General features: G+C 63.4%; 63 protein-coding genes, 3 tRNA genes and 2 pseudogenes (1 of these 68 only partly in view). 32 read left to right on the top strand and 36 right to left on the bottom strand.

Going from position 1 to position 52644, the window contains the following annotated elements:
• Nucleotides 1–94: 94 nt before the first annotated feature.
• The 4 genes and pseudogenes from IVB50_RS36515 to IVB50_RS36530 form a co-directional block, all read right to left on the bottom strand.
• Nucleotides 95–592: pseudogene (locus tag IVB50_RS36515) on the bottom strand (metal-dependent phosphohydrolase); the annotation flags it as partial.
• A 373-nt stretch (nt 593–965) separates the two neighbouring features.
• On the bottom strand, nt 966–1721 hold the full coding sequence (locus tag IVB50_RS36520; protein WP_018458128.1) for an outer membrane beta-barrel protein: 756 nt from the start codon (nt 1719–1721) through the stop codon (nt 966–968).
• A gap of 175 nt (nt 1722–1896) precedes the next feature.
• Nucleotides 1897–2172: a hypothetical protein gene (locus IVB50_RS36525; protein WP_018458127.1), complete on the bottom strand. Its 276-nt coding sequence runs from the start codon at nt 2170–2172 to the stop codon at nt 1897–1899.
• 433 nt (nt 2173–2605) lie between these two features.
• Complete coding sequence (locus tag IVB50_RS36530; protein WP_247299795.1) at nt 2606–2992, bottom strand: hypothetical protein; 387 nt, start codon at nt 2990–2992, stop codon at nt 2606–2608.
• A 1004-nt stretch (nt 2993–3996) separates the two neighbouring features.
• Here IVB50_RS36530 and IVB50_RS36535 point away from each other — a divergent pair.
• The 4 genes from IVB50_RS36535 to IVB50_RS36550 all read left to right on the top strand — a co-directional run bounded on the left by IVB50_RS36535 (nt 3997) and on the right by IVB50_RS36550 (nt 6175).
• Nucleotides 3997–4293 carry a hypothetical protein gene (locus IVB50_RS36535; RefSeq protein ID WP_245288494.1) on the top strand — a complete coding sequence of 99 codons (297 nt, stop codon included), beginning with the start codon at nt 3997–3999 and terminating at the stop codon, nt 4291–4293.
• 128 nt (nt 4294–4421) lie between these two features.
• Nucleotides 4422–4595, top strand: a complete 174-nt coding sequence (locus tag IVB50_RS36540) for a hypothetical protein (RefSeq protein WP_018458122.1) — start codon at nt 4422–4424, stop codon at nt 4593–4595.
• A gap of 166 nt (nt 4596–4761) precedes the next feature.
• Nucleotides 4762–5037: a hypothetical protein gene (locus tag IVB50_RS36545; RefSeq protein ID WP_083926505.1), complete on the top strand. Its 276-nt coding sequence runs from the start codon at nt 4762–4764 to the stop codon at nt 5035–5037.
• 268 nt (nt 5038–5305) lie between these two features.
• Entirely contained in the window at nt 5306–6175 is an 870-nt protein-coding gene (locus tag IVB50_RS36550; protein WP_245288493.1) for a hypothetical protein, read from the top strand.
• 56 nt (nt 6176–6231) lie between these two features.
• Here the strand turns inward: IVB50_RS36550 and IVB50_RS36555 are convergent.
• Nucleotides 6232–6305 (bottom strand) — tRNA-Gly (locus IVB50_RS36555).
• A 352-nt stretch (nt 6306–6657) separates the two neighbouring features.
• Entirely contained in the window at nt 6658–9069 is a 2412-nt protein-coding gene (locus tag IVB50_RS36560) for an ATP-binding protein (protein WP_018458120.1), read from the bottom strand.
• Nucleotides 9070–9430: 361 nt separating this feature from the next.
• Here IVB50_RS36560 and IVB50_RS36565 point away from each other — a divergent pair, with 361 nt between their 5' ends.
• A complete protein-coding gene (locus IVB50_RS36565) occupies nt 9431–10144 on the top strand; it encodes a transporter substrate-binding domain-containing protein (protein ID WP_026233506.1) in 714 nt (237 codons plus the stop codon).
• Between the two features lie 7 nt (nt 10145–10151).
• Here the strand turns inward: IVB50_RS36565 and IVB50_RS36570 are convergent, their stop codons facing one another.
• On the bottom strand, nt 10152–10355 hold the full coding sequence (locus tag IVB50_RS36570) for a hypothetical protein (RefSeq protein ID WP_026233505.1): 204 nt from the start codon (nt 10353–10355) through the stop codon (nt 10152–10154).
• 29 nt (nt 10356–10384) lie between these two features.
• Nucleotides 10385–10564: a hypothetical protein gene (locus IVB50_RS36575; protein ID WP_018458116.1), complete on the bottom strand. Its 180-nt coding sequence runs from the start codon at nt 10562–10564 to the stop codon at nt 10385–10387.
• A gap of 197 nt (nt 10565–10761) precedes the next feature.
• Between IVB50_RS36575 and IVB50_RS36580 the strand changes: the two genes are divergently transcribed.
• A complete protein-coding gene (locus IVB50_RS36580) occupies nt 10762–11148 on the top strand; it encodes a YciI family protein (RefSeq protein WP_018458115.1) in 387 nt (128 codons plus the stop codon).
• Nucleotides 11149–11157: 9 nt separating this feature from the next.
• Here IVB50_RS36580 and IVB50_RS36585 read toward each other — a convergent pair whose 3' ends face one another.
• Nucleotides 11158–11748, bottom strand: coding sequence for a TMEM175 family protein (locus IVB50_RS36585; RefSeq protein ID WP_247299708.1), 591 nt, complete (start codon nt 11746–11748; stop codon nt 11158–11160).
• A 129-nt stretch (nt 11749–11877) separates the two neighbouring features.
• Here IVB50_RS36585 and IVB50_RS36590 point away from each other — a divergent pair, with 129 nt between their 5' ends.
• Nucleotides 11878–13935, top strand: coding sequence for an ATP-dependent helicase (locus IVB50_RS36590; RefSeq protein ID WP_018458113.1), 2058 nt, complete (start codon nt 11878–11880; stop codon nt 13933–13935).
• Here IVB50_RS36590 and IVB50_RS36595 read toward each other — a convergent pair.
• The 3 genes from IVB50_RS36595 to IVB50_RS36605 are packed head-to-tail and all read right to left on the bottom strand — an operon-like array spanning nt 13932 to nt 17046.
• Complete coding sequence (locus IVB50_RS36595) at nt 13932–15176, bottom strand: amidohydrolase family protein (protein WP_018458112.1); 1245 nt, start codon at nt 15174–15176, stop codon at nt 13932–13934. The two genes, IVB50_RS36590 and IVB50_RS36595, sit on opposite strands and share 4 nt — an antisense overlap.
• A 17-nt stretch (nt 15177–15193) precedes the next feature.
• Nucleotides 15194–15691: a GAF domain-containing protein gene (locus IVB50_RS36600; protein WP_018458111.1), complete on the bottom strand. Its 498-nt coding sequence runs from the start codon at nt 15689–15691 to the stop codon at nt 15194–15196.
• Nucleotides 15688–17046, bottom strand: coding sequence for an MFS transporter (locus IVB50_RS36605; protein ID WP_018458110.1), 1359 nt, complete (start codon nt 17044–17046; stop codon nt 15688–15690). The genes IVB50_RS36600 and IVB50_RS36605 overlap by 4 nt, the downstream gene beginning before the upstream one ends.
• Nucleotides 17047–17157: 111 nt before the next feature.
• Between IVB50_RS36605 and IVB50_RS36610 the strand changes: the two genes are divergently transcribed.
• Nucleotides 17158–18084: a LysR family transcriptional regulator gene (locus IVB50_RS36610; protein ID WP_018458109.1), complete on the top strand. Its 927-nt coding sequence runs from the start codon at nt 17158–17160 to the stop codon at nt 18082–18084.
• Nucleotides 18085–18241: 157 nt separating this feature from the next.
• Nucleotides 18242–19273, top strand: a complete 1032-nt coding sequence (locus IVB50_RS36615) for an LLM class flavin-dependent oxidoreductase (protein WP_018458108.1) — start codon at nt 18242–18244, stop codon at nt 19271–19273.
• A 121-nt stretch (nt 19274–19394) separates the two neighbouring features.
• On the opposite strand, the gene IVB50_RS36620 is transcribed toward IVB50_RS36615, so the two are convergent.
• Nucleotides 19395–19480 (bottom strand) — tRNA-Tyr (locus IVB50_RS36620).
• Between the two features lie 206 nt (nt 19481–19686).
• Here IVB50_RS36620 and rlmB point away from each other — a divergent pair.
• Nucleotides 19687–20517: a 23S rRNA (guanosine(2251)-2'-O)-methyltransferase RlmB gene (gene rlmB, locus IVB50_RS36625; RefSeq protein ID WP_018458107.1), complete on the top strand. Its 831-nt coding sequence runs from the start codon at nt 19687–19689 to the stop codon at nt 20515–20517.
• Between the two features lie 61 nt (nt 20518–20578).
• Here rlmB and IVB50_RS36630 read toward each other — a convergent pair whose 3' ends face one another.
• Both IVB50_RS36630 and IVB50_RS36635 read right to left on the bottom strand, forming a co-directional pair.
• Entirely contained in the window at nt 20579–21106 is a 528-nt protein-coding gene (locus tag IVB50_RS36630) for a hypothetical protein (RefSeq protein ID WP_018458106.1), read from the bottom strand.
• Between the two features lie 41 nt (nt 21107–21147).
• The gene (locus tag IVB50_RS36635) at nt 21148–21633 is read right to left on the bottom strand and encodes a hypothetical protein (RefSeq protein WP_018458105.1); all 486 of its coding nucleotides are present in this window, start codon (nt 21631–21633) and stop codon (nt 21148–21150) included.
• A gap of 283 nt (nt 21634–21916) precedes the next feature.
• On the opposite strand from IVB50_RS36635, the gene IVB50_RS36640 reads away from it, so the two are divergent.
• The 3 genes from IVB50_RS36640 to IVB50_RS36650 all read left to right on the top strand — a co-directional run bounded on the left by IVB50_RS36640 (nt 21917) and on the right by IVB50_RS36650 (nt 23003).
• Nucleotides 21917–22417 carry a hypothetical protein gene (locus IVB50_RS36640; protein ID WP_018458104.1) on the top strand — a complete coding sequence of 167 codons (501 nt, stop codon included), beginning with the start codon at nt 21917–21919 and terminating at the stop codon, nt 22415–22417.
• 165 nt (nt 22418–22582) lie between these two features.
• Nucleotides 22583–22657 (top strand) — tRNA-Thr (locus IVB50_RS36645).
• A 37-nt stretch (nt 22658–22694) separates the two neighbouring features.
• Nucleotides 22695–23003, top strand: coding sequence for a hypothetical protein (locus IVB50_RS36650; protein ID WP_157643050.1), 309 nt, complete (start codon nt 22695–22697; stop codon nt 23001–23003).
• Between the two features lie 201 nt (nt 23004–23204).
• Here IVB50_RS36650 and IVB50_RS36655 read toward each other — a convergent pair whose 3' ends face one another.
• The 3 genes from IVB50_RS36655 to IVB50_RS36665 all read right to left on the bottom strand — a co-directional run bounded on the left by IVB50_RS36655 (nt 23205) and on the right by IVB50_RS36665 (nt 25711).
• Nucleotides 23205–23546, bottom strand: a complete 342-nt coding sequence (locus tag IVB50_RS36655; protein WP_018458103.1) for a hypothetical protein — start codon at nt 23544–23546, stop codon at nt 23205–23207.
• Between the two features lie 20 nt (nt 23547–23566).
• Nucleotides 23567–24058 carry a MarR family transcriptional regulator gene (locus IVB50_RS36660; protein WP_157643049.1) on the bottom strand — a complete coding sequence of 164 codons (492 nt, stop codon included), beginning with the start codon at nt 24056–24058 and terminating at the stop codon, nt 23567–23569.
• Nucleotides 24059–24142: 84 nt separating this feature from the next.
• A complete protein-coding gene (locus IVB50_RS36665; protein ID WP_018458101.1) occupies nt 24143–25711 on the bottom strand; it encodes a porin in 1569 nt (522 codons plus the stop codon).
• Nucleotides 25712–26205: 494 nt separating this feature from the next.
• Between IVB50_RS36665 and IVB50_RS36670 the strand changes: the two genes are divergently transcribed.
• From IVB50_RS36670 to IVB50_RS36710, 9 genes are all read left to right on the top strand, one after another.
• Entirely contained in the window at nt 26206–27081 is an 876-nt protein-coding gene (locus IVB50_RS36670) for a recombinase family protein (protein ID WP_018455408.1), read from the top strand.
• Between the two features lie 381 nt (nt 27082–27462).
• A complete protein-coding gene (locus IVB50_RS36675; RefSeq protein ID WP_018455406.1) occupies nt 27463–27672 on the top strand; it encodes a hypothetical protein in 210 nt (69 codons plus the stop codon).
• Between the two features lie 40 nt (nt 27673–27712).
• Nucleotides 27713–27943 (top strand): hypothetical protein, encoded by a 231-nt coding sequence (locus IVB50_RS36680; RefSeq protein ID WP_039799414.1) that lies wholly within the window; start codon nt 27713–27715, stop codon nt 27941–27943.
• A gap of 84 nt (nt 27944–28027) precedes the next feature.
• Nucleotides 28028–28243, top strand: coding sequence for a hypothetical protein (locus IVB50_RS36685; protein WP_018455404.1), 216 nt, complete (start codon nt 28028–28030; stop codon nt 28241–28243).
• 4 nt (nt 28244–28247) lie between these two features.
• On the top strand, nt 28248–28499 hold the full coding sequence (locus IVB50_RS36690) for a hypothetical protein (protein ID WP_018455403.1): 252 nt from the start codon (nt 28248–28250) through the stop codon (nt 28497–28499).
• Nucleotides 28496–28945, top strand: coding sequence for a hypothetical protein (locus IVB50_RS36695; RefSeq protein ID WP_157642932.1), 450 nt, complete (start codon nt 28496–28498; stop codon nt 28943–28945). Before IVB50_RS36690 ends, IVB50_RS36695 begins: the two co-directional genes overlap by 4 nt.
• Nucleotides 28942–29202, top strand: a complete 261-nt coding sequence (locus tag IVB50_RS36700; protein ID WP_018455401.1) for a hypothetical protein — start codon at nt 28942–28944, stop codon at nt 29200–29202. Before IVB50_RS36695 ends, IVB50_RS36700 begins: the two co-directional genes overlap by 4 nt.
• Nucleotides 29203–29392: 190 nt before the next feature.
• Nucleotides 29393–30415, top strand: coding sequence for a site-specific integrase (locus tag IVB50_RS36705; RefSeq protein ID WP_247299710.1), 1023 nt, complete (start codon nt 29393–29395; stop codon nt 30413–30415).
• On the top strand, nt 30385–30591 hold the full coding sequence (locus IVB50_RS36710) for a hypothetical protein (protein ID WP_247299798.1): 207 nt from the start codon (nt 30385–30387) through the stop codon (nt 30589–30591). The genes IVB50_RS36705 and IVB50_RS36710 overlap by 31 nt, the downstream gene beginning before the upstream one ends.
• 182 nt (nt 30592–30773) lie before the next feature.
• Here IVB50_RS36710 and IVB50_RS36715 read toward each other — a convergent pair whose 3' ends face one another.
• The 7 genes and pseudogenes from IVB50_RS36715 to IVB50_RS36745 form a co-directional block, all read right to left on the bottom strand.
• A complete protein-coding gene (locus IVB50_RS36715) occupies nt 30774–31001 on the bottom strand; it encodes a hypothetical protein (protein WP_018455400.1) in 228 nt (75 codons plus the stop codon).
• A 3-nt stretch (nt 31002–31004) separates the two neighbouring features.
• Nucleotides 31005–31736 carry a Crp/Fnr family transcriptional regulator gene (locus tag IVB50_RS36720; RefSeq protein WP_247299712.1) on the bottom strand — a complete coding sequence of 244 codons (732 nt, stop codon included), beginning with the start codon at nt 31734–31736 and terminating at the stop codon, nt 31005–31007.
• A gap of 175 nt (nt 31737–31911) precedes the next feature.
• The gene (locus tag IVB50_RS36725; protein ID WP_018455398.1) at nt 31912–32325 is read right to left on the bottom strand and encodes a GFA family protein; all 414 of its coding nucleotides are present in this window, start codon (nt 32323–32325) and stop codon (nt 31912–31914) included.
• 74 nt (nt 32326–32399) lie between these two features.
• Complete coding sequence (locus IVB50_RS36730; RefSeq protein ID WP_247299714.1) at nt 32400–34238, bottom strand: PQQ-binding-like beta-propeller repeat protein; 1839 nt, start codon at nt 34236–34238, stop codon at nt 32400–32402.
• Nucleotides 34239–34340: 102 nt separating this feature from the next.
• Nucleotides 34341–35054: a class I SAM-dependent methyltransferase gene (locus IVB50_RS36735; protein ID WP_247299716.1), complete on the bottom strand. Its 714-nt coding sequence runs from the start codon at nt 35052–35054 to the stop codon at nt 34341–34343.
• A 56-nt stretch (nt 35055–35110) separates the two neighbouring features.
• Entirely contained in the window at nt 35111–35842 is a 732-nt protein-coding gene (locus tag IVB50_RS36740) for a class I SAM-dependent methyltransferase (RefSeq protein WP_247299719.1), read from the bottom strand.
• A 306-nt stretch (nt 35843–36148) separates the two neighbouring features.
• Nucleotides 36149–36370: pseudogene (locus tag IVB50_RS36745) on the bottom strand (methyl-accepting chemotaxis protein); the annotation flags it as partial.
• Here IVB50_RS36745 and IVB50_RS42840 point away from each other — a divergent pair.
• The gene (locus tag IVB50_RS42840; RefSeq protein ID WP_345946271.1) at nt 36272–36664 is read left to right on the top strand and encodes a hypothetical protein; all 393 of its coding nucleotides are present in this window, start codon (nt 36272–36274) and stop codon (nt 36662–36664) included. The pseudogene IVB50_RS36745 and the gene IVB50_RS42840 overlap by 99 nt on opposite strands.
• A gap of 3 nt (nt 36665–36667) precedes the next feature.
• Here IVB50_RS42840 and IVB50_RS36755 read toward each other — a convergent pair whose 3' ends face one another.
• On the bottom strand, nt 36668–36832 hold the full coding sequence (locus IVB50_RS36755) for a hypothetical protein (protein ID WP_247299724.1): 165 nt from the start codon (nt 36830–36832) through the stop codon (nt 36668–36670).
• Between the two features lie 102 nt (nt 36833–36934).
• Between IVB50_RS36755 and IVB50_RS36760 the strand changes: the two genes are divergently transcribed.
• Together IVB50_RS36760 and IVB50_RS36765 are read left to right on the top strand one after the other, a co-directional pair.
• Complete coding sequence (locus tag IVB50_RS36760) at nt 36935–37309, top strand: hypothetical protein (protein ID WP_247299726.1); 375 nt, start codon at nt 36935–36937, stop codon at nt 37307–37309.
• 304 nt (nt 37310–37613) lie between these two features.
• Nucleotides 37614–37868, top strand: a complete 255-nt coding sequence (locus IVB50_RS36765) for a hypothetical protein (protein ID WP_018455390.1) — start codon at nt 37614–37616, stop codon at nt 37866–37868.
• A 39-nt stretch (nt 37869–37907) separates the two neighbouring features.
• Here the strand turns inward: IVB50_RS36765 and IVB50_RS36770 are convergent, their stop codons facing one another.
• The 4 genes from IVB50_RS36770 to IVB50_RS36785 form a co-directional block, all read right to left on the bottom strand.
• Nucleotides 37908–38150 (bottom strand): hypothetical protein, encoded by a 243-nt coding sequence (locus IVB50_RS36770; RefSeq protein WP_018455389.1) that lies wholly within the window; start codon nt 38148–38150, stop codon nt 37908–37910.
• A gap of 253 nt (nt 38151–38403) precedes the next feature.
• Complete coding sequence (locus IVB50_RS36775; RefSeq protein ID WP_085384994.1) at nt 38404–39111, bottom strand: outer membrane protein; 708 nt, start codon at nt 39109–39111, stop codon at nt 38404–38406.
• Between the two features lie 286 nt (nt 39112–39397).
• A complete protein-coding gene (locus IVB50_RS36780) occupies nt 39398–39793 on the bottom strand; it encodes a hypothetical protein (RefSeq protein WP_247299800.1) in 396 nt (131 codons plus the stop codon).
• A gap of 389 nt (nt 39794–40182) precedes the next feature.
• Complete coding sequence (locus tag IVB50_RS36785; protein ID WP_247299728.1) at nt 40183–40542, bottom strand: hypothetical protein; 360 nt, start codon at nt 40540–40542, stop codon at nt 40183–40185.
• Nucleotides 40543–40784: 242 nt separating this feature from the next.
• Between IVB50_RS36785 and IVB50_RS36790 the strand changes: the two genes are divergently transcribed.
• On the top strand, nt 40785–41327 hold the full coding sequence (locus IVB50_RS36790; protein ID WP_247299730.1) for a tetratricopeptide repeat protein: 543 nt from the start codon (nt 40785–40787) through the stop codon (nt 41325–41327).
• A gap of 115 nt (nt 41328–41442) precedes the next feature.
• Nucleotides 41443–42831 (top strand): serine hydrolase domain-containing protein, encoded by a 1389-nt coding sequence (locus IVB50_RS36795; protein WP_247299733.1) that lies wholly within the window; start codon nt 41443–41445, stop codon nt 42829–42831.
• On the opposite strand, the gene IVB50_RS36800 is transcribed toward IVB50_RS36795, so the two are convergent.
• The gene (locus tag IVB50_RS36800) at nt 42818–44383 is read right to left on the bottom strand and encodes a peptidase S10 (RefSeq protein ID WP_247299735.1); all 1566 of its coding nucleotides are present in this window, start codon (nt 44381–44383) and stop codon (nt 42818–42820) included. The two genes, IVB50_RS36795 and IVB50_RS36800, sit on opposite strands and share 14 nt — an antisense overlap.
• Before the next feature lie 255 nt (nt 44384–44638).
• On the opposite strand from IVB50_RS36800, the gene IVB50_RS36805 reads away from it, so the two are divergent.
• The 3 genes from IVB50_RS36805 (at nt 44639) to IVB50_RS36815 (ending at nt 46661) form a co-directional block, all read left to right on the top strand.
• A complete protein-coding gene (locus IVB50_RS36805; protein WP_085351151.1) occupies nt 44639–45418 on the top strand; it encodes an NAD kinase in 780 nt (259 codons plus the stop codon).
• 87 nt (nt 45419–45505) lie between these two features.
• Complete coding sequence (locus IVB50_RS36810; protein ID WP_007611745.1) at nt 45506–46051, top strand: response regulator; 546 nt, start codon at nt 45506–45508, stop codon at nt 46049–46051.
• Between the two features lie 31 nt (nt 46052–46082).
• Nucleotides 46083–46661 (top strand): Hpt domain-containing protein, encoded by a 579-nt coding sequence (locus IVB50_RS36815; protein WP_018455380.1) that lies wholly within the window; start codon nt 46083–46085, stop codon nt 46659–46661.
• 124 nt (nt 46662–46785) lie between these two features.
• Here the strand turns inward: IVB50_RS36815 and IVB50_RS36820 are convergent, their stop codons facing one another.
• The 4 genes from IVB50_RS36820 to folE all read right to left on the bottom strand — a co-directional run bounded on the left by IVB50_RS36820 (nt 46786) and on the right by folE (nt 50474).
• Nucleotides 46786–47961 (bottom strand): DUF2336 domain-containing protein, encoded by a 1176-nt coding sequence (locus IVB50_RS36820; protein WP_247299738.1) that lies wholly within the window; start codon nt 47959–47961, stop codon nt 46786–46788.
• A 204-nt stretch (nt 47962–48165) separates the two neighbouring features.
• Entirely contained in the window at nt 48166–49200 is a 1035-nt protein-coding gene (locus IVB50_RS36825; protein WP_247299740.1) for a lytic transglycosylase domain-containing protein, read from the bottom strand.
• A gap of 131 nt (nt 49201–49331) precedes the next feature.
• On the bottom strand, nt 49332–49754 hold the full coding sequence (gene hisI / locus IVB50_RS36830; protein ID WP_085351148.1) for a phosphoribosyl-AMP cyclohydrolase: 423 nt from the start codon (nt 49752–49754) through the stop codon (nt 49332–49334).
• A 27-nt stretch (nt 49755–49781) separates the two neighbouring features.
• Nucleotides 49782–50474 carry a GTP cyclohydrolase I FolE gene (gene folE / locus IVB50_RS36835; protein ID WP_007602630.1) on the bottom strand — a complete coding sequence of 231 codons (693 nt, stop codon included), beginning with the start codon at nt 50472–50474 and terminating at the stop codon, nt 49782–49784.
• A gap of 229 nt (nt 50475–50703) precedes the next feature.
• On the opposite strand from folE, the gene IVB50_RS36840 reads away from it, so the two are divergent.
• Entirely contained in the window at nt 50704–51159 is a 456-nt protein-coding gene (locus IVB50_RS36840; protein ID WP_007602629.1) for an iron-sulfur cluster assembly scaffold protein, read from the top strand.
• 57 nt (nt 51160–51216) lie between these two features.
• On the opposite strand, the gene IVB50_RS36845 is transcribed toward IVB50_RS36840, so the two are convergent.
• Nucleotides 51217–52116 (bottom strand): hypothetical protein, encoded by a 900-nt coding sequence (locus IVB50_RS36845; RefSeq protein WP_204511587.1) that lies wholly within the window; start codon nt 52114–52116, stop codon nt 51217–51219.
• Nucleotides 52117–52369: 253 nt separating this feature from the next.
• On the opposite strand from IVB50_RS36845, the gene yidD reads away from it, so the two are divergent.
• On the top strand, nt 52370–52644 hold the 5' portion of the coding sequence (yidD, locus tag IVB50_RS36850) for a membrane protein insertion efficiency factor YidD (protein WP_247299741.1). 64 nt of this gene lie beyond the right edge of the window; the window shows 275 of its 339 coding nt (coding positions 1–275); its start codon is at nt 52370–52372; its stop codon lies off the right edge, out of view.

Consider the following 52644-nt stretch of genomic DNA (forward strand, 5'->3'; position numbering starts at 1 on the left):
CAAGCGTCGCCTCAACCGACGCGGCCCGCGCCCACGACATTCGAATCATGGTTGCCCATGGATTCAGAAGCCCGCAACAAAAGCAACTGTAATGCTAGGGCTGTGGTCCGGACAGAGTCAGCTCGCGCTCGGCCCGAACTACGTTGCCGTAGAGACTCGCTATCCATTGCCGGCCTCGGGACGTCACGTTGAGATGACGTATCGCCGGCTGGATCTGGGGAGCTACGTTACTCCAAGAGAATGGCGGATATTTGTAAACGATATCCGCCGGCGTCGCGTAGCCCAGGGTCTTGTTGAGACCGATCTCCTCGAATTCGTAGAACAGCGCGTTGGACTTCTTCAGATAGTTGGGATTGCCGAGCTGACCGATGAGATCGGCGGCCCGTAACAGCAATCCCTCCTCTTCAATGAGGCTGTCATTCGAAGACATCGTGTAAGGAAACCGGGTGTATTCGATCGCCCGAGAGACCCGGTCAGCATCCACCTGCTCGACGGAATCCAGCCGCTCCAGCACGAACAGTTTTGAGCGATCGACATGGTATGGCGCGAGAGCCGCATCGGACGATCCTCGCGGCAGACGAACCGTTGTGCCGGTAACGTCCGCAACGCGCAGGCTTCCACTACGGCTCCAAAAACAGGAGGCCAAAAATGAAGCCATCCATCGCATTAGCAGTTGCATTGATGACGGTCGGGTTCGTCTTCACGAGTTCTGGGAGCGCCAACGCCGTCGCATACTGCCAATACGTTGGACTATCCCGCGCATTGCGTTCCAAGACCGGGCGTCGTCCTGGAGTGCGTCCCGTCGCGCGCGCTGCCGCACGAGAAGCAGTGCGGCCCGGCACTCCGACCAATCCCGGCGGTCCGGTCGATCGCGTGGTCAGGCGCTGAGGATAGGACGCGACAAAGCGCAAAAAAAGAGGGCCGGCGTTGCTGCCGGCCCCCTGAAGACATCCGATCGGGAGAGTTCAATACCTCGCGACGACCGGATTGCTGCCCCAGCCAAACCGGTAGTTGAAGCGCACGGTGAGCATATCCACGTCCTGGGTGATCCGATCGTTCACGAAAGCAGCAAGTCGCGGATCAGCGACCGTAAACGAATTATTCCGGTGCCCCATGAACAGATGGTCGTATTCGAGACCCACCGACCAGTTCGGCGTGAAGCCATACTCGAATCCGACACCGATAACACCACCCCAGCGGGTTGCGCTTTGCGCCGCGAGCTCGGCGCCGGTCGCAGTATCAAGTACGCTGAGGCGATTGTCTGTCACCGCAGCGCCGCCCTTCACGTAGAGCAGTGACGCATTCCAGGCGTAGCCAATCTGGCCGGTGAAGAGGCCGATAGCGCTCGTTTTGGCGCGCGTGGAGAGCGTTGGATCGAACAGGCTGACGCGCTGATTGCTCAAATCCGCCCAATCGCCCTGAGCTTCCAAACCAAACACCCACTGGCTGGCCTGCCAGCGATAACCAAGCTGGCCACCGATAACACCACCGGAACGATCGCGGCAGCCGGAAGCGACGGCGATGCCGGCCGCGTCAAGGAAATCGACACAATTGTGGTTCTGCGCCCAGCCACCATTGCCGCCGATGTAGAGCCCCGTCCAATTGTAGATCGGAATAATCGGTGCCGGGGGCGGCGCCTTCACGGCCATATCGGCAGCCATGGCGGGTCCCATGGCCAGCGTCACCACGCCAATGGTTGTCAGCAGAAGTCTTTTCATCATGCTCTCTCCTTGCCGGCCGCTTTTTGATTGCTCGAACGGCGACTTGTTGCACTGCGATCATCCCCCAACTTCCAGCTGAAACTCTACGGGCGAGGGCACAAACTCCACGTGCCATAATGGCAACACTCAAGACATTTCGAGCGCGATATCGGCATGAAGCACCAAGACATGCTGCCTATTTCTCCGGGTCGCGCTTGTCATCGTGGCCGCCAACCTCTTCGCCTCGGTCTTGCTCTATCCAGGACGGAATGTCGCTCGAGGGAATCAGCCGTCGTGGCAAAAAGGGATTGAGCGTGCCTGCAAACACGATCAATCCCTCACTGAATTTCTCTCGCGCGAAAGCCCGCGCCTCGGCTTCGCTCTCGAATGTGCGTGTCTCCCGTGGACTTCGCCGCTTCGGCAAGGTCCCACGCTTGTGCACCTCGAATGTGACGTACCAGGTCTGCGGCATCCGCCAGCTTCCGGATCGCGATCAAGCAGACATCTGCCGGCCAACGATGATCGGTGAGAGCATGTTGACGTCCTAGTTGCGCCGCTCTTCACGGCGCTCCGTGCGCCCTGTACGCCTTTCCTGGCGGCGTTCAGTCCGGCCCGTGCGCCGTTCCTGACGCCGTTCGTGGCGGGCTCCCCGCCTCTCCTGGCGTCGCTCCATGCCGATCGTCTGCGCCGACACTTCTGTTCCTAACAGCACCGTGCCGGATGCCGCCAATCCGAATACAGCGGCCCATCCAGGCAATGAAAGAGCCCCGCGACGATCGATGTCGTCAGACCTTGACGTTTCACTCATGCCAGTTACTCCCGATCTTAAAGGACGTTTGATTGGGCAATGCCTCGACGTGCACTCGTTGATAGTGTCGATGGCGGGCGCCCCCCTCCGAAGATGCTCACCAAACCTGGTTGCCAAACCAGCCGTACTGCGGCGGCCGCGCGACGAGCCGGATATTTCTTTCGATGTGCCTCCTCGCACTTTTGTTTTGACGCTGCGGCTTCACATCAGCTTTTGTCGACGGACGCGCCGGCGGTCGTTCGGCATCGGCTGCTCCTAGCTGAGCGAAGGCCTCGCGAGCGCGCCTCTGTGAGAGGTCGGCGCCCGGCAGGGCACCAGGCTCGACCTTGGCGATGTCGGTTGCGACGATCGTCGGCAGGCTGGTGTCGAGAACGACCCGCTCGGGCAATTTCCAATCGGAATGGATGCGGATGGTCGCGGAGCGCGCAGCTCCACCGTGGATGGCAGGCCGATCCTGCACCAGGGCGTCCACAACGAAGAGCATCGCGAGCAACGCACCGCCGACATAGACCAGATATCGCGAGATGGGCATTGTCGGCGCCATTGCCGCCGCAGACCTTCGTCTGGCAAGCAACGGGCCACGGCGGCAGGATTGGCGAAGAAATGCGACCTGCATGGGCATGGCTGCCTAAATCGAGCCGCCGTTGCTTCCGCCGCGGCGCGCCCCTGGTGAAGCACTTGCTGATGCATCGGTGGCGCTTCACTGGTAAGCGCACGCACGCTGCAGCAGGCTAATGTTCACCGCGTTCGAATGCGGCGTCGCTTGAGCCAGATCAACAAACTGAATTTTCGCAACACCGCCTCGCGTAGTATCGCGCGGCTTGGTCAGTGGCTGTGACATGCCCCTTGGTACAATGACCGGAAGGTCAATTGCAGAGATGTGGCACGCAACGCAGAGTTCTCACCGCGTACATCGAGCTTCTGGCAGGGAGGGACGATGATGAGTCAATTCGAGCTGAGTTCGCGCGCAGCACTTTGTCGGCAGCTCGCAAGTGAGGATGCGGCAAACCGCACCGTCTGGATGGCTGAGGCAAGAAGCTGGTCGCTTATGGCGGCAGAGGCGCTTCGTGATGAGCCCGGATCGGACGAGGGTATCGTCGCCAGATTCTTCTTTGCGTTCAGCAAATTGGTCGCTGCGCAACAGGATCCTACGAACCGATCGGCAGAGATGATGAAGAGCAGATCCCGAACCGCGATGCCGTCTCCGAGCTCGTCCCCGACTGCCTGAAGCATTCTGGCGAAAAGCACTCGCACAATTGCATACTTGGCTCCAGTGCAGAGAGAGCCGGCGCTGCCACCGTGACAGCGAGCTTTCCGATGGCGGGCCGCACTTGTCGGGCTGGAGCGCTATCCTCCAGATCCGCATTATTTGATCCGAACTGATCCGGCGAATTCGAAGGAGAAGCAGATTCGATTTGTTTGATTCCCTTGATCTAACGCAAATCGCCGCCCTGTTGTGGCGTTGAAGTTCATTTTTTGAGAACGTCCATGAAGTCGATAAGCGCAAGGAAGATTGCCGTTGCCGTCGCCGCGCTCGTATGCGGCACGACGCTGTTCATTGGCTTGACCGACCGAGGCGGGATCTCGCTGCGACTCGACAACGCCCAAGCGGCCGCCCGATTGTACGTCACTCCTTATTATCGCGGTCACTACTACACGAATGACGGTTTGCCCTGGTACGCGGTGCGAGCCTATTACTTCGGCGGATCGTGGAGTTACGGCTATAGCGGCTGGCCGACTATGCGGCGCGCAATTGCACCGGATGCGTCCCAGGCTCGTTGGTGAAGGGCGGTGATGGCATCATGTATGTGTGCCAATAGAGCTTGATGATGGCGCGATGGGCGGCGCTCATTGAGCCGCCGCCTCTCGCGCCAATCTGCGCTCAGGAGATCGACGCCTAGGGGGAGGATACCATGACCTATGTTCTGGTCGTCATCAGCTGGCTTGGCGTCGCGAATGGCGCCGTCATATCGACACAAGAGTTTTCAAGCGCAGAGCGTTGCGAGGTAGCCCGGATGGCGTTGACGGAATACGCGAAAGCGCGCAGCAGCGACGAGACGCTGAGACCGCTCTGCGTGCAGAAGTAAAGAGTCGGAGAAGCTCGCTCCCGCCCCCATTCTGCTGGGAGCGTCTTCGCGTGTCGCCCGCGCTTACCAGCTGCACCGTTTTCTTGCGATTCCTTGACCTTGATCAATGGTCCGAGCAGCGAACCATGGAGCGATCCAAATTCACTCTCACAGGACGGAGACCATCATGAAGCGTGGCATGCTCACAAGATTATCACTCACAGGTGCCGTGATCGCCCTCGGAGTGTCCGGCTCAATCGACTGGTCGGCCGACGAAGGCCTGTCGCTCTCGCTAGGCCGGGCAGAAGCACGGGTCGGACGCCCCTTGACACCCGTGTCAGTGGCCGGCGTTGCACGGCGCACCACCAGGCGTGCGGTCGTAGGCGGCGCGGCAGTTGGTGCGGCTGCGGTGGGCACCGCCTGTGTCCGCGTTCTGGTTAACGGCAGCTACGTCTGCCGCTAACATCTCTTGCTGGCAGTATGTACACCGCATCCTGCAGGATGAGTTCTTGCAGGATGTGCTGTTCAGGTCGAGCTTCAGATAGCTGGCGCATGGGCGGCGAGGACGCAAAATCCGATTGGCATTGGCGTGGTCATCGGCACGGTAGATTGGATGTTTCATCTCTACCGTCAAACGTGGTCCCCAGAAGACAGCTAAGCGACTTCAGCCTTTGAGCCCCGGTCAGTGCCGGGTTCATGAGACTGGCATCAAAATAATCGGTGAGTACATCTTGCAAGATGGCCGACGACTGGGGACGCGCCGGGTCGCAAGTATTGACACCGCTTTCGTCGATCAGCTCTTCGAAAGACTGCTCTTCAAAGAAGTGAAAGGCGAAAAGATCGAACGCCGTACGACGGTCAATCACGCGATGAAGACCGCACGTAGCGCATGGAACGCCATTTCCCGAGCACATCCGGGCTTGCTCCCGCCTCGGAATCCCTTCGAAAAGATGGGCCTGCAGTCCAGTTCGCGCGAAACGTCGCACGCGACCTTTGCGGAGCTTGCAGCTTTCCGGACGAAAGCGATCGAAATGGGTTATCCGTCGCTTGCCACCAGTGCACTGATCGGCTGGGAGTTGCTTCAACGCGAGGCCCACATTTTCATTGGTTCCACGGCTGATCACTACCGCCCCCCGAGCCACGTCTACGTCATCAACTACAAGACCAGCACTGGATCTTGGGACCCCCTATTCAACGCCAAGGGGAAGGCACTTTACCCGCTGCTAATGGCAGAGCTCGACGCGATCAAGGAGCTGCGTCCGACAGGAGGTCTGATGTTGCGACGTGATGGGAGCAGTCTACCCTGGTTTGGCAAGGGCGAGACGCTGACTCAAGTCCAACGCATCACGAAGAAGATTATCTTGGCTGCAGGTTTACGGCCCGAGCTAACTTTTACCTCTTTCGGCCGCCACCGCGGCACGACCGAAGCAAAGCACATGCGGGCTAACGGAAACGCAGCTAATGAAGAAGGGTCAGTGGTCGTCGACGGCAGCTATGGCGCACTATCTGCACGACGACGATCAGGCAAAGCAAGATGCGCAATGAAACCCATCAAGCGCCGTGCAAAACAAGCGAAAGGAAGTGAACGTTTGTCAGAATGAGAATGCGCGGCTTGTCAGAATGGAAAGGCCTTAACGCGCTAAGTTATTGAAATAATTGGAGCGGGTGAAGGGAATCGAACCCTCGTATTCAGCTTGGAAGGCTGCTGCTCTACCATTGAGCTACACCCGCGACAGGGGCTCCCTAACACGGCCGGGCGGCGGTCTCAACTGCCCAGGATCAACTGCCCAGATGGGGCTTCCAGCGCTTTCCCGGCCTTGCGAACAGCCGCTGGTTCCTCCGGACCCGCCTCCCCTTAACAATGGCGGAATTGCCGCCTATATTGAAATCTTCCGCAACCAACGAAAGGAGGTGATCCAGTGTCTTTTACCAAGCGCTGTCACCTCGCTGGGATCGCCCGCTAAGCCTTGAATAGAGGCTTGGCATCGGGGCGCTCTCAGCCCTGGACCAGCGAGCAAGAAATCGGGCGCGACGGGGGCCTTCCCCCGCCGCGCCTTTTTCGTTGGCATCGCGCGCCGGCTGCTCAGGCGGGCGGCTCGCCGGCGAGCACCTCGCGGATCCTCGATGACAGGTCCGCCTTCCGGTACGGCTTCCTCAGCAACGCAACGCCGGGACCGAGATGACCGTCGTGGTCGAGGGCGTTGTCGGTATAGCCGGACGTATAGAGCACCCTCATCCCCGGGCGGAGGCGGCGCACGGCCTCGGCCAGTTCCTGCCCGTTCATGCCGCCGGGCATGATGATGTCGGTGAACAGCAGATCGAATTGGGCGCCCTGCTGAACCAGCGCAAGCGCGGTTGCGCCGTCGCCGGCTGCGAGGGTGCGATAGCCGAGGCTGCCGAGCTGGGCGATGACATAGCCCTGCACCAGCGGATCGTCCTCGACGACGAGAATCGTCTCGTGCCCGCGTGCCGCCGCGGGCGCCTGCAGCGACCCGGCCCTCGCCTGCGCTCCGCCCGCAGATCGCGGCAGAAGCAGCCGAATCACGGTGCCGCGGCCTTCCTCACTCTCGATCGCAACGCTGCCGCCGCTCTGCTTGGCGAAGCCGTAGACCATGCTGAGGCCGAGCCCGGTGCCGCGACCGACCCCTTTGGTGGTAAAGAACGGCTCGAACACGCGGTCGCGGATGTCGGCGGGGATGCCATGGCCGGTGTCCGCCACCGCGACCATGATGAAGGCGCCGCGCGTGGCGTCGCCGTCACCGGCACCATCCGCGCCATCGAATTCGCGGTTCGCGGTCTCGAGCGTCAGCGTGCCGCCGCCAGGCATCGCATCCCGCGCATTGACGGCGAGATTGATGATCGCCGACGACAGCTGCGACGGATCGGCCATCGCCGGCCAGGCGTCGTCCGCGAGGCGGGTCACGATTTCGACGTTTCCGCCCAGGATCGGCTTCAGCAGCTTCGCCGTCTCGAGCACGAGGCCGTTGACGTCGATCTCGCGCGGTTCCAGCGGCTGGCGACGCGCAAAGGTCAAGAGCTGCGAGGTGATCTCCGCGCCTCGCGCCGCCGCATCGTCGATGAGCTGGGCGATCGCGGCGAGGTCGGGCTTGTCCGCCAGTCCCTCCCGGATGATCTCGATGGTGCCGGTGATGACAGTGAGCACGTTGTTGAAGTCATGCGCGACGCCACCGGTGAGCTGACCGATCGCATCCATCTTCTGCGACTGGCGAAGCCGCTCCTCCGTCTCGTGCTGCTCGGTCAGATCAGTAGCCGAACCACGATACCCCATGAAGCGTCCGTCGGCGCTGAACACCGGCTGGCCGTTAACGCTGAAATGGTGCGCGCGGCCAGCCGCATCGCGGCCGCGATACTCGAACTTCCGGAACGGCTCGTGGCGATCCAGCGTGGCCCAGTGACTGCGCCATTTCTGCGGCTCGGCATCGTGGTCGAAGGCGGCGTCTGAACGGCGCCTGCCGATCAGCGCCTTGGGGTCCATGCCGAAAGCACCGGCCCGATCTGAAATATAGGTGAACACGTGATCCGGGCCGGTCTCCCAGAACCAGTCGGATGCGGTCTCGGCATAATCACGGAAGCGCTGCTCGCTCGCGCGGGCGTTCTCCTCGGCGCGCTGCCGTATCTTCAGGTCACGCTCGAGATTCCCATTGGCCTCGCGCAGCTCGCCATAGGCATGTTCGAGGTTGGCACACATGGCGTTGAAAGCAACGACGACCTTGTCCAGCTCGTCGGCATCGTCAGGCGACCGGCGCTCCAGGCGCAGAGGCGGCGGCGGCCGTCCGAGGCTGTACTTGCCGACGTATTCAGCGATGGCGACGAGATGCCGGGTCACCAGCAGATGAAACATGTAGATGATGAACAACGAGACGAGGAACGTCTTTGCCGCCTGGCTTGCCAGAATGACGAGGGCCCTGTTCAGCAATTGCTGATAGACGTCGGTCAGCGTCGCCTCGACCCGGAGCGTGCCGATGGCGCGCGAGGTCCCCTGCAACACGGTGGTCAGCGGAAAGTCCCGGGTCATGATCGAACGGGTGTTTCGCTCGCCGACTTCGACACGGATCGGATTTGGCCGATCGGCGATCTCGCGGACTTCCGCCGCACGGATGTCAGGCAGCCGCAGAATGCCATCGAGCTGGAGCTTGAGCTGGTTCTGGTCGAGATTCCACAGGCTCTCTCCGAGGCTGCCCGTAGTGCTGCGGCCGATCTCGTCGAGCCGCGTCTCAATCAGTCCGACCTCACGATTGTAATCCAGATAGAGCTGGAGCGCGGTCAGGGTCAGCGTCACGACCGATGAGAACAGCAGCACGGCGGCAAGCAGCCGAGGCCCGACGCCGCTGCGCGACCAGTTGAAGATCCGCGACAGGAGCGCCGCGAACATCGGAGGCGCGAGCGGGGCGCCGATGCCGGTCAAATCCTGCTTCGCAGCCGCCGGCGCAATGGCGCGGCCACGCTTGATATCATCGTCACCTGCGTCGCCCATGCACCATGTCCTCGAAAATGGCGGCACCTGCTCAGCTTACCGATCGCAGCCGCGAGCAGGTGAACGGTTGAGGCGCTGCCTCAGCACGCGATACACGTGGCGATCTTGTCGGCCGATGATCCTGTTGGCCCTTGGGCGGCTTGAGCTCGACGGGGTCATATCTTGCGCCCAGCAGCAGGATTCCCAGGCAAACTACCACCTCGCGTCCTAGAATGACATCGGTGAAAGTCCGGAGCCGCCATACAGCGGGAACGCGCTCTCAACGTTGCGGACCGGCGCAGCCGCCATCTCCGGTAGATCGCGGCACCGGAGTCCGATGGTAGCAGGGCACGCCCAAGAGGCATGGCCAGGGAGATGCGTCATGAGGCGGATAGTCGTGGTCTGCCTGTTGCTGCTCGCGGCAGGCCCGTCGCAGGCGCAAGAGGTCATCAGGCTGGCGCGCATCGCCGATATCCCCGATCAATATGTCGGCGGCGAGATGCTCCGCGCGGTCTATGCCCGGCTGAACATCAAGCTCGAATTCGAGGATGTGCCCGGCAAGCGCGCGCTCGCGCTGTCGAGCACCGGCGAGGTCGACGGCGAGGTCCAGCGGATTGGAACGCTCTCTCGCGACTATCCGACGCTGATCCAGGTGACACCTGCGATCAATTACATCGAGCCTACTGTCTTCACCACGAAACTGCAGTTCGACGTCGCCGGCTGGAATTCAATTAGGGACTACAGCATCGGCATCGTACGCGGCGTCGGCTCGTCGGAAGCCGGTACGCGCGGCATGACCCGGGTCACGGCGACGACAAGCCTCGACAACATGGTCAAGATGCTCGACGCCGACCGCATCGACGTGATGGTCACCGACCTCTTCAGCGGGTTGGCTGCGGTGAGGAAACTCAATCTCCAGGCCAGGATCCACCCGCTCTCACCACCCCTCGAGCGCATCAGCATCTACCACCATCTGCATGAACGGCATCGCGATCTCGTGCCGAAGGTCGGAAGGATGATCGAGCAGATGGAGGCGAGCGGCGAAATCGCCCGGTTGCGGGAAACCCTGATCAAGCAGGTGCTGAGCGGGATGTGACACGCGGTCAGGTCGTGCGAGTCCGCTCCCGCACCGCAACCGCCGCGATCAACAGCCCGACGCACCAGGCCATGGCCGCCCGCGGCGGCTCGCTGCCGAGAAGCACGGTGAAGATGCCCGCCAGCAGGCTTGGCGCCATCGCCTTGCCGGACCTGCTCGCGAGCGAGAGCAGGAACGGCATCGCGGCGATCGATATCTGCACGACGTTCATGGTCGCAGGCTGTTTCGCAAGCATTGGGCCTAGAAGCCGCAAACGTTTATTGCGCGCGGGCGCTTGCCGCGCCGGCTTTCAACGATGCGCTCGCCGCCGCTCTCGGCCGAGCTGCCGTAATAGCGATGGTGGCTGCTCTGGTCGTGCAGATCCGCAAGCTCCGACTTTCCCGTCCGACGCGCGTCGCAGATGATCTTGATGGTCGACATGGCCGCCTCCGAAGTGCTCTTGGTGGCAATCAGTCGCGCCGATTTCGCGCGGCGTTCACACCTTTCGGCCGCAATCGGGTTTCGGGAAGGTTTCGTCGCCGCACCCCGCGGCGCAATATTTTCCGCAGCCCCATTGTCGGCTGCGACGGTGGTGATACGTCCTTTGGACGCGCGCAGCTAAAATCAACGAGGTGACGATGCTTTACGCCATCCTGGCCTATCACGTGGAAGACGAGATCTTGTCCTGGACGCCCGAGAAGGACGCCGCGGTCGTGGCAAAGGTCATCGAGGTTCAGGCTCCCCTCCGGGCAAGCGGGCATTTTGGCCCGGCCGCCCGCCTGGATGAGACCCGAAAGGCCCGCACCTTGCGCGGCCCCGGCGCGGGGGTCGTGCTGGACGGCCCATTTGCCGAGACCAAGGAGCAGCTTCTGGGCTTCCACCTCGTCGAGTACGACACGGAAGAGGAGGCGATCGCGGCGGCGCGAACGCTGCGCCAGGTCAATCCCTCAGCGGTCTACGAAATCCGCCCGGTCAAGCTTTACGTGCCGGCCGACGGGTTCGGCGCGACGCCCTCCGGCGAATGAACGGCAGGCCTAATTGTCCGTCCCGGTGGGCCCGACATAGAAGCGCTGGATCAGCAGCCCGCCGAAGGCGATGAACCACACGAACGGCGCGACTTGCGGCGCGAACGCCGCAACGACCGTGCCCGGGATGAACACCAGCAGCGGAAACAACGAGGCCATGATCTCCTGGCGCCAGCCGCCCAAGATCCTCCACCACAGCCAGGCATTGAGGCCGGCGATTGCAGTCAGGTGCAGGCCGTAGAGCACGGCGACCGCACTGCTCGTGGCGTAGTTGGTGTAGAGGCCGTTGGTCACCGGCAGCAGCACGATCGACAGCAGGAAGAACAAATTGAGGATCACCGCGCCGCGGCTGCCGACGGGCTGGCGCGCCAGCCGCCGGTGATGGCTGATCCAGAACACGCCGGCGATGATGAAGCTGAGCGCAAGACCCGCGAGCTTGCCGGAATAGACCCGGGCGAGATCGTTCCAGTCCGGCGCGCTGGTGAAGACCGCGGCCCTGGGCAGGTCGTAGGCGAGCAGCGTCATGGCGACGCCAAAGATGGTGTTGCTGAGCGATTCCAGCCGTCGCATCTCGAACTGGTCGGATTTGAGCTCGGTCATGCCGGGCGGCGCTTTTTTTGGAATGGAACCTTGGGCCGTCTTGTCCCTAGGTCTTAACATCGGTCCCGTCCAGACGCATTGCGATTCGCAGCGGGATCGCCGACTCTGGCTGTTTCACCGGGGCGATTCGTGGCGACATATCTGGACACGCTCAATGCGGAGCAACGCCGCGCCGTGGAGCATGGCGTGGCCGATGGTGCGACCGTGGGCGCGCCGCTGCTCGTCATCGCCGGCGCGGGCTCCGGCAAGACCAACACGCTGGCCCACCGCGTGGCGCATCTGATCGTCGCGGGGAGCGATCCGCGCCGCATCCTCCTCATGACGTTTTCACGCCGCGCCGCGGCCGAGATGGCCGGCCGGGTCGAGCGCATCGCCCGAAAAGTGCTCGGCGAGAACAATGCCGCGATCATGCGCGACGCGCTCAGCTGGGCCGGCACGTTCCACGGCATTGGCGCACGGTTGCTGCGCGAATATGCCGAGCGGATCGGCGTCGATCCTGCCTTCACCATCCACGACCGCGAGGATTCCGCCGACCTGATGAATCTGGTCCGGCACGAGCGCGGATTGTCGAAGACGGAGAGCCGCTTTCCCGCCAAAGGCACCTGCCTGTCGATCTACTCGCGCTGCGTCAATGCCGAGATGGAGATTGAGAAGGTGTTGGGGGCGCACTATCCCTGGTGCGCAGGCTGGGCGGCCGAGCTGAAGGGCCTGTTCGCGGCCTATGTCGAGGCCAAGCAGGCCCAGCACGTGCTGGATTACGACGACCTGCTGCTCTACTGGTCGCAGATGATGAGCGATGCGCTGATCGCGGAAGAAATCGGCGGCCGCTTCGATCACGTCTTGGTCGACGAATATCAGGACACCAACCGCCTGCAATCCTCGGTCCTGCTGGCGCTGAAGCCGGACGGACGCGGCCTCACCGTCGTCGGTGACGACGCGCAGTCGATCTATTCGTTCCGCGCCGCCACGGTCCGCAACATTCTGGATTTTCCGCAGAGCTTCTCGCCCCGCGCCGAGATGATCACGCTCGACCGCAATTACCGCTCGACGCAACCCGTGCTGGCGGCGGCGAACGGCGTCATCGGCCTGGCGCGCGAGCGCTTCACAAAAAACCTCTGGACCAACCGCAGCTCCGCGCAAAAGCCGCAGCTCGTCACCGTGCACGATGAGACCGACCAGGCCCGTTACATCGTCGAGGAAGTCCTGGCCAACCGCGAGCAAGGCGCGCTCCTGAAGCACCAGGCAGTGCTGTTCCGGACCTCCTCGCATTCGGGCCCGCTGGAGATCGAGCTGACCCGCCGCAACATCCCGTTCGTCAAGTTCGGCGGGCTGAAATTTCTCGATGCCGCGCATGTCAAGGACGTGCTCGCGCTGCTGCGCTTCACCGAAAATCCGCGCGACCGCGTCGCCGGCTTTCGCATCCTGCATCTGTTGCCGGGCATCGGACCGGCGACGGCGCAGCGCGTGCTCGATCAAATGGCGGAGAGCTCCGATCCGCTCGCCGCGCTCGGCCAGCTCCCGGTGCCGCCGCGCACCGGCGCGGACTGGACCGACTTCGTCCGCACCATCGAAAATCTGCGCTATTCGGAATGGCCGGCCGATCTCGAACGCGTGCGGCTCTGGTACGAACCGCATCTCGATCGCCTCCACGAGGATTCGGAGACGCGCCGCGCCGACCTGATGCAGCTCGAGCAGATCGCGAGTGGCTATGCCTCGCGCGAGAAATTCCTGACCGAGCTCACGCTCGATCCGCCGGATGCGACCAGCGACAAATCCGGGCCGCCTTTGCGCGACGAGGACTATCTGATCCTCTCCACCATCCACTCCGCCAAGGGCCAGGAGTGGAAATCGGTGTTCGTGCTCAACGTCGTCGACGGCTGCATGCCGTCGGATCTCGGCGCCGGCACCAGCGCCGAGCTCGAGGAGGAACGCCGCCTGCTCTATGTCGCGATGACGCGCGCCAAGGACGATCTGCACCTCGTGGTGCCGCAGCGCTTCTTCACCCATGGCCAGGCCGCCAAGGGCGACCGCCACGTCTACGCCTCGCGCACCCGCTTCATCCCGGAGCCGCTGGTCTATCTGTTCGAGCGCACCGCCTGGCCGAAAGCCGGCGCAAGCTCAGCGCGCACTGCCGCGCAAGGGCCAAAGGTCGACATCGGCGCGCGGATGCGCGGGATGTGGCGCTAGGCGCTCAGCCGGTCGAACTGGACCTTGCCCGCCTTCATCACCATCGGGATGTGCTCGCCCTGGCCGAGCAGGCAGGCCACGTCGCGCAGCGGATTGCCGTCGACCACCAGCAGGTCTGCGATGGCTTCCGGCATGATGCGGCCGAGCTTACCCTCCATGCCGAGCACCTCGGCGCCGATCAATGTCGCGCTGGCAATGACGGCGCGCGGCCCGAGAATTTCGGCGCGGATGCGGAATTCGTCGCTCTGCAGACGCTGCGACGGTCCGAGCAGGTCGCTGCCGAACCCGATCTTTACGCCGGCGTCGCGGTAGATCGTGAGCGAACGCAGGCCCGCGTCGCGGACATCGGCGATCTTGGCAACGCTTTCGGGCGGCAGGCCATATTGGGCACCCTCGTTAGCCAGCGCCTCGTAGGTGACGAGCGTCGGCACCACATAGGCGCCCTTCTCGGCCATCAGCTGCGCGGTCGGAGCATCGACCAAATTGCCGTGCTCGATGGTGCGCACCCCGCAGCGCACCGCGCGTTCGATCGCGGCAGCGGTGTAAGCGTGGGCGAGCACATAGGTCTGACGCCCGCGCGCCTCTTCGACGATGGCGCGGATCTCGTCCTCGGAGTAGCCGAAGGCGCCGACCGGATCGGTCGGTGAAGCAACGCCGCCGGAGGCCATGATCTTGATCTGGTCGGCGCCCATCTGCAGTTCCTCGCGCGCCGCCCTGCGCACGCCGTCGACACCATCGGCAACGCGCGCCAGCGCGCCGACACGCACGCAGCAGGGGCACGGTGCGTCGCTGGCAAGATAATCCGAGCGGGCCCGCATGTCGCCGTGGCCGCCGGTCTGGCTGAGCGCACGTCCCGAGACGAACAGCCGCGGACCGTCGGTGAGACCGGTCTCGATCGCCTGCTTCAGCGCATGGCCGGCGCCGCCGGCGTCGCGCACGGTGGTGAAGCCCCGCCGAAGCATGCCGCGCAGCAGCAGCGTTGAGCGCAGCGTCACCAGCACGTTCGGCATGTGCTGCTGCGCCAGATTGAGTTCGACGGCGATCGCATGCACATGCAGGTCGATCAGGCCGGGCATCAGCGTCTTGCCCTTCAGATCGACGGTGCGGTCGGTTTCCACTTGGAGCGGCCGATCGGAGACCTCCTTGATCAGACCGTCCTCGACCAGCACGTGATGTCCCTCCAGGAGGTCCGGCTGAAGCGGATCGAGCAGAGCGGCGTTCTTGAAGAGCACACGGGACATGACGACTTCCTGTCTTATCAGGACTGGATGAGCAGCGCGGGCAAGGCGAGCTGGGCGAATGGAAGACACGCGGCGCTATCGTCCTCGACGTACCAGCCTGCCTCATGGAGCAGATTGAGCGAGCCGAGTGTGCGCCCGCGCCAGCGCACGGGCATGTTGAGCACGCTTTCGCAGCCGAGCGAAGCGATCAGCTCGTGATCGGAGAACACCTCGCGCAGATCGTCCCGGGTGCGGCCGATATAGGCCTCGCCGCGGTCGAGCACGGCCTCGGTCCACGGCCCCGGCGCCAGGTGCTTGCGGCCGCCCGCGGGGTAAGGTCCGGGCAGATTGGAATACACCCGCGCGGCTTCCCTCGTGTCGTCGTCATAGGTCAGGATCGTGAACAGCTTGTGCCCGATCGCCGACTTCAGGGCGTCGTCCAGCGCCGAGTACAGGGCATCCGGCTGATCCGCCCTGCCCTGCGCGGCCGCCACCGCGCAGAGCAGCGGATCGGACCGGTGTTTCGTTTCCCTCATGCGACTTCACCCGCCGCGATCTCTTCCAGCGAACGGCCGCGCGTCGGCACCCCCATCAGCACCACGGTGAGCGCGCCTAACAGCAGCACGCTCGTGGTGAGGCCGAACACGCCGGCGAAGCCGAAATTGGGATAGAGATAGCCGACCAGGATCGGCGAGACGATCGCACCGATGCGGCCGATGGCGGAGGCGAGCCCGGCGCCGGTGGTTCTGACGGCCGTCGGAAATACCTCGGCGGTATAGGCATAGACCCCCGCATAGGTGCCGTTCATGAAGAAGGACAGCAAGATTCCGGCGACCATGATGTGCTGATCGCTCTGCGCGAATGCAAGTCCAAGCGCGCTGGCGCCGCCGAGCACCATGTAGGAGGCAATCGTCGCCTGCCGGCCGATGCGCTCGTTGAAGTACGCAGCGCTGAAATAGCCGGGAATTTGCGCGCAATAGATCGCGATCGAATAGGCGAAGCTCTTGGTGATGCTCATGCCGTTCTGGACCAGAAGGCCGGGGATCCAGACGAAGAAGGAATAGTAGCTGAACGTGATCGTAAGCCACATGATCCAGGTCATGATGGTGATGCGCGCCTGGCGGCCGGCGAGGAGCGCGGCGAAATTGGCAAGCAGCGTACCACCAGTCACGGCAGGCGCCGTGATTTCGACGACCGGTTGCGGCAGGACATGGCCTTGGCTCGCAAATCCGGCCTCGATCCTGTCCAGCACGGCTGCGGCTTCCTTCTCCCGGCCCCGGCTTTCCAGCCAGCGCGGCGATTCCGGCAGCGCCCTGCGCCACCACAGCAGCATGACGACCGGCACCGCGGTGATCACCAGTACGATGCGCCAGCCGTTCTCAGAGGCGGGCACGATGAAATAGCCGAGCAAGGCCGCCGCGACGAAACCGAAGGAGAAGAATCCGGCCAGCGCGCCGGTAAAGCTGCCGCGGTAACGCCGTGCGACGAATTCCGCCAGATAGGGCGCAATGATCGCGCTCTCCGCGCCGGTGCCCATGCCCGCGACGACGCGGGCGGCGAAGAAGGACGACCAGTCGTTCACCGCAGCGCTGACGATGGATGCGACGCAATAGAGTGCCAGCGCCGACATCATCACCGCGCGACGGCCGATCAGGTCACCCAGCGTGCCCGCCAGCAGCGCGCCGAACAGGAAGCCGATATAGGTGCTGCTGCCGAGCACGCCGATCTGGACGCTCGACAGATTCCAGGTCGTGCGCAGCACCGGCAGGATGAACGCCAGCACGGCTGCGTCCATCGCGTCGAACATGTAGCCGAGCCCGCCCATCAGCAGTAGATGCTTGTGGAAGCGTGCGAATGGAAGGCGCTCGATCCGCGCCGAGATCATCGACATGAAAGTCCCCCTCTGTCTGGCGGCCCGGCACTCCGCTCGTTCCCGGGCGGAACCATAGACAAGGAGATATTATCGTCATAATTTATAATCATGATCTAGTACATCACTGGGGTGAATGTTCTGTCGTTTCGCTCGCTCGACCTCAACCTGCTGAAAGTGTTCGAGGCCCTGATGACCGAGGGCAGCGTCACGCGCGCCGCCAACGCGCTTCTGATGACGCAGCCGGCGGTCAGCAATGCGCTCGCACGCCTGCGGGACGCGCTCGGCGATCCCCTGTTCGTCAGGTCCGGCACCGGCATCCGTCCGACTCAGCGCGCCGTGGTGCTGTGGGAACCGATCGGCGAAGCGCTCGAAACCGTCCGTGGCGCGCTCGACGAGCAGGTGTTCGATCCGCACCGTGCGCAGACCGAGTTCAGCCTGTCGATGTCGGATTACGTCGCCTCGCTGGTGATGCCGAACCTGCTGAACCATTTCGGCAAGGTCGCGCCAAAGGCGCGAATCCATACCGTTCCCAACACCATTTTGGAGATCGCCGACCAGCTCGAGGACAATCGCGTTGATTGCGTCCTCAGCGTCTATGTCAACGAGGCGCAGCAGCCGGCCGCCATCCGCTCGCGCTCGCTGTGGACCGTCGACTACGCCTGCTTCATGCGGCGCAGCCATCCGCTCGCCGCGATGAAGCGGCTGAGCACGCGCAGCTTCCTCAACGCGGGGCATGTCGATGTGAGCCTCGCCGGCAAGACCTTGCCGTCCTACGACCTCTTCCTCGCCTCGCGCGGGCTGTCGCGCAACGTGGTCGCGACCGTCAATCACTATAGCGCCGCCTACGAAATCGTGCGCCAGTCCGACCTGATCGCCGTGCTGCCGAGCGATTTGCGCTCGCAATCCCGGCACGCGCCGTTCCTGCACGCGATGCCGCTTCCGCTCAAGGCGCCGCCGCGCATCGTCAGCCTGTTCTGGCACCAGCGCAACGACACCGTACCGGCGCAGCGCTGGCTGCGCGACACCCTGGTCGACATGTTCGCCAGGTCCGACTGAAGCCGCGGGCGGCGGGCCCCCCCCGACACCATGAAAAAGGGAAACAATGGGTTTCTCGAAGCAGCATTGTGCATCAGACCCGGCTGCTTAGCTCCAACCAAGGCAATCCCCTCCCCCAGTGACAGGCGCGCAAGCCGCGCCCGCAGAGACCTCATCAATGACCGCACCGCTCGAATTCGGACTGGACACCTTTGGCGACGTCACCAGGGACGCCTCCGGCGCGATGCTTCCGCACGCACAGGTGATCCGCAACGTCGTCGACGAGGCGGTGCTGGCCGACGAGCTCGGCCTCGATTTCATCGGCCTCGGCGAGCATCACCGCGCCGACTTCGCGATCTCCTCCCCTGAGACCGTGCTGGCCGCCATCGCGTCGCGGACCAGGCGGATCCATCTCGGCTCGGCCGTGACGGTGCTGAGCTCGGACGATCCGATCCGTGTCTTCCAGCGCTTTGCCACGCTGGACGCGCTCTCGAACGGACGTGCGGAGGTGATCCTCGGCCGCGGCTCGTTCACCGAATCCTTCCCGCTGTTTGGCTTTGATTTGCGCAAGTACGAAGAACTGTTCGAGGAGAAGCTCGATCTGTTCGCAGCGCTGCTGTCGCAGGAGCCGGTGACCTGGGAAGGCAAGCTGCGTCCGCCGCTGAAGGGGCAGCTGGTCTATCCCCCGGTGGAGAACGGCACGCTCAAGACTTGGATCGGCGTCGGCGGCAGCCCGCAATCGGTGGTGCGCGCGGCGCATTACGATCTGCCCTTGATGCTCGCGATCATCGGCGGCGATCCCGCGCGCTTCGCGCCCTTCGTCGAGCTCTATCACCGCGCGTTCAGGGAGTTCGGCCGCCCGGCACAGCCGATCGGCGTGCACTCGCCAGGCTATGTCGCCGAGACCGACGAACAGGCGCGCGAGGAGCTGTGGCCCGACTACAAGGCGATGCGCGACCGCATCGGCAAGGAACGCGGCTGGCCGCCGATGGGCCGCGACGAGTTCGTGAACGAGGCCGAGCACGGCTCGCTCTATGTCGGCTCGCCCGAGACGGTCGCGCGCAAGATCGCCAAGACGGCAAAGGCGCTCGGCATTTCGCGGTTTCAGCTGAAGTATTCGGCGGGCCCGCTGCCGCATGGCAAGCTGATGAAGAGCATCGAGCGCTATGGGCGGAGGGTAGTGCCGATGGTGCGGGAGATGATGGGGTGACTTGCGCGCTTACCCAGTCCGCCTGCGCCCTCCGGGCTGCGGCGCGACAGCCTTCGCTCACTTCGCGCCATGACCATCGGTGCCGGCTTGCCGAGCCGTAGCTCGCGAAGCGAGCGAAGGCTGGTGGGGGAGGCAGGACTCGAACCTGCGAAGCCATAAGGCGGCTGATTTACAGTCAGCTCCCTTTGCCACTCGGGACACTCCCCCGCTCGACGGCAGCACAATCGGGCCGGACCTTGCCGGCGACCGAAGACGGCCATGGAACGTGAAGGCCGCGACAGCCCGGATGGGGGCGCGACCGGGCGCGGTTATCGGCGAAGCGATGGGGTAAAGTCAACCGAGGCGAACAGCTAAAATCGCCCCCGACACCACCCAAATTGCCATATTCCGGGACCCGTGACACAAGCGAGCCCATGAAGGATCGAAAATTCAACCCGAGGGGCCCCCGCGGCGGGTCTAAGCCCTTCAACAGGCCCGGAAAATCGGCCGGTCGCCCGGCCCGCCGCGATCGCGATTCGGACGCCGACGGGCTTGTCATCCTCTATGGCTGGCACACCGTCTCCATGGCGCTCGCCAACCCCCAGCGGCAGATCCGCAAGCTGACGCTGACCGAGAACGCCGCAAGGCGTCTGGCGGACGAGAACATCGCGATCCCGGTCACGCCCGAGATCGTCCGGCCCCAGGAGATCGACCGGCTGCTGTCGCCCGACGCCGTGCACCAGGGCCTGCTCGCCGAGGCCGATCCCCTGCCCTCGCCCGACATCGAGGATTTGGAGCAGGACGGCATGGTGCTGGTGCTCGACCAGATCACCGATCCGCACAATGTCGGCGCCATCCTGCGCTCGGCGGCCGCCTTTGCGGTGAAGGCGATCGTCACCACCGCGCGTCACAGTCCGGAAGCGACCGGCGTGCTGGCCAAGGCCGCCTCCGGCGCGCTGGAGCTGGTCCCGATGGTGACGGTGCAAAACCTCGCCCGCGCATTGACCACGATGAACGAGCTCGGCTTCCAGACTGTCGGGCTGGACAGTGAAGGCAGTGCGGATCTTTCCGAGGTCACCCTGCGCGAGCCGCTCGCGCTGGTGCTGGGCGCGGAAGGCAAGGGCCTGCGGCAATTGACACGCGAGACCTGCAGCGTCGTGGCGCGGCTCGACATGCCCGGAGAGATCAAGAGTCTCAACGTCTCGAATGCCGCCGTGCTCTCGCTCTATGTCGGCGCGAGCCGGCTCGGGCTGATGAAGCGGTAACAAAACAAAACGCCCGTCCGCATCGCGGACGGGCGTCTCGTTGGCTCAACCGATCAAGCGATCAGTAATAGCGGCGCAGCACACGGTGGCCGCCATAATACGGCGCATGGCGCGGGGCGTAGCCGTAGCGCGGACCGTAGCCGTAATGCGTGCGCGGCAGATAGCCGGCGCGCGGGCCGTAGCCGTAGCGATACGGACGGTAATACGGGCGGCGGTAGGGATAGGCGGCCGGCGCTTCGACCGCGGCGGCGCGATAGCCATAGCCGTGCCCATAGCCATAGCCACGGCCGTAGCCGTAATTGGCGGGCGCAACCACCGCGTCCTCACGGTAGGTCGGATACGGCGCGAAGGCGCCCGGGCCGGTGTAGGTCGGGCCCTGGTTGACGTGATAATATTGCGTGGTGGGCTCGGCGAGACGCTCATAGGCGCCGTAGCCGTACCCGGTCCCATAACCGCCGCAGCCGGTGTTACAGCCGGAATAGACCGGCGCGACCGGCTGGCACGGATCGAAGCCGCAGGCCGCGGCGGGCGCGGTGGCGGCGAACATCACGGCAGCCGCCGCGACCAGTCCCGAAATCATCTGACGCATTACTCTCTCCTGTTGATTTCCGTTTTTTGGATTGTCGTTTCTTAACCCGGCGGCTTGCCGGGCATCTCTGCACGCGGCCGCGGCCGAGGACGCCGCGGCTGGTCGTTGAACTCAGGCGCGAGGATCACCGGCGGCGGATTGACGGGCACGTCCATCTGCGGCGGCAGCGGCGCCGATTGGGCGCCCCAGCTCTGGTGATAGCTATCGGGCGGCTTGGGCAATTTGCGGTTCGCGGGCGGTTCGACCTCGAGCCGGCCATAGCCGGGCCGCAGGCCCAGCGTCGGGTAGTAGTGGCCGACGTCCGTGGGCTGGCGCTCGGCGACATAGCGTCCGCCATAGATCGTGGGCTGCACTTGGACGTTCTTCCCCAGGCCCCAGGTCCCCTCGATCACGGCATAGGACGCGTCGATGTTGTTGATGATGATGGGCACGCCGGGGCGACCGGGAACGACGATATCGAAGCCGCCGCCGGCAAACGCCGTCGCGGGCAGTCCGATCAGAAAGGCAGCGAGCGCCACAGCGCGCATGAGGGGACCCCATTTATTCGGCGACAACCTACCCGATGGCGGCGCAGAGAGGGTTAAGGCCCTCTCACCAATTGCCGGTAAGCCTAATGTGTAAGGATTGCGCGCCGCTCAAATGCGCCAAAGCGAACTAGCGAAGCATTAACGCCGCCGGATCCTGCAGTCCGGAACCGTCGCGCGTGCTCACTTCCGTTTGACTATGGCTGACGAAAATCCGGCGGTTTCAGCGGAACGTCCGGCGTCTTCCGCGTTTAGCCCCCGTCAACAAAACGGGAGCCAAACAATCATGAACGTCAAACTTCTCGGAGCCACGGCGATTGCGGCGACCCTGGTGGCAGGCTCTGCCATGGCGCAGGCCGTGATCACCAATCCCGGCCGTTGCGCGGCGCAATTCCCCAACGCCAACTGCCAGAACGTCGGACCGGGAAATCCGTACACCGACAGCGGCTATCGGCATCGTCGCGTGTCCTATCGCCAGACCACCAACGGCGACTGGAATAACGACTGGAACAGGAGCCGCACCGGCTTCTGGCCGACCGACGTCGCCGCCGGCGCGGTCGGAACAGCCGCTGGCGTGGCCGGCGCAGCCATCGGGACTGCGGGCGCGATTGCAACTGCCCCGTTCCGTGCCACGAACGATGCCTTCGCCTACGACAACAGTTGGGATAACCGCGGCTGGGACAATCGCGGTTGGGACACCCGCACCTACGCCCAGCGCAACGGCTTCGTCTGCACGCCCGGCACCTGGTTCAAGGGCCAAGACGGCAACCGCCACATCTGCCAGTAAAGCGGTTTGAACCGAACGCGACAGATCAGGCGGCCCTCGGGGCCGCCTGATTCATGTCTGCATCGGGGATCGCGGGTTCTGGCACTTTCCAGTCAAGTCTGGTATTGCGGCGCGCACGGGCGGAGGGCCCCGGCGTACGCCGGCCCCTGCGCTTCTCCAGGCGTCGCCGGCTTAGCTCAGCGGTAGAGCAGCGGTTTTGTAAACCGAAGGTCGGGGGTTCAATCCCCTCAGCCGGCACCACAAAATGCCTATAATTGCAGGCGTTTTGAAGTTTCGCGTGATCGGCAAAGTCGGCACAGACGGTAAACGACAACGGTTTTGGCAGCCTCAAAAACAGGATCAGTTGTTCTGCGGGCGTTCTCACGGCGTATCCGCCGAATGGGCTACCACGCCGCCGGCGTTATTGATGAGGCTTGGGCGTATTGATGTGGATGCAGCAACCGATTGCCCACGCAAAACAAGGTTGCCGCGCTCGCTGTGTTTGGTGCAGCGAGAACATCATCACCCGGGAGCGAACCTGTCATCCAGCCGTTCACCGGCGAAGCGAAGAAGCACTTCGTTTTTGAAAATCGCCACGTGCGGCTGATGCCCGACTGTTGTCGATCGAAGACTCCCAATCTTGCTTCCGAAGACAGCAAAGCCCTCGGCGGTTTCCCGCCGAGGGCTCTGAGGAGCTCTCGGCAGTTACCTGCCAAGAGCTCCCGTCTCTGTCGTCTAGAGCTTACCATGCGCTGAGCGCGGAGGAGCAGGGCCACAGTGTCCTGATTCCGCTTTGTATGGCTAGCTGTCAGTGCAACCTTTTTCGGCTGATCTCAATCAGTTCGGCATGACCACGGAGCGCCGCATCATAGTCATGGTACAGGCGCCGCACTGTGATGTTTTCCTTTTCACAGCAGGTCGTTTCGAACAAAAGCGGCCCATGGTCCATTGCGGCAGACCGGCCGCTTACATCGAAACCCAGGAATCTCGTCAAAAGCTGCTCAGGCCCTATGACGTCCAGGCGCAACTGGACACAATCAGGGTTCGCTTCCAGCCAAGCCTGCATGGCTTTCTGCGCTTCTAAGTCATTACCGAGATAGACCGGCAACTTGCCTTCCAAGACATAGAACCCGAAGGGAAAGATGATCATTGCGACCGTCCGTTCTTGTCCTATTCGTCGATCTGCAACCGCAACCGGCAGCGCGCAAAACAGCGTTCAAGCTGCTGCAAAAGCTCTATGGTGTGCAACGTCGCCGCCTCCCCCATTTCCTTTTTGATGGCGGCGCGGATGGCGCTTCTGCTCTCGTCGAGAGCGCCCAGCTCCTTCAGTCCCTTCGGGGTCACGGAAAGATACACCAATCGCTTATCGGTGCTCGAATTTTTCCGACGGATTAGACCGAGCTGTTCCAACGGTCTCGACTGGTTGACGACAAACGAGGAGTTCACCCGCATTGCTTCAGCAACGGATTTCACTGGCAGACCACCGTGCTCGTGGGATTCTGCAACAATGACGAACATGTTCCATTGCGGCACCGTAAGGCTCAGCGCGCTTGCCCATTTGGCCTGAACCTCGGAAATCAAGAAGTCGAGGGATCGAACCACCCGTACGATTTGTTCAACCACCTCTGGTCGCTGCGGGTGATGGACCTGATCGAGAGCCATAACTTCCACCATCTATCAACAATACAAGAAGCCCCCGGCAGTTTCCCGCCGAGGGCTCTTGGAGGTTAGGTTTTTAAACCGAACTTACCAGTTGCGCTGAGCGCGGAGCAGCAGCGTGAAGCTGTCCTGATCCTTGAACTCGTAAGTGCCCGGCGGCTTGGCAACAGCCGCCAGACCAGCAGCGGGGATAACCACCGCACCAGAGTACTTTTGGTCCAGATGGGTCCAGTTGAAGTCACCTGAGAAGGTCAGGTTCTTCACCGGGGTCCAGCGAGTGACGAAGCCGAGCTGGGCGATGTTGAAGTTCGGGTTACAAGTCGTGCCTGCCGTGGTCCCGAGCGTCCCGAAGAAGTTCGCGCAAACACCAGCAGCAGCTGCACCCGAGTAGTTCACTTGAGCCCAAGCACCATAGATCGACGAGTTCCAGTAGGGGTCCCAGTTGTGGGTGTAACCACCACGCATGCCCCACGTCTTGATCGTCTCCTGGCCGCCGCCGGTCACGAACACCGTATCAGGAGCGCTGGCAATGCCGATGCTCTGATAAGCGCCTGCCAGACCAGAGCTGCCGAAAGCAGACCAAGTTCCAGCGCTCGACGTCGGCTGGAAGTTGTAGCGGGTCGCACCGTCGGTGTAGACGCCCTGGATGTTGATCGTGTCACCCGCGCCGGTCGGGACGTTCTTGATCGACAAGGCCAGCTGAGCAGCCCAGCCCCACTTGTCTTCAGGATGACCCGACGTTTCGAAGGCGCCATAGTAACCAGCGTGGTTGTCATGCGCAGCAACCGAAGCCTGGAACAGACCCCAAGCCTGATCGACGCGGAGCATGGCAATCAAGTCTGGCGAGCGAGATCCACCAGTGTTGTTGAGGCCATAAGCGCCGCCGAGGATACCAGCAGCGGTCGCCGCAGAACCACCCAGCACAGTACCGGGGACGCCGAGGTTGACGTTGCCAGCCTGCATATAGGCAACCTGATCCTGCGCCGAGAACGACGCCGTGATACCCTGGCCGAAGTCAGCGGTATAGGTGAACTGGTTCACACCAGTGACGGTGCCGCCGCCGCCGACGAGACTGTCGAAGTTGTTGGCGGGGTAGTTGGTCCAAGGCGCGTCGAACTGCGATACGGCCTTACCCATGGTGAAGCCAGCGAACTGGATGAAGGCGTAGTACACGCCGAGCGAGCCACCAGAGACCTGGCCGGCGCCCGAACCTGCGGGGTTGCTGCCATCATACGCGGTTCCGCCGGTGGTCACGCCAGTGCCAGCGCCGGTGTAGCCGCCCGTGGTCCACGAGAACACGCCGTCGAAGAAGGTACGGACGACGCCGTACTCGGTCGCGGTGCGCGTGTCGATGTTGAGATCTTCACGGGAGCGGATGGTGTAGTAGTTGCTTAGACGATTGTGCGCCGCACCAACACCGGTCATGTTCGCTGCATAGTCGCCGTTGGTTGCCAACGCGACTTCAGCGCGCAGATAACCACCCAGCTTGATGCAGGTGTCGGTGCCGGGGATGTAGTAGAAACCCGCACCGTACAGGGAGCAGATCTTCACGTATTCGACCGCTTTGGCCTTCACGGGGAGATCGGCTGCCTGCGCTCCGCCAACAGCGAGCAGACCCGCCGCGGAACCGAGCAAAAGGCTCTTAACCAACTTCATGTTAAACCTCCAAGTTTGCCATAGGGAAGGTTCCGGATCCGCTGGGTGAAGACACCCTAAGGTTGGTTCCCTTGTCCCTTAAATTCACCGCTTAGTCGCTTCGCGCCTTCGGACACACCCGCTGAACGCGAGGGACTTAAGCGAACCACCTAAGACGGGACGACCTCGGGATGCCCCCCTCCGTCGCTCAATCACCATGATCGATGGTCCGTGCACACACAACAAGAGAACGCTCCGAAATGGGCTGTGAAAGCTTGTTTTCAGACAGGTGTTGCACAAAAATCACGCATCTTGCCGAAGGTTATGTTCGCCTAAGTAATTGCAATTTCTGGACTTTTGATCTCTCACAGCTGCGTGAGTACTTCGTGTGAGGACGGGTTCACCCGCGGGAACATGCTCCTCCAGTGCGTTTGAAGGTGGGAATTATTTGCACTTAAGGGCGAATCGAGTGTCCGCTTCGCTCGCGCGGCCACCCACTCGGGACCCAGGATTCTATGTCTAAGGTAAGCAAAAAGATCTCAGCGGCGCCAAGTTGGCTCGGCCTCACTGACGACCGGTTGTCTTTCGTGTTTCTGCCGGACCGTGCCGAAACCGTGCGAAAGATTTTCGAGCTCGCGATCGGCGGGATGGGCAGCTACGCCATCGCAAATTATCTCGACCAACTAAAGGTGCCGACTTTCACCCGAGCGCTCAACTGGGACAACACCACCATAGATTCAATGCTCAGGAACCGAGCGACCTACGGCGAGCACCAGCCGAAGTCCTTCGCCGCAGGTCATAAGAAGGGTATCCCGAGCGGCCCTCCCATTTCCGACTACTACCCTGCAGCCATAGACAAGGCGACTTTCGATGCTGCACAGGCAGCCCGCCAGCAGAATCTGGCGCATCGCGGGCGAAAAGGAAATGATCTCGCTAATATCTTCGGTGACCTATGCTCGTGCGGCTATTGCGGCGGCAAAGTCATCTTCCATCGGATTTCGAATGTGCAGGTCCTCGTATGCGAGCAGGTCTTGAATGATGGCGCCTGCAGCCGCTCCGCCTGGACATACAAAGACTTTGAGATCACCGTCCTTGCTTTTCTGGCTCATCCGGCATTGCTCGACCAAGCAAGCTACGACCTAAAAGCAGGGCTGCTCGATCTTGTCGAAGAAATCAAAGGCCTCTCTTCCGATGAGGGGCGACGCTATGCGAGAAGAGTGAACATCACAGTTCTACTCAAGCGGATTGTCGCCGGCCTCCTAATTCACAGTGCAGGAAATCTCAGCCAGCCTAGACATTCCTCGGCACAGATCCGGAAGGACATCGCAGGGAGGTTTCTCGCGATTCACCTGCAAGAGGGGCCGTCGTACACTTGCATTTCAATAGGGTAATCAACTCGCGGGCAGGTGGCGCCACCTGGTGTCGATGAACGATGGGTATTCGCCAACGAGGTGTGGGTCGTTCGCTGCAGGCGTGCAAGTGCCCGCAGCCTTTGGGTTTCTGGTAGCGAGCGCTCCGCGCTAGCGACTCATCCCGTGTGGGTGTCCGTCACCAGCCCGGCCGCTGCACAAGAAGTGCTGCGACCGCGACCAGGAGCAGCATCGAGGCGACCATGATGGCGATCCACTTTCTGTCATCCATCGGCAGGTTCGATTCCTGCCGGGATCGCCAGTGCTTTAAGCAGCGCTAATTTCGTTGACGAAAAACGGCGTGGTTTTCTCACCTTTTGAACACCCTTTTCGGGTGAGGAAAAATTCTCTATTCGTTCTCACATGCCCGACGACCTCACCATGCGCCGCACCGTGATCGGCGGCGAGACCGCGCCTGACGATTACGAGGTGATCTGGGACGAGCTTTCGATCGGTCGGATATTCCGCGGCGTCGGCGTCGGCGGCATCGGCGGGTGGTCCTGGTCGGTCTTCCTGCCGAACGTGCCGCAGCGCGACCAGCACCGCGGCGGCGAAGGCAATCCTCGTCTCTGACTGCGGCATTTATGCCAAAGCCGTGTGGGTGCCGAAGTCGATGGTGACGATCGAGGTGCCCTCGGAGCGAGGCATCCTGATCGCGACAATGTCGAAATCCTTCGCGGAAGCGAAGAACCTGCATCCGCGCTTCATCGATCCGGAGCCCTTCAACCAGGCCACGCGCGAGGTGCTCGATCGCGCCGTCGCGCGCGCGGCCCAGAAGCGGAATTTCTACCGCGGGCATCGCATGCCGCATGCCCGGCACCACAGCCAGAACCTGTTCGCCTGATCACCCGCGCGGCCGGGCGGCGGCACGTGGCGTAACGCCGCCGCCCACCTCGCGCTTCTCTTCAAGAGCCAGAGGATCACCGCCATGCAAATCGCACCCAAGCCGGCCCGCCACGCCGCGCAAACGGCAAAAGTCGTCAAGTTCGTCAGCGAGCGCGACATCGCCGCCATGATCGCCGCCGTCGAGGATCCGTTCGATCCCGGCGCGCAATGTGCGTTCAGCGCCGACGGACGGCACCACGCCATCGGCTCTTGCGGCGATGTCGTGTGCTGCAACTGCGCCAAGAGCTTGTGGGGTTGAGCAGATGATCGTCGCCACAATCCACCCCCTGCCCGACGGCTCGCTCTCGCTCGATGCCGTCCGCGCCCAGCGTATCGCCAAGGTCGCCGAGATGGCCTCGCGCCTGGTCGAGACCGGCGCCTTCGTCGACCACGGCGATTCCATCATGACGCTGATCTCGTTCGGCTACTCGCCTTTCGAGGTTCACGCACTGCTCGCCGATGTCCGGCAGACAGCAGCCGAGCACGTGGTGGCGATGGAGATGTGCGAGCCGTGACCCTTTCCCGGCCCCAACGCGTTTCCTACCCAGAGCCGCCAGGCTCGCTGCTTAAGCGCATCACCGCGGCCGCACCGCGGCGCGTGGAGGCAGAACCGAAAGGAGGTCACCCAAAGTACCTCGCTGAGGTGCGGCAGCTGCCGTGCCTTTACTGCGGCGTCGAACCCTGCGGCGAGGCCGCCCACGTCAAATATTCCTGCGCCGCCTTCGGCATGAAGAACATGCTCGGCAAGCGGGTCTCGGATGATCGCGCTTTGCCGCTGTGTCGCGACGACCATCTCAACGCCCGCCACGCGCAGCACCGCGGCTGCGAGGAAGCCTTCTGGGCGAAGCTGGGGATCAACCCCTATCGGGTGACCACGCGGCTCTACGCTCAGCGCGGCGACCTGGTCGCGATGCGTGCGGTCGTGATGGTGGCGATCGCCGAGCGGAGCAAGCAGCAATGAGCGGCGTCAGCATCATCATGGCCGGCGTGCTGATGCACGACCTGCAAGGCCGCGGCTTCCCTCAGGTCGAACTCCGCGACTGCGAGGCCATGGTCGCGCGTATGCTCGATTGCGCCGGCGTCATCGAACGCCGCATCAGCGACGACGACGACGCGCCGCCGCAGCGCTGCGCCACCAACGAGGTCGACCTCGACGGCAGCTGCATGGCCTGCGGTGCGATCCAGGGCGAGAGATGCCGGCGAGAGGAGGCCGCTTGATGGCCTCGCCCGACCTTCCAAGAAAACGGGTAAAAATCGCAGAGGCGGTCTCGATCCTCGGCCTGGAGCCCCGTACAGTGCGCGACATGGCGGCTCGTGGCGAGATCCCCGGCGCAGCCAAGCCGCGAGGCATCTGGACCTTCGATGCTGCCCTTCTCGACCAGTACAACCAGGCGCGTGAGACCGAGATATGCCAAAGGGCAAGGGAAGCCGGAAGGCTACAAAGGGCTGTTTCTGGCGGGACGGTGTCCTCTACGGTCGTATTCAGACCGGCGGACTCGACGTCAAATGGTCTCTACGCACAGACGATCCGGCAGTTGCGCGAAGCCGCCGCAAAGCGGAACGCGACCGCGCGGTAGCCGCCCAACGTTATGGCGACCAGCGCCGCACCTTTGCGGAGGCGCTGCAGGGCTGGGGCAAGTTCATCCCCACGCAGATCAGCGAAAGCACCTTCAACCGCTACCTGACCTCCCTCGACGTGCTGGGGCCCCATCTCGAGGGCCTCTACGTGGACGAAATCGACAAGGCCCTGATTGGCAGCATCGTCGAGAGCCGCCGGGACGTGCCAGCTGTGCCGAAGGGCCGTAAGCACCCGGTCACTGCCTCGATCGCCACCATCAAGCGCGACCTCACTGCCCTGTCGAGCGTCTGCGACTGGATGGTCGATGAGGGCTGGCGCGACGACAACCCTGTCATCACATGGCTAAAGCCCGGCCGGCGCCGGCGATCGCGCTTGCAGGAGCGACGCGACCCGATCGTGCTGCCGCTGATGGCCCACGTGCAGATGGTGATCGACCGCGCGCCGAAGCTTTTCGCGGGCATGATCGTGGCCGCCCTGAAGACGGGCGCCCGCCTGGACGAGCTTGTGAAGGCGGACCGGGCCCATCTCGATCGCGAGCGCCGCCAGCTCATGGTGATCGGCAAGCGCAACAAGCTGCGCGTGATCGACCTGGTCGACGCCGGCGAAGACTTCGGGTTCGAGGTTCTGAATTCCCTGCCCGCCTCGATCGAGACCAAGGCGCTGTTCTGGCATCGGGCGGAGGCGGGCCCCCGAAGCCGGCTCGGCCAGCGCAAGGCGGACCGCTACCGCCAGGCCTCATCGAACTTCGGCCGCATCGTCGAGGCGGTCGCCGAGCAGGCCCAAAACAGGATCAGGACTTTCGCCCGTTTCCATTCCACGATCTGCGCCATCTTCACGCGGTCAATTGGCTGAAAAGCGGCCGATCCATCTATGTTTTACAGCAGCGGCTCGGCCACACGTCGATCAAGACGACCGAGATGTACCTGGCCTACCTGACGCCGGAAGAGGTACAGACAGCCACCCTCGGCAGGACCGCGGCAGGATCAAAATCAGGAAACCGGCCTTCGGTTCAGGATCAGAAAATTTGATGAAAAGCCCTGTGCTGCAGCAGCTTTTCATATTCAGCACGTCGTGTGCTCGCCGGGTTTTGTAAACCGAAGGTCGGGGGTTCAATCCCCTCAGCCGGCACCACCGATTTAGCCGACACCGCGGCCTGATAGATCGGGGCACTCCTCCGTCTAACGACAGCTAGAATCGATTTCCCACGCAATCACGTCAGAGCTTTCCGGGCGACCGTTACACTCAACTCGAGCAGCGGGTGCTTCTCGTTCCTGACTATAATGAGGACCTGCGCCCCCTTTGCCGACGCAACGTCTCTGGCAATCGAGGTCGCCATTGCGATCGCCTCTTTTTCGGCGGCTTCCGGGCCGGGCAAATCCACCCCATCCTCGTCGACCGCAGCGAAAAAGTCGTCCTTGATATCGAAGTAGAACTTCATGGCTCAGAGCGACGGATTGAGATGAAGGTAAAGCACGTCGAAGTCTGCTATTTCGCGCAACCTGGCTTCATCAAGGATCGATATTCTTCCCCGCTCCAGGTCCAACACGCGCTGAGCACGTAGCTGCTGAACGACGCGATTCATATGGACCACACTCGTGCCGACGGCGTCGGCGAGGAGTGCCTGAGAGGCCGGAAAGTCGAAGGACAGGCCGTCCGCTCGACCGATCGCCTTCAATCTGGTGTAAAGCTCAAGCACGAGATGCGCCACGCGGCTTGTGGCTTCGCGTTGACCAACGTTGCAAATCCACTCCCGGAAGATCGCGGCGTCGGTCAGTGTATCGCGCCAAAGCGCTTCGGCCACGTTAGGCCGCTTTCTTATCAGTGAGCGCACCGCTGCATGCGGAATGAAGCCGAGAACGCTATCGCCAAGCGTGCTGACGTCATGGTCCATCACATGTAGAAAGAGACCCTGCAGATCGGGGATGTCGCCGGGTTGGTGAAAGGCCATGATTTGGCGGTGGCCATTGCCGACGATCTTTGATCTCAGGATAAAGCCATCAACGACAAGGCAGCACGCCGAAGGTCGATCTCCGAGAGAAACGACCGGCTGACCGCCAGCCATCCGTTTCACCGTCATTGGCAAATGACGGATAGCGGCCTCGTCCTCTTCATCAATTTCGGTGCTGACCCGCAACCGCCTCAAGAAAGGTTCGAAAATTTCCGCGTTATTCATCGTTAGCTCCGGTCGGCAAACGAATTTTTGTCACGTTCGTTCCAATCCGGACGGCTAGCTATTGTCTCACGCGAAGCAGAGGGACTGCCGCAATTCCAACCCTCGGCGGAACCCACGGGAACGGCGTCAATTCGTCTTGCCGCGAAGCCTTGGAGCGAAATTTGACGCGCAACGCTCACTTCGAATGCTTCGGTGCGCTGCTTTGCTGGAAGTGCTCGGCGCCTGATATCTCCACCCAGGCATGTTTCGACTGTTCGAAAACCGAGCTGATGGGCGCCGGGTAGTTCGGAACCGCGATCGCGCCCAGGGCAACGCCGAACATCGCAGGCAGATTGTCCGCTTTCCAATAGACCGTCGAACCGCACTCGGGGCAAAAATAGCTGCGGACCTTGCCGCCGCTTGCGGCTGTCCGGACGTACTCCTTCGACGTCCCTGAGATCGTGACGCCCTCCGCCGGATAGAACGCACCGACCCCGAACGGCGCGCCGGTTCGACGCTGGCAGTCAATGCAGTGGCAGGCGACGACGAGGCTGGAAGGTCCTGGAAGCGACAGCGCGAGAGCGCCGCACCTGCATTGGGCATCGATCATCGAAGCTCTTCCTCCTCAGTTGGCTGACAGGTTCTGTCGCTCGGCTGGAGGGCAGGGCAATCCAGGACTGACCCTCACTCCTTCGCAACCTCGAACGCCAGCAGTGCGTTGCCGGCGACGCCGCCCCACTGGCCGTAGCCGGAATTGGTGTAGAGCATTCCGCCGGCGATGATCGGCCCCGGGCCGTCGATCGCGCCGCCATGAGCAGGGGCGCCGTTCACCGTCGTATAGTCTCGCGCCGTGTCGTATTCCCACAACAGCTTTCCGTCGGCCGTCGCGTAGGCGCGCAGAAAGCCGCTGACGCCGCCGGAAAACACGACGCCGGGGATCAGGCTCACGGCAGCCGACAGCGCAGGGCTGCATTGGAGGCGATCGCCACAGGCGACAGGAGATACTTCCATCGCAATTTTCCCACTGGCGAGGTCGAGGCCGAACAGGCCGCCGCCTTGGGTGGCATCGAGCCGCCGCGTACCATCGCGCAGGAACCGCACGTCTGAGTTCGCGACATAGATGCGATCCTGGTCGGCGGCCGAGCCCCACTCGCTGCCGCCGAGCGCACCGCCCTTCCCGATCCGCGTCTGCCACAGGATCTTGCCGCCATCATCAGGATCGAGCGCGTGCACGACGCCGGACTTCTGCGCGATGGCAAGAACGCGCCTGCCGTCACGCAAGGTCACGAGGATCGGCGACTGGCCAAAATCGTGGTCGGGCCCGTGATCTTCAGGACAATTGGTCTTGTCCGCGCCGAAGCACGCGACGATGAAGGCGTCGCTCGGGGTCGCCTGCTGCTTCCAGAGCAGCTTACCTGTCGCAAGCTCGAAGGCGAGGACCGCATCGGCGGTTGCGGCGGGTGGATTCGAATAGGAATTGCTGGTCGCGACGTAGACGGCGTTGCGTTTCGGATCAATCGTCGGTGCCGACCACACCGCCGCGCCGGACGGGCCGAACAGCTGCGTGCCTCTCGCATTCTTGCCGGTCGGATGCGGCACCTCGGGGATCGTGTAGGCCTGCCACACCGGCTTGCCGGTCACTGCCTCGAGCGCGACCACGCTGCCGCGGAAGGTACAGCATTCGTAACTGGCCTGCGAACCGGCGGCCTCCTCCAGCGAGGAGACCGGGATATAGAGCACGCCGGAATGCAGCGTCGGCGCGCCAGTGATGCGCGCTGCCGGATGCTCCTCGACCTTCGTCTTCCAGATCAGCGCGCCAGTCAGTGCGTTCACCGCATAGGCATTGGCGCGCAGGTCACCGAAGAAGATCGCGAACTGATCGGTGCCGGGAAGCGGCCCGAAGCTGATCGCCGCGCGCACCGCGGCATCGGTCGGCAGCGTCCACCTCGTGCAGCCGCTTCGCGCGTCGAGCGCGTGCACCTTGCGGTCAGTGCCGCCGATAAACAGCAGACCGCCCACGATGGTCGGCGGCGCAAACGACACCGAGGCGCCGGGAAAGGCATAAGCCCATTTCAACCGGAGGCGCGGCACCTCTTCCGCGGTGAGGCCGGCCATTTCGGCCGACTGGAAGCGGCTGTTGGCAACGTCGACGCCCCAGCCATTCCAGCGCGGACCATCGAGCGCTTGCGGAAAGAAATTGACCTGCTGCGTGCAGCGTCCCTCCGCATCGACTGCATTGTCGCCCACCGCGGCCTTGCCGGTGACAAAGGCGGCAATCGCGCGCCGTTCCGAGTCGCTGCGGTCCTTCGCCATTGCCGCCATGCTTCCAGAAGTCAGCGTTCCCAGCACATGATCGAACGACATCGCCTGCATGGCGCCGCGGCCTGGCACACGGCTCTGGCCATCACCGCCATCGTGACATTGCGCGCAGTGGCTTGCGTAGAGCGCAGCGCCGTCCTGCTGCGCCAACGCGGGCGCGCAGCACCAGACCAGCATGGCGACGGCGACAACACTCGGTCTCATGGCGTGCTCCAACATCGTCACCGCAATGCGAGACGGCATCATGCAACCCAAAGTATAGCGCGAGGGCAATCACTCACGCAACGGACGTTCCACCCGCGTCCGTCATATCCCCCGGGCAGTGAGGACACGATCGGGCAGTTCATCGAGCCGCCACAGCCCGAGGCTCTTGTCGCGCCAGCCGCCATCGCCCTCTTCGCAACGCTCGTTGATCAGCTCGCGCGGTGCCGGCCAGTCGAACGGCGCCTTCTCCATGTTCAGCGCCCGCCAGTCGCCGTCCTCGCAATCGCAATTGTCGTCCCATTCGGGAAACGTCGTGACCAGCAGGAAACGCGCACCGCTGGCGCGAAAGTTCGCGACGGCGCGGACGATGTGGTCGAAACTCAAATGGACCAGGCAGTCCCGGCACAGAACCACGTCGGCACGCGGCAGTGCATCGCGTGTGATGTCGGCAACGAGAAACCGGCCTGACAACTCACCGCCAGCCACGCGCTTGCGATTGGCCGCGATCAGCGACGGCACGATGTCGATTCCGGTGTAGTCGAGATGCAGCTTCAGGCGGCCGATCCAGCCCGCGTCGCCGCAGGGCGCATCGAGCAGCGAGTGCGCGCCGAGCCGTTGCAGGAGTGCAGGAAGCTCCTCGCGGATTGCTGCGGTCGCGGGATTCTCCGAGCCGAGGCCCGACACCGAACTGGCCGCCCCCCACAGGTTGGTCTTCTCGATGCGCTCGAACCGCGCGGCCAGATCGAGGCCGACAAAATTCTCGCGGTCGGCGGTGAACCGCTCATGGGCGAGCACGGGTGGGCGCTTGGAGATCATCGTCCGGACCTTAAGACTACGTTGTGAACACTGTGGTCATGCGTTCCATCCGAATCTCATCCCATCCTCAAAACCGGTTTCTGCCACTCCATGATGTGGAAGTAAGGCACCCGGCGATGAAAGGCATTCCTGTCGGGGTCGCCGCCGCTGGGCTGCGGCTCGACGAAAAGGCGCAACAGGAGCCCCTGATCGAGTAGCAGCGTCATGTAGGTGCTGAGCGGACGATGCCAGTTCAGAATTCGGATGCCGCGCCAAGTCACCCAAGTCGGCCGCTCCTCCATGTAATGATCGATGTTGAAGCGCAAGGCGCCGTCGCCGTCACGCGTCCAGCCGTCGGGCGGACCCGCGGTGTTGAAGCTGGTCAGATTGGCAATCAGCAGCGTACCGCCCGGCCGCAGCGCTGCCACGATCTTCCCGATCGCCGCACCGAGATGGGGCATGTCGACTAGGCTGAGATAGCTGACGACCAGATCAAATGGCGCTTCGATCTTCATTGTTTCAGCTCGGCCAAGCCGGTAGTCGCCCTGCGGGTCCAATTTCATGGCACGCGCGAGCAGCGCTTCGGTCGGGTCGATGCCGGTGGTGCGGATGCCGGCGCGCTGCATGATGCGACAGAAGCGCCCCTCGCCGCAGCCAACGTCGAGCGCATTGCGGAAGCCGCGCCCTTCGATCCGCGCTCGCATCGGCGCGTCCAGCACGAAGCGGCGACCATAGTCGCCGTCTTCACCCTGCTCGACGATCCAAGCAGCCGCGGACGCGGTCCAGCCGTCGCTGATATCCTCGTTCATGGATCGACCTTCGGGAATGGACGTTGGCCGCACGCATTTCGGGCGCGGCTACTGACCACAGATTGGATCAGAGTTCAACATGAGGTAGCATGCGCATCCCATGCCTCCCTATACCAGCCGAGAGATCGCCAAGATCACCGCGGGTGCTGTCGCGGCGATCGTCGCAACGGGCTTCCTGTTCGCGATCGCGATGTCCCTCTTGCTGCCGCAATAAATCAGCTGCTTGCCGGGGCGCCGTGCCGCCGGAGTTTGTGCCACCCAGCCGGTTGCTGTCGCTCGCCAGCATCTTGGCCGTGGAAAACACTTGGCCAGCGTCGAGGACGACGCTTCAAGCTCGGTGGGCGCCGCGCCCACCGTCTTGATCTCGCCGGCTGCGCGCTCAAAGCCGTCGGCAAGGTTGACCATGTCGCGCTTGCGCTGATGGGCGGCTTGCTTCCCAACCTCGATCTGCGCTGCCGTGAGGCGACCTCGATCCGTGGTTCTGAAGATTTGTCTTTGAAGATTTGCCCTGGCCATGTCCTGATCGCGTCCCGCCGGCAGTTTGGGGAGCGATCCGGGCATGGTCAGACGGAACCGGTCAAGGGCGTCGGCCGTTGTCGACCCATGCGGATCAGGGAAGAAAATCGAAACATGTTTCTGCTGGCCACGGTGACGCTGTGCTGTAGCGCGTTGGCCGGGGCTGTTGCGCTGTTCGAACAGGCTGCCTGGCCGGCTCCGGCAAAGCAGCGGGCTGAAACGGTAGCAATAGACGGGGCCACGCCGACGCCGGTTCGGGTGGTCGGGGCGCCGTTCGAGCCCAACCTCAATCCGCGGGAGCGCTAGCGCTCACGCCGGCGAGACGTCGGCGCCCTCCTCCGGACGGCGTTTGGCGCGGGCCAACTCCTCAGCGAACGCGATCACCTCCGCCCGTTTGTCGGGCGGCAGCGATAGGAACGCGCGGACGAGCCTCAAGCCCTCGGCTTCGGCTGAATGGTCTGCTTTGGCATCCATTCCCCACTGTCGGGCGGCCGGGAAAAATATGCAATCCCCCACCCAACACCTTCTTGATTCGGCCGGCCAGCTTTGCTGGAATGGCGCCAACAGGGGTGCACCATGAAGTGGATCGCGGAACGCGACGCGCTGATCGCGCAGACAATGGCTTTCGTCCAATCGGTAACCGGCAAAAAGGATGACTTGCATCCACCGGAGATCCCGATGGCGACAGTGGCCGCGTCGGTGCAGATCGCCCCCGTCAACACCATCATCGGGACCGAGTCACTTAAGGCCGCTCCGCCGCTGCCGTTACCTCTCCCGCCGTCCCGGGTGGCGAGCCACGACGTCCGCACCGAAATACAGGCCCGCATCGCCAATTTCCGCAAGCATCAGGAGCGGTTCGAGCGCGAGCGCGAGGAATATTGCGCGGCCACCCTGACCAAATTGCGGGCCGCCATCCGCGAGCCCTCCTCCCGTCCACCGGCTGACAAGTAAAGCCGGATCTCCCGTCGCTGGACTAAAGCCAGGACCACACTAGCCAGAGATTGGCCGCGCAGGCGCCGAACAGGGCCAGCGTGAGGGGCAGCAGCATGTGCCCGCAAGAGGTTTTCAGGTCCGTCGTCATGACCGAAAACATCCGCTGATTCCGCCAAATGAGTCCCGTGGATTCTTTTTTTCGGGATTCAGGACTCGTTAAGGACTCAGGACCCGACGGCCCTGATCACGGCCGCGTGATCGACCGGCGAGCGGAACCCCTACCCCGTCAAATTCGTTAATGCGCTTTCCAGGAGCGGGAACAATGCCCTACGCCCTGTTCTGCAACGATGCCCAGATCAGCAAGGCCTATCCTGACGAGTCCGACGTCTGGAGGCTCGCGCAGCGAAGTGGCCTCGTCGTGGACGTAACCGCGGATGACAACCGTCCCGGGCCACGCCGGGTGCTCGACAACGATTACGAGATCAAGCCGTGCCGGGCCGCACAGGGCGAGGACCCGGCCCGGAACAAGGCCGAGGCTGATCGCCAAGCGAGGATGGAGCTTGAGCTGAATTCCTAAAGAGGAATCAAAGCTGGGAAGCCAGAGCTCAGGAAAAGCTTAGGGGGTCGCGGTGGCCAGTGACGCCTGCTCGCCCGCCAGAGCCACGCAGGCCTTCCGGCGATGCAGCCCACGGATCGCGCCGGTGACCTTCAGCACCTTACCGGAGGAGCACGAGGCGTCCTTGACGAAGGCCACCTCGTAGGGTGCCAGCATCAGAGGCTCGGATTTGAGGATTGTTTGGGCAGCGCACGGCAAACTGACGAAGCACGAGAGCACCACAGCCGACACCAAGATACGCATGTCCGTCGTCCCACCAGCCCGGTAATTGTCATATAACGCGTTCCGGCGCGCGAGTTCCGTAAGCTGCAAAAATTATTTTTGCTTTACCCGAGCTCCATGACGCGCGTGAGAAAGCGCCCGCCAGAACGTTTGCCTGCAAATGACGCGCCAGATGGTTGACGCGATGCAAACAAAGGACTTGCGAACGAGGGCTGGGCAAACGAAAGGCCGGCGAGAGCCGGCCTTTGTCAGGTCGTGGGTCGCTGGTGGCGCGTCAGTAGCGCGAGGCTGCCGGACCGCCCCAGCCGAAGCGGTAATTCACGCCGACCTTGACGGTATGCTCGTCCTCCCGGCCGCGGACGCCGACGACGTCAGCCGGACCGGAGGTGATCGTCGTGTTGCCGAAGTTGTAATATTGGTACTCGGCCTTGGCCGACCAGTTCGGCGCGAACATGTATTCGAGGCCAGCGCCAACGGTATAGCCGTCCTTGCTGTTGCCGGTGGCGGTGAAGGGCTGCGGGACGCCGGCGACATTGACGCCAAGACCGCCATTGCGCCAGGCATAACCGCCCTTGGCGTAAAGCAGCGCCGGTCCCCAGGTGTAGCCGATGCGACCGGTCACCGAGCCGAGCTGGTCGGTATTGGAGGTCACCTGCGTGCCCAGCGGGAACGTAGCGCCGCCGTTGTTGGTCGGCAGCCAGGAATACTGGGCCTCGACACCCATGACCCAATTGGGCGCGAACTGGTAGTCGAAGCCGCCCTGAACACCGCCGAGGAAGCGCGCGTCGCTCGACTGGAAGCTGCTGTCGCCGGCAAAGGCGCCGCCGACATGGCCACCGATGTAGAAGCCGGTCCAGTTGTAGATCACCTGCGGCGGCGTGTAGGCCGGAGCCTTGGTGTAGGTGCGCGCCTGCATGTCGGCTGCGGCAGCCGGCGCAGCCAGCGCAAGCAGGGCAACCGCGCCCAGCAAAATCCTCTTCATGATTATCCCCGTTCTTTCAATTCGACACTCAGGAAACAACGTGGCGTGAATTGGGTTGCTTCGAGGCGATGCCGGAACGTTGATCGTTCGTTACTGTGACGGAGCGGCAACAGCGCGATTTTGTTCCGTCCGACAGGCGCGTGCCGACGGTTTTTTCCGTCGGAAACAAAACATTCCGTAACGATTAGTCGCAACGCGAAACCACCCCGTTCAAAGCTCCCCGAAATGTGATCCGGCAGCTCCGGCGGGCTTTGTCTATCACCAAGCGATGAAGGTGGGCTTTGCGCTACCGCGTCATCTTTTCAAGTTCCGTAAAGGGTACGTAAACCGCGCCCGCGCACAGCTCGCTGGCGCGATCGACGACGCGGTCCGCCCGGCCGTTGACGAAGATCACGGCGCGCTCCCTCATGGCCTTGTAGGTGCCGTCGGTCTCGCGTGGGGTGAAGTGCAGGCAACTGACGTAGAACTGGCGGCCTCCGACCTCGCGCTGCGCCGGCTCGGCCATGCTGGCGTCACGCACGCCGACGGGATTGTTCAGATAGCTGCGCATCAAGGCCAGCGTGTCGCCACGGAAATTATCCGGGAACGGTTGTGGACCTCCGGCCTGGGTCCCCTCCATCAGGGTTGGACGGTCACCATCGCTGCCGAAACATCCCGTGAGCGCCAGCGGCAGTGCCAGCATCAACGCCAAGCTCACTGCGCGTTCCGCTAGTCGCCGCACCGCTTACGCTCTCCGCTCGATCAGTCTCGGAGACGTTCTAGCCCCAAGGTTGCAATGATGCATGTCTACAGGTGTTTTGCCCGACGAGTCAAACAGATTCGTAAAATCCGCAAATACGCCACCCCTTAAACCATTGATTTATCTACGACCCGCTACTGTGCATGGGGTTGTTTTCGAGGTTTTGTTTGCGGCCGCCAAATCTGGGACGTTGCTCGCGGGCTTCAGCATGGTCATACCGGCCCGCCGCCAGCACCTCGAGCTTTCGCGCAAGGCGTGACGAACGGGCCGGGCCTGAATTCCTCACGCGGCGGCCGGGGCAATGCTAGGACGCCGCCGCGCAGGCTCAGTCGTTAGCTGCGCTTCTCCATCGTCGCCGGCTTGGTCACGTCCGGCTGCGTCTTCAGCGACTTCTTCGCTGACAGATGCTTGTGGTGGTGGCGATGCTTGCGCACGGTCTTGTGCTCGTCCGGTGTGACGGCGGCGTTGGCGTTCATCGCCTTCGACTTGGTGTCCACCTTGGCATCGGCCTTGACGTCCGAAGCCTTGACGTTGGCCTTGAGGCCGGCATCGGGTTTCGCGGCGGTGGTCGACACCTTGGTCTGGCTCTGGTCTGCCTTGATCACCGGCGTGGTCGTGGCGGTCTCGGCTGCGAAGGCCGGGGCTGCGATCACGGAGGCTGCGAGCAAGGCTGCGGAAATGGTCTTCAACATGGTTGGTCTCCTCTTGGAAGGATCTTGAGGCGGGCGCCCTCTCGCCAACCCTTTGACCGTAGGTTGGAGCCTAGGAGGCTCGCACTGAACCCAATCTGAAGCCCACAGCAGGCTCCCGTTCATCTGGATGACAAGTTTGTCATCCGCCCTAGGCCAGGATGGCGGGAATGTTTTTGCCTGATGGGTGTTCCGGTCTTTGGGCAATCGTGTAGGATCGCCACGTTCCATACCGGAGAACTTATATGCGCAAACTCTCAATGCTTCTTGTGCCGGGACTTGTCGCCGTGTCGGTGGCAGCGGCGCCGGTGCTGACCAGCGCCTATGCCGCCGGCAGCGATGAGCCCTCCTCGCCACCGAAATCCGACACCTCGACCAAGAAGGGCAAGAAGAAGAGCTCCTCAGTCAGCGATCCGAAATTCCTTGCTGCCTATCGCACCGCCTACACCACGATCTATGACAATCACGACTACACCGGCGCGATCGGCCAGCTGAAGTCGCTCAAGCGCGACGACGTCGCCGACGTCGCCAATCTGATCGGCTACTCCTATCGCAAGCTCGGCGACTACCAGTCGTCGAAGGTCTATTACGAGCTCGCGCTGAAGGACGATCCGAACCACGTCCGCACCTGGCAGTATTATGGCCTCTGGCAGCTCGAGCAGGGCAACCGCGAGCAGGCGCAGTATCACCTGAACAAGCTCGCCTCGCTCGCCGGCACCGACAGCTCCGAATATCGCTCGCTCGCCGCCGCGCTCGACAAGCCGACCGGAGCGACGCTGGTCTATTAAGAACAGAACATCGCATCTCCGAATGGGACGAACGGGCACAACCTCAGGGTTGTGCCCGTTCTGCGTTCTCGGTTAGCCTCTCGCATCAAACACTCTCCTGGTAAATCGGTGCGCAATGGACAAGTGGCTGCGATCCGCGATCGACTACATCGGCTCCTGGATCGAATTCCAGCACACCACAATCCACCAGCCGGGCGTCATGGTCGCCTTCGTCCATCGCGGCGAGGTGGTTGCCGAGCATGCGTTCGGCCTCGCCAATCTCGACACCGGCGAGAAGCTCACCCCGCGCCACCGCTTCCGCATCGCCTCGCACTCGAAGAGCTTTACCTCGGCCGGCATCATGAAGCTGCGCGAGCAGCGCAAGCTCCGGCTCGACGATTCCATCGGCCAACATGTCGCCGGCCTGCATCCGCGCGTCGCCGAAACGACGATTGCGCAAGTGCTCTCGCACAGCGCGGGACTGACGCGCGACGGCGCCGATTCCGGCCAGTTCATCGACAGCCGTCCCTATCTCAACGCGAGCGAGCTGCTCGCGGAATTGAAGCGGCCGACCGCAATCGAGCCGGGCACACGCTTCAAATATTCCAATCACGGCTTTGGGCTGATCGGTCTCGTCATCGAGGCCGTGACGAAGGAGCCCTACCCGGTCTGGATCAAGCGCGAGATCATCGAACCTGCGGGCCTGCGCGAGACCGAGCCGGACGCGCCGCTTCCCAAGGGCGCGTCGTTCGCGCGCGGCCACACTCGCAAGCTGCCGTACGGAGAGCGATGCGTGATCCCCGGCGACAATCCCGCGCACGCGATGGCCTCCGCCGCCGGCTTCATCGCGACCGCCGCCGATACCGCCCGCTTCTACGCGCAGCTCGCGCCCAATGCGAAAAAGAGCGTGCTATCGGTCGCAAGCCGCCGCGAGATGACGCGAAACCATTGGCGCGTGCCGCAAAGCTTCGAGGCCTATTACGGCCTCGGCGTCAACGCCGGCAAAACCGACGGCTGGGATTGGTTGGGCCATGGCGGCGGCTTTCAAGGTTACATCTCCAGGACCTGCTCCATCCCCGCTTGCGAGCTCGCGATCAGCATCCTCAGCAACTCCATCGACGGCGCGGCCCCGTTCTGGATGGACGGCGCGATGCAGATCCTGCGCGTCTTCCAGTCCCGTGGTGCACCCGACCGCCGCGTGCGCGACTGGACCGGCCGTTGGTGGACGATCTGGGGCGCGAACGACCTCGTGCCGGTCGGCAACCGCGTGCTGGTCGCCAATCCCCAGTTCAACAACCCGTTCATGGACGCCGCCGAGATCGAGGTCACCGGCCGCGACACCGGCAAGCTCGCCTGGGCCGCCGGTTACTCCAGCCACGGCGAGCCGGTGCGCCGCGTCCGCGACAAGCGCGGCAAGGTCAGTGACGTCTGGATCGCGGGCGCCAACATCAAGCCTGCGGCCGTCGTGGCGCGTGAGATCGGACGAAGATACAAGCCGCGCACGCGACGGCCTACTCCCGAATGAGAGTCTCGACTTCGCTCCGAAGAGCCTGCCGCGAGCCGTCGCGCGAATAGAACATGTGGCCGCCGGGATAGACCACGAACTTGACCCGCTGCGTTGCGAAGGCCGGCAACTGGTCGAGCACCCGCTTCGATCCGAAATAGGGGGTGGCGAGATCGAACAGGCCGTGCGCGACCAGCACGTTCAGCTTCGCATCCGTGGCAAGGATCTGGCGCAGCTCGGAGACTGATTGCGGCGGATTGATGCCGCGGCCGAAATCCCAATGACCCTCGACGGCGCCGTTCAACACCTCGTAGGAGCCGTCGGGCCGCCAGTTGAGCTTGTGTGTCAGCAGGTCAACCGCCGCACTCGTCAGCGGCGCCTGCAGCGCATCGCCCGAGGGATCACCGAACCGCGAGCTGCTCGAATCCGGATAGGGATCAAGGCCGCGTACCGAGCCATCATAGCGCCCCGTCACCTCGCCGTTCTTGCGGTCGAATTCGCGGCGGAATTCGCCGACGTCGAAGCGGCCGGCAAGCCGACGGCTCACCGCCTGGTCGATGCCGGTGAGCTCGGCGACCTTGTCGGCAAGACGATTGGTCGCCTCCTTGTCCGCCTCGCCCTTGACGAGGTCGGCCAGGAATTCGCCGCGCGCGTAGGCCTCGACGTCGGCGAGATCGGCGCGCTTGACCGGGCCTTTCGCCTCGCGCGCCACCGCCACATAGCTCGGCAGCGTCGCGACATATTGCAGGAGGCTGGTGCCGGTGAATTCGCGGAAGTCCAGGAGCGGCGACACCAGGATCAATCCCCTGACGCCGACGCCGTGCTGGAGCTGCAACTGGCGCACCACCTTCGGCCCGCGAATGCCGCCATAGCTTTCGCCGGCGACGTATTTCGGCGAGGTCAGCCGGTCGTGCTTCTCGAGCCAGCGGCGGATCACCAACGCGATCGAATTGACATCGCCGTCGACGGAGTAGAACGATTTGCGCGCGTCATCGCTGCTCGCGACGAAGCGGCTGTAGCCGGTGTTGACGGGGTCGATGAAGACGAGATCGGTGAAATCGAGCCAGGTCTCCGCGTTCGGCTTCACCTCGGGCGAGGCGGACGGCGACAGCGCTTCGCCATCGAGCGGCAGCCGCCACGGCCCGGCCGCGCCGAACTGGAGCCATGCCGACGACGCACCGGGCCCGCCGTTGAACAGGAAGGTCACCGGGCGCGTCGCACGGTCTGCGCCGTCGAGCTCATAGGATGTATAGGCGATGTCGGCCACCGGCTCACCCTTGCCGTCGAACACGCGGATCGAACCAGCGGTCGCTGCGAAATTGAGAGTGCGGCCGGGAAGATCGAGCGTCTGCTTCGAGGTCGAATCCGACGGAAGACGGTGCGGCTCGGCGGATGGCGATGCATTCTGCGACGCGCTTTGTGCGCCGCCGCGCCCGCCCTTCTGTCCGGCTGGCGCTGCCGCCTCGGCGCGCGGCTGCGGCGGATCGTCGGCGCGCGCCAATCCTGCGAGCGCGAATGCCGATACCGCCAGCACCAGGGTCGCACGGCGGAGCACCGGCATATTCATATTCATGGTCGTTCTCCCTGCCCGGCGACGACCACCGGTGCGGACCGCAAGGCTAGCGCGGAATTGCGACGGTTTGGGGGATCATGGCTCCGGCGGCGCCTGAAGAGCCCGGTGGGGCACAAATCGACCCGGTTTCATCCTCAAATCGGAATGGGCAGTTGCCGGACTGCTGTGAAGGGTGGTCATCCTCGACAATCGGGGTCGAGATCGTTAGACGAGCCCGGCGGAACTTTCTCGAGCCAGCGGCCCTGCCCGGAAACCATGACCAAGCCAGCGCGATACGACCGGATCGCCTTCGTCGCCAGCCCGAGCAGCGAGGCGCAAGCCGCCTTCGGCCAGCTCACCAGGGACTTCGGCAATTGCGATCCGAAGGACGCCGACATCGTGGTCGCACTCGGCGGCGACGGGCTCATGCTCCAGACGCTGCATCAGCACATGCATACGGGCAAGCCGATCTACGGCATGCACCGCGGCACCGTCGGCTTCCTGATGAACGAGTACTCGACGGTCGATCTTCGAGCCCGCCTCGAGGCGGCGCAGGAATCAGAAATCCACCCCCTCCTGATGCGCGCGACCGACGCCAACGACCGCGTCCACCTGCATCACGCCATCAACGAGGTCGCCCTTTTCCGGCAGACCTACCAGGCCGCGCGCCTGCGGATCCTGATCGACGAGCGCGAGCGCATGTCCGAGCTGATCGCCGACGGCATCATGGTGGCAACGCCGGCTGGCTCGACCGCCTACAATCTGTCCGCCCAGGGACCGATCCTGCCGATCAATGCCGCGCTGCTGGCGCTGACGCCGATCAGCGCCTTCCGCCCACGGCGCTGGCGCGGCGCGCTGCTGCCGAACACGGCTTATGTCGTGATTGAGGTGCTGGAGGGCGACAAGCGCCCCGTGGCGGCGGTCGCCGACCACGACGAGGTGCGCGATGTTCGCCGCGTCGAGGTGCTGTCCGACAAGACCATCTCGATGCGCATGCTGTTCGACCCCGGTCATAGCCTGGAAGAGCGCATTCTGCGCGAACAGTTCGGCTCCTGAGCCGCCCGCCGGACTGCCGATCGCAACCCTTCATTAACCCCCGGCGAGATATGGTTAACGAAAGTTGACCACTTCGGCCCGGGCTCCATGTTCCGCATCGATTTCAACAAGCTGCGTTTCCTCGTCTGCGACGACAATCCGCACATGCGCCGCATCCTGCGGACGCTGCTGCATTCGTTTGGCGCGCGTGAAGTCTACGAGGCCGAGGACGGGGCCACGGCGCTGGAAATGTACAGCCATTACGTGCCAGACATCGTCATCACCGACTGGGCGATGCCGATCTTCGACGGGCTCGAGCTGGCGCAGATGATCCGGCAGCCGGAATCCAAGGGCAATCCCTACGCGCCGATCATCATGCTGACCGGTCATTCCGAGAAGCGCCGCGTCACGGTGGCGCGCGATGCCGGCGTCACCGAATTCCTGGCCAAGCCGATCTCGGCCAAGGGGCTCTACCAGCGCATCCTCAACGTGGTCGCCAGTCCCCGCCCCTTCATCAAGACCAAGACCTATTTCGGCCCGGACCGCCGCCGCAACATCAACTCAGCCTATATGGGCCCCGAGCGCCGCGTCGGCGAAAAGCACGAGGTGCTGCAGCAGCCCTCGCTGCTCGACAAGGCCCGCTCCTCCATCTAGCGCAACGTCTCTCACGATCGAGGCCGATATCATGGCGAAGAACAGCGCAAGAGACATCGAGATCACGGCCTTCGCCACGCATCAAATCATCACGCAGCCCAACCCGCTGCGGTCGGTCCTGCGCCGCGTCGAAGACAAAGACATGGACGATCCGATCGGCCGCGCCGAACAGGCGCTCGCGGGCCTTGCTGGCGAGTTCAAGGACTGGATGGCGACCGAGATCAACCGGCTGTCGGCCGCCTACGTCGCCATCCGGCACGACGGCTTCAGCAAGGACAGGCGCGACGAGTTGTTTCGCGCCGCGCACGACATCAAGGGCGATGCCGCGACTTTCGGCTATCCGGCGGCGGCGGGCGTAGCCGAGAGCCTGTGCCGCGTCATCGAACACGCGCCCGATCTCGAAAAGGTACCGGCCGAGCTGTTCACGCACCACATCAACGCCATCCTTGCCATCGTGCACGAGAACACCAAACTCGACAGCATCAGCGTCTCCGCCGAACTCAGCCGGCGCCTGCGCAAGGTCGCCGACGACTATCTCGCCGACGCCAACCGCGATCGCCCCGAGCATCTCGAGGTGATCCTGGCACCGAGCATCGCGCCGGCGGGGTAGCGTCGCCGTTCGCGAGGTGTTGTAGGGTGGGCAAAGCGAAGCGTTGCCCACCAATCGACATGAATTGTGCGGAGAGACGGTGGGCACGGCGCAATGCGCCTTTGCCCCGCCCTACAGCGTCTCGTTACGCAGCAATCAGATCGTCATAGACCGGATCAACCGTCTCCTCCGCGACCAGCTCGTCGCAGAACAGCCTTGCCTCTTCGCGCGCGGATTCGGTGGCGAAGCGGCGCAACAGGACCATCAGCGGCTCGGTCGCGCCGCGGTCGGTCTCGCAATGAGTGAGTACGCGCTCGACCATGCGGCGGCGCAGCCTCGCTGCATTGTCGTCGCTGTCGACGAAGCCCTGCTCGTGGCAGGCATCGAGCGCGACCTGGAAGGCTGCAAACGTCGCCTCGGGAAGCCCGGCGCGGCGGAGCAGCGCGTGCAGGCTGTTGCCGCCGCGATCGTGCAGCAGCGCGGACACGCGCGCCAGCGGCAGCTCGGCGAGCTCAGCCAGCGCCGCATCGAACAGGTCGAGATTGTTCGACAGCAGCGCGCGCAGAATGAGACCCGCGGTGAGCTGGCCGGTGATGCGCAGGTGCCGAACAAGCCCTTCCATGTCTTCGCCGCGGGAGCGCGCCGCAATGTTCATGGTGGAGCGGTCGCGCGCCTCGGTCGCGATGCGCTCGGCGCGGTCGGCACTCAGCCAGTTCCGGGCCACGACGAATTGAGCCAGCGTCTCTGAGAGTTTGTCCACCAGCGCGGCGCGCGTGGCAGACGGCAGATCCTCCAGCACCAGCATCGCCTCGCGGATCGCGGCAAGATGGCCGTGACGCTCGACGATGCGATCCCAGGAGAACGGCGCAAGCTCTGCATGAGGATTTTCGATCAGCTCGAGCGCTGCCGCCGCGCAGCCGACTTCGGCAATGGCGGCGCAGACCGATACCGGCAGCGCGATGCGGCGCGCGACCGCGCACTGCACCTCGTCGTTGCCGGTCGCGACGATGTCGACGAGATCGGCGTCGATCAGCAGCGGAGAATGTTCGAGCACGGGCAGCGCGACGGTCGGCTGGTCCGCCGACAGCGCCCGCACGATCGACGCCGGCGCTTCGGTACTGCGCGCGAACGCCTCGGCCATCGCCTGCCGCACCAGCGGCGAGGGATCGTCGAGCAGCATCAGAAGCGCGCCTTCAACGGCAATACGGTCGTCATGGGAAAGGTCTGAGATCAACCAGGCCCGGGCCAGTGCCCGCGTTGCCTCGGCCCGCTCGCCGGCGGGCGCCGTCCTGATCCAATTGATGAACTGCCGAACGATCATGGTGCTTCCGGCTTACGCAACGAAGACGAAGCGGTGACGGCTTGTCACCTGCAACACAAAATAAACCACGACGCTTAACAAAGCGTTCACCATAACTGGCTGGTTTTATTGACGTTTTGTTAAGGGAGCAAAGGCGACCGGTTCACGTCTGGCCCTGCGCAGCAGCGTTCACGCTGCGACGTGTCCGAGATACGGGAGTGCGTATTAGCTTGAGAACGTGCCGCTGCGATCGCTGAAGAGATCAAGCGGCTGGGGCGGCCGGACGTCGGGCGTTGCCGATGGGACCGAGGTCGCGGGTGCGACCGAGGTGAGCGAGGCATTGTTGCCCCACAATTTCTGCACGGTCGTCGAGACCGGCTGGGTGGTGTCGCAGGGCTGATAGATCGAGCGAAACACCGGCGTGATTGGCGCATTGTCCGCGATCGTCGTTGGCGCTGTCGCGCTGACCGGCATCACCGCGCGTGTGTTCGGAAAGGTCTGGAGATACGCGGCATCGATCAGCGGCGCGGCAGGCTGTACGCCGTTGGCGCTCGCGACCTGCGTGGTCGACGGCGTGCCGCCATACATCGCCATCGCGCTGCGGGTGGTTTTCGAATTTGCCGCGCCGGCGTAGCGTGCATCCAGCACGGAATAGACCTCGGAGATGCTGCGCGCGCGGCCGTCCTTGGCGTAGAAGATCGAGCGATTGGCGGACGCCGCGTTAGGAAACAACCGCGCGCCAACCGCTTGCGGATTGTCCTCGGCATTGGCGATCAGTTTCGCGGCGCCGCCGACGCCCATGAAATGCGCCATGTAGAGTTCGCCGTCGGACGGCCTGCGGCCGAGCAGGCCGGTGAGCTTGAAGCTGTTCGACTGCGTCAGCGCAGCCGCCATGCTGGAGGCGGCCTCCGGATCGTCGCGCAGCTTCATGATCGACCGCTTCATCGCGGGATCATCGACGGTGTAGGTGCCCGACGACGTCCTGGTGATGGCGTCCGAATAGTTGCCATAGCCGAGCTGGGTGCCCGCTTCCTTCACCGTGCCAAGCCAGGTCTGGTCGATGAACTGGTAGAGCCCGTGCGCGGATGACGTAGTCGCCCCCGCCGTGGGATCGAAATCCGATTCCATCTTGGCGGTGGTCAGCATGTACTGGAAGCTGACGCCACCTACGTTCGAGGCCTGCTTGATCGCACTGGCGACGCGTGCCCGCGACGGATCAAGGACCGCCGCCTGTGAGACACTGGAATTGTCGACCGACATGATGAAGTGCCCGCCCGCATGGCGTTGAGGCGCGCCGGCAATTCGACGCCCTGTCGTCTCACCGTGGGACAGATATGGTTAATGCGGGGTAAATTCGGGCCGCCAGCGCCGCCCTCCGCATGACGGCAGGACTACTTCTTGTACACCGCGTCCGGATCGAACAGCCTGTCCGCATCGACAAAGACGAGCCTGGCGCCGCCGTCTTCGGCCTCGACCTTGCGGTAGAAGCAGGACCGGCGGCCGGTGTGACACGCAGCGCCGATCTGCTCGACGCGCAGCCAGACCGCATCCTGATCGCAATCGGTGCGGATCTCGAGCACGCGCTGGGTCTGACCTGAGGTCTCACCTTTTCGCCACAAGGCATTGCGCGAGCGGCTGAAGTACCAGGCTTCGCCGGTCGCGATGGTCTTGCGCAGCGCCTCGTCATTCATGTGCGCGACCATCAGCACGTCGCCGGTGGCAAATTCGGTCGCGACGACCGTGACGAGCCCGGCCGCATCGAATCTCGGAAGGAAGGCGAGACCTTCCTCGGTTTCATGGGAGTGAGCGGACACAACGCCCTCGCCGGTCTATTCGCGAGGTCAGCGCTGCAGGCCTCGCACCAGGGACAGAAAACGCGCCTGTTCCGCCGGATTGTCGCGGAACATGCCGGTGAAGCGGCTGGTGAAGGTGGAGGCACCATGCTTGGCGACGCCGCGCACCGACATGCAGGTATGCTCGGCCTCGATCAGCACGGCAACGCCGCGCGGCTTGAGGATCTCGTCGATCGCTGCCGCGATCTGCGCGGTCATGTGCTCCTGGGTCTGGAGCCGGCGGGCGAAGATGTCGGTGAGGCGCGCAAGCTTCGACAGGCCGACCACGCGTTCCACCGGCGTATAGGCAATGTGCGCCTTGCCGTAGAACGGCATCATGTGATGCTCGCATTGAGAGGTGAACTCGATGTCGCGCACAAGGACGAAGTCGTCATAGCCGGCGGTCTCGCCGAAGGTGCGATCGAGCACCTCGGCCGGGCACTGGTGGTAGCCCTGATAGAGTTCGTCGAAAGCCTCGACCACGCGGCGCGGCGTGTCGAGCAGTCCCTCGCGGTTGGTGTTCTCGCCGATATAGGCAAGCAGCGTCTTCACCGCCTGCTCGGCCTCGGCGCGCGCCGGGCGCGGCTGGTCGGCGCGGACGGCGGCGGCGAGGAATTCGGAAGGATCAAGCTCCGCCGGACGGCTCTCGGGCTGCCGATCGGAGGGCTTGTTGGGGCGGATGGATTTGATGGTAGCGTCCATGTCGACTCCGTTCGACGGCCTTGCGGCCGGAGTGTCACCGGCAGACGGGGCGGCGAACCGCCGGACGCCTGAGAGAACAGTTTCGGCGAAAAGTCTGCAAGCCGTAACGCCGGCAGCAGGGTTCTGGATCACACCACTGCTGCAGCGCTGGACTGTTTTTCGCCAGTTCCGACCCTATATAAGGCTGTGGACGGCGCACGCCAAGGCCGGCCCTGCTGGACTCCATCACATGCTGAACGACATTTATAACAAGCGGATCATCGAACTGGCCGGGAATATTCCGCGGCTCGGGCGGTTGCCGGATCCCGATGCCACTGCCACCGCCCATTCCAAGCTGTGCGGGTCGACGGTCAAGGTCGACCTCAAGATGGAGGGCGAGAAGGTCACTGACTTCGCCCATGACGTGAAGGCCTGCGCGCTGGGACAAGCTTCTTCCTCCATCATGGCAAGTCAGATCGTCGGATCGACTGCGAGCGAACTCCGTGAGTTACGCGAAACTGTTCGCAAGATGCTGAAGGAGAACGGCGCGCCTCCTGAAGGCAAATGGGAAGAGATCAAGTTCCTCGAGCCGGTCCGCGACTACAAGGCGCGCCACGCCTCGACGCTCCTGACCTTCGATGCCGTGGTCGATGCCATCGGCCAGATCGAGGCGAAGGCGAAGCAGCCGGCTGCGGCGCAAGGCTGATTCCGGAGGCTGATCCGGGCTCGTCGCTCGACCCGGAAATAGATCAGAGATTCGAGGCTACTTCTGCGACGCCGCAACCGGCGTGGCCACGCCGCCCGTGGGCACCAGGGCTTCCGCCGTCTTGGTCGACTTCGCAGGCTGCTCCGGTTCCGCACCGAACCTCGCCTGGGTCTTCGGTGCAAGCTCCGCCATTGCCGGCGCGGAGATGTCGACATGCGGCAGCACGTCGGCCACGAGATCCGTCGTCACGAGATTGGTCAGCTTGAGCTCGCCTGCATCGAGCTGATGCAGATCTTCCCAGGGCGGGACGCTGAGCGCGAGCGACAGCAGATCGCCGGCACCGCCCATGTCGAACGTGTATTTGGCAAGCCGGCCGATGTCGCGCTCCACGATCATCAGGTCCTGCGCGCTGTAGCTCGCCGCCTTGGCATCGTCGGCGCGATCGCCCATCCAGATCTGGTGAACCCGGACATGGGCCGCTTCCGGCACGTAGCGCTTCTTGCCCGCCAACAGCAGGAACACGCACATGGATTCGCAATAGGCCTCCGGCGCGACTGCCGGACGGGCCGACTGCCCGCCGCGGTTCTGAACGCTAACGCCGACCGTGGTCAGAAGTCCGAGATTGCGGAAGCGCCGGCCGAGCGTGATCGCGTCGTTGACGGAACCGCCGCTGGAATCCAGCACCACGGTGGCGCCGCCGAGCTGGCGCCCGCGGGAAAACTCTTCGAAGTCCCGGGGCGTGTCGGCGGTGATGATGCCGACTGCACTGACCCAACCGCGGCAATTCGGCTCGCAGGCGACCCAATTGAACTTCATCGGCAGCTTGCGCTCTTCGAGGGCAGCACCGGCCCGGGCAGACGACCCGAGCATCGCGACGGCACCAGCCAGCACGACTCCACAAGCGGCGATTCCTACCAGCAACCAGCCGCGAAGATTGAGCGCCTTCAGAAGTTTCAAACTGGTCCCTTCCCCAAGTCCCAAGCCTTAGCCCAAGCCTTACGGCGAGCCGACTCAGCCAAGCCCCGTTCCGACATTCCAATGAGTCTCACATGGACGTCACAAAAATGGTATCCGGGGGAATACAGCTCGTCCATAGGCATTTGCTGCACTGCTCCCAAAAAGCACGCAAAATATGACGTACAAACAACAGCTTACAGTTCCCTGCACCGGAACCGCGCAAAACCTCGCCCACGATCTCAGCAAAGCGCCCATGAAGCAATCAGCCTGCGAGCACTGTTCCAATCCCGTCGCGGGCGCGCTCCGGCTTCCACGCAGATTCGCCCGCGCGCTGATCTGGCTCTACCGCCACACGCTCTCGCCGCTGGTTGGCTACAATTGCCGGCACCTGCCGACCTGCTCCACCTATGGCGACGAGGCAATCGAACGGTTCGGGCTGTGGGCCGGCGGCTGGATGACGCTCGCGCGCCTGCTCCGTTGCAACCCTTTCGGCACCTCGGGCATCGACAACGTGCCCCTCACCGCACC

Source organism: Bradyrhizobium sp. 87 (genome assembly GCF_023073015.1).
Lineage (GTDB): Bacteria > Pseudomonadota > Alphaproteobacteria > Rhizobiales > Xanthobacteraceae > Bradyrhizobium > Bradyrhizobium canariense_D.

Bases quoted from the DNA above. Each gene is read 5' to 3' on its own strand.
- IVB50_RS36520 (WP_018458128.1), bottom strand. From the start codon at position 1,721: ATGATGAAAAGACTTCTGCTGACAACCATTGGCGTGGTGACGCTGGCC.
- IVB50_RS36525 (WP_018458127.1), bottom strand. From the start codon at position 2,172: ATGCCGCAGACCTGGTACGTCACATTCGAGGTGCACAAGCGTGGGACC.
- IVB50_RS36530 (WP_247299795.1), bottom strand. From the start codon at position 2,992: ATGCTCTTCGTTGTGGACGCCCTGGTGCAGGATCGGCCTGCCATCCAC.
- IVB50_RS36535 (WP_245288494.1), top strand. From the start codon at position 3,997: ATGAAGTCGATAAGCGCAAGGAAGATTGCCGTTGCCGTCGCCGCGCTC.
- IVB50_RS36540 (WP_018458122.1), top strand. From the start codon at position 4,422: ATGACCTATGTTCTGGTCGTCATCAGCTGGCTTGGCGTCGCGAATGGC.
- IVB50_RS36545 (WP_083926505.1), top strand. From the start codon at position 4,762: ATGAAGCGTGGCATGCTCACAAGATTATCACTCACAGGTGCCGTGATC.
- IVB50_RS36560 (WP_018458120.1), bottom strand. From the start codon at position 9,069: ATGGGCGACGCAGGTGACGATGATATCAAGCGTGGCCGCGCCATTGCG.
- IVB50_RS36565 (WP_026233506.1), top strand. From the start codon at position 9,431: ATGAGGCGGATAGTCGTGGTCTGCCTGTTGCTGCTCGCGGCAGGCCCG.
- IVB50_RS36570 (WP_026233505.1), bottom strand. From the start codon at position 10,355: ATGAACGTCGTGCAGATATCGATCGCCGCGATGCCGTTCCTGCTCTCG.
- IVB50_RS36575 (WP_018458116.1), bottom strand. From the start codon at position 10,564: ATGTCGACCATCAAGATCATCTGCGACGCGCGTCGGACGGGAAAGTCG.
- IVB50_RS36580 (WP_018458115.1), top strand. From the start codon at position 10,762: ATGCTTTACGCCATCCTGGCCTATCACGTGGAAGACGAGATCTTGTCC.
- IVB50_RS36585 (WP_247299708.1), bottom strand. From the start codon at position 11,748: ATGACCGAGCTCAAATCCGACCAGTTCGAGATGCGACGGCTGGAATCG.
- IVB50_RS36595 (WP_018458112.1), bottom strand. From the start codon at position 15,176: ATGTCCCGTGTGCTCTTCAAGAACGCCGCTCTGCTCGATCCGCTTCAG.
- IVB50_RS36600 (WP_018458111.1), bottom strand. From the start codon at position 15,691: ATGAGGGAAACGAAACACCGGTCCGATCCGCTGCTCTGCGCGGTGGCG.
- IVB50_RS36605 (WP_018458110.1), bottom strand. From the start codon at position 17,046: ATGTCGATGATCTCGGCGCGGATCGAGCGCCTTCCATTCGCACGCTTC.
- IVB50_RS36615 (WP_018458108.1), top strand. From the start codon at position 18,242: ATGACCGCACCGCTCGAATTCGGACTGGACACCTTTGGCGACGTCACC.
- rlmB (WP_018458107.1), top strand. From the start codon at position 19,687: ATGAAGGATCGAAAATTCAACCCGAGGGGCCCCCGCGGCGGGTCTAAG.
- IVB50_RS36630 (WP_018458106.1), bottom strand. From the start codon at position 21,106: ATGCGTCAGATGATTTCGGGACTGGTCGCGGCGGCTGCCGTGATGTTC.
- IVB50_RS36635 (WP_018458105.1), bottom strand. From the start codon at position 21,633: ATGCGCGCTGTGGCGCTCGCTGCCTTTCTGATCGGACTGCCCGCGACG.
- IVB50_RS36640 (WP_018458104.1), top strand. From the start codon at position 21,917: ATGAACGTCAAACTTCTCGGAGCCACGGCGATTGCGGCGACCCTGGTG.
- IVB50_RS36655 (WP_018458103.1), bottom strand. From the start codon at position 23,546: ATGATCATCTTTCCCTTCGGGTTCTATGTCTTGGAAGGCAAGTTGCCG.
- IVB50_RS36660 (WP_157643049.1), bottom strand. From the start codon at position 24,058: ATGGCTCTCGATCAGGTCCATCACCCGCAGCGACCAGAGGTGGTTGAA.
- IVB50_RS36665 (WP_018458101.1), bottom strand. From the start codon at position 25,711: ATGAAGTTGGTTAAGAGCCTTTTGCTCGGTTCCGCGGCGGGTCTGCTC.
- IVB50_RS36670 (WP_018455408.1), top strand. From the start codon at position 26,206: ATGTCTAAGGTAAGCAAAAAGATCTCAGCGGCGCCAAGTTGGCTCGGC.
- IVB50_RS36675 (WP_018455406.1), top strand. From the start codon at position 27,463: ATGCCCGACGACCTCACCATGCGCCGCACCGTGATCGGCGGCGAGACC.
- IVB50_RS36680 (WP_039799414.1), top strand. From the start codon at position 27,713: ATGGTGACGATCGAGGTGCCCTCGGAGCGAGGCATCCTGATCGCGACA.
- IVB50_RS36685 (WP_018455404.1), top strand. From the start codon at position 28,028: ATGCAAATCGCACCCAAGCCGGCCCGCCACGCCGCGCAAACGGCAAAA.
- IVB50_RS36690 (WP_018455403.1), top strand. From the start codon at position 28,248: ATGATCGTCGCCACAATCCACCCCCTGCCCGACGGCTCGCTCTCGCTC.
- IVB50_RS36700 (WP_018455401.1), top strand. From the start codon at position 28,942: ATGAGCGGCGTCAGCATCATCATGGCCGGCGTGCTGATGCACGACCTG.
- IVB50_RS36705 (WP_247299710.1), top strand. From the start codon at position 29,393: ATGCCAAAGGGCAAGGGAAGCCGGAAGGCTACAAAGGGCTGTTTCTGG.
- IVB50_RS36715 (WP_018455400.1), bottom strand. From the start codon at position 31,001: ATGAAGTTCTACTTCGATATCAAGGACGACTTTTTCGCTGCGGTCGAC.
- IVB50_RS36720 (WP_247299712.1), bottom strand. From the start codon at position 31,736: ATGAATAACGCGGAAATTTTCGAACCTTTCTTGAGGCGGTTGCGGGTC.
- IVB50_RS36725 (WP_018455398.1), bottom strand. From the start codon at position 32,325: ATGATCGATGCCCAATGCAGGTGCGGCGCTCTCGCGCTGTCGCTTCCA.
- IVB50_RS36730 (WP_247299714.1), bottom strand. From the start codon at position 34,238: ATGAGACCGAGTGTTGTCGCCGTCGCCATGCTGGTCTGGTGCTGCGCG.
- IVB50_RS36735 (WP_247299716.1), bottom strand. From the start codon at position 35,054: ATGATCTCCAAGCGCCCACCCGTGCTCGCCCATGAGCGGTTCACCGCC.
- IVB50_RS36740 (WP_247299719.1), bottom strand. From the start codon at position 35,842: ATGAACGAGGATATCAGCGACGGCTGGACCGCGTCCGCGGCTGCTTGG.
- IVB50_RS36755 (WP_247299724.1), bottom strand. From the start codon at position 36,832: ATGGATGCCAAAGCAGACCATTCAGCCGAAGCCGAGGGCTTGAGGCTC.
- IVB50_RS36760 (WP_247299726.1), top strand. From the start codon at position 36,935: ATGAAGTGGATCGCGGAACGCGACGCGCTGATCGCGCAGACAATGGCT.
- IVB50_RS36765 (WP_018455390.1), top strand. From the start codon at position 37,614: ATGCCCTACGCCCTGTTCTGCAACGATGCCCAGATCAGCAAGGCCTAT.
- IVB50_RS36770 (WP_018455389.1), bottom strand. From the start codon at position 38,150: ATGCGTATCTTGGTGTCGGCTGTGGTGCTCTCGTGCTTCGTCAGTTTG.
- IVB50_RS36775 (WP_085384994.1), bottom strand. From the start codon at position 39,111: ATGAAGAGGATTTTGCTGGGCGCGGTTGCCCTGCTTGCGCTGGCTGCG.
- IVB50_RS36780 (WP_247299800.1), bottom strand. From the start codon at position 39,793: ATGCTGGCACTGCCGCTGGCGCTCACGGGATGTTTCGGCAGCGATGGT.
- IVB50_RS36785 (WP_247299728.1), bottom strand. From the start codon at position 40,542: ATGTTGAAGACCATTTCCGCAGCCTTGCTCGCAGCCTCCGTGATCGCA.
- IVB50_RS36790 (WP_247299730.1), top strand. From the start codon at position 40,785: ATGCGCAAACTCTCAATGCTTCTTGTGCCGGGACTTGTCGCCGTGTCG.
- IVB50_RS36795 (WP_247299733.1), top strand. From the start codon at position 41,443: ATGGACAAGTGGCTGCGATCCGCGATCGACTACATCGGCTCCTGGATC.
- IVB50_RS36800 (WP_247299735.1), bottom strand. From the start codon at position 44,383: ATGAATATGAATATGCCGGTGCTCCGCCGTGCGACCCTGGTGCTGGCG.
- IVB50_RS36805 (WP_085351151.1), top strand. From the start codon at position 44,639: ATGACCAAGCCAGCGCGATACGACCGGATCGCCTTCGTCGCCAGCCCG.
- IVB50_RS36810 (WP_007611745.1), top strand. From the start codon at position 45,506: ATGTTCCGCATCGATTTCAACAAGCTGCGTTTCCTCGTCTGCGACGAC.
- IVB50_RS36815 (WP_018455380.1), top strand. From the start codon at position 46,083: ATGGCGAAGAACAGCGCAAGAGACATCGAGATCACGGCCTTCGCCACG.
- IVB50_RS36820 (WP_247299738.1), bottom strand. From the start codon at position 47,961: ATGATCGTTCGGCAGTTCATCAATTGGATCAGGACGGCGCCCGCCGGC.
- IVB50_RS36825 (WP_247299740.1), bottom strand. From the start codon at position 49,200: ATGTCGGTCGACAATTCCAGTGTCTCACAGGCGGCGGTCCTTGATCCG.
- folE (WP_007602630.1), bottom strand. From the start codon at position 50,474: ATGGACGCTACCATCAAATCCATCCGCCCCAACAAGCCCTCCGATCGG.
- IVB50_RS36840 (WP_007602629.1), top strand. From the start codon at position 50,704: ATGCTGAACGACATTTATAACAAGCGGATCATCGAACTGGCCGGGAAT.